At 54.5% G+C, this 42,108-nt stretch carries 37 protein-coding genes and 2 pseudogenes; 18 read left to right on the top strand and 21 right to left on the bottom strand.

Annotated features, from left to right (window positions below; genetic code table 11):
• Positions 1-125: 125 nt before the first annotated feature.
• Entirely contained in the window at positions 126-1,004 is an 879-nt protein-coding gene (locus tag AC2FF7_RS21210) for a LysR family transcriptional regulator (RefSeq protein WP_353391512.1), read from the bottom strand.
• 163 nt (positions 1,005-1,167) lie between these two features.
• Here AC2FF7_RS21210 and AC2FF7_RS21205 point away from each other — a divergent pair, with 163 nt between their 5' ends.
• A complete protein-coding gene (locus AC2FF7_RS21205) occupies positions 1,168-1,431 on the top strand; it encodes a DUF4242 domain-containing protein (RefSeq protein WP_170383447.1) in 264 nt (87 codons plus the stop codon).
• A gap of 244 nt (positions 1,432-1,675) precedes the next feature.
• Here the strand turns inward: AC2FF7_RS21205 and AC2FF7_RS21200 are convergent, their stop codons facing one another.
• Positions 1,676-2,440, bottom strand: a complete 765-nt coding sequence (locus AC2FF7_RS21200; RefSeq protein ID WP_496906291.1) for a hypothetical protein — start codon at positions 2,438-2,440, stop codon at positions 1,676-1,678.
• A gap of 404 nt (positions 2,441-2,844) precedes the next feature.
• Here AC2FF7_RS21200 and AC2FF7_RS21195 point away from each other — a divergent pair, with 404 nt between their 5' ends.
• Entirely contained in the window at positions 2,845-3,234 is a 390-nt protein-coding gene (locus AC2FF7_RS21195; protein WP_496906290.1) for a hypothetical protein, read from the top strand.
• A gap of 528 nt (positions 3,235-3,762) precedes the next feature.
• Here the strand turns inward: AC2FF7_RS21195 and AC2FF7_RS21190 are convergent.
• The 7 genes from AC2FF7_RS21190 to AC2FF7_RS21160 all read right to left on the bottom strand — a co-directional run bounded on the left by AC2FF7_RS21190 (position 3,763) and on the right by AC2FF7_RS21160 (position 16,423).
• Positions 3,763-9,297: a protein kinase domain-containing protein gene (locus AC2FF7_RS21190; RefSeq protein WP_496906289.1), complete on the bottom strand. Its 5,535-nt coding sequence runs from the start codon at positions 9,295-9,297 to the stop codon at positions 3,763-3,765.
• On the bottom strand, positions 9,290-10,603 hold the full coding sequence (locus AC2FF7_RS21185; protein WP_480868161.1) for a tryptophan 7-halogenase: 1,314 nt from the start codon (positions 10,601-10,603) through the stop codon (positions 9,290-9,292). Before AC2FF7_RS21185 ends, AC2FF7_RS21190 begins: the two co-directional genes overlap by 8 nt.
• On the bottom strand, positions 10,600-11,922 hold the full coding sequence (locus tag AC2FF7_RS21180) for an FAD-dependent oxidoreductase (RefSeq protein ID WP_496906288.1): 1,323 nt from the start codon (positions 11,920-11,922) through the stop codon (positions 10,600-10,602). The genes AC2FF7_RS21185 and AC2FF7_RS21180 overlap by 4 nt, the downstream gene beginning before the upstream one ends.
• 5 nt (positions 11,923-11,927) lie before the next feature.
• Positions 11,928-12,449 (bottom strand): hypothetical protein, encoded by a 522-nt coding sequence (locus tag AC2FF7_RS21175; protein WP_170356624.1) that lies wholly within the window; start codon positions 12,447-12,449, stop codon positions 11,928-11,930.
• A 24-nt stretch (positions 12,450-12,473) separates the two neighbouring features.
• The gene (locus tag AC2FF7_RS21170) at positions 12,474-14,741 is read right to left on the bottom strand and encodes a TOMM precursor leader peptide-binding protein (RefSeq protein WP_496906287.1); all 2,268 of its coding nucleotides are present in this window, start codon (positions 14,739-14,741) and stop codon (positions 12,474-12,476) included.
• A gap of 14 nt (positions 14,742-14,755) precedes the next feature.
• Positions 14,756-14,986, bottom strand: a complete 231-nt coding sequence (locus AC2FF7_RS21165) for a hypothetical protein (protein ID WP_170754847.1) — start codon at positions 14,984-14,986, stop codon at positions 14,756-14,758.
• Positions 14,987-15,136: 150 nt separating this feature from the next.
• Positions 15,137-16,423 (bottom strand): cytochrome P450, encoded by a 1,287-nt coding sequence (locus AC2FF7_RS21160; RefSeq protein WP_480868156.1) that lies wholly within the window; start codon positions 16,421-16,423, stop codon positions 15,137-15,139.
• Between the two features lie 26 nt (positions 16,424-16,449).
• Here AC2FF7_RS21160 and AC2FF7_RS21155 point away from each other — a divergent pair, with 26 nt between their 5' ends.
• Complete coding sequence (locus AC2FF7_RS21155; RefSeq protein WP_480868154.1) at positions 16,450-17,766, top strand: SagB family peptide dehydrogenase; 1,317 nt, start codon at positions 16,450-16,452, stop codon at positions 17,764-17,766.
• 334 nt (positions 17,767-18,100) lie between these two features.
• On the opposite strand, the gene AC2FF7_RS21150 is transcribed toward AC2FF7_RS21155, so the two are convergent.
• Positions 18,101-19,000 carry a LysR family transcriptional regulator gene (locus AC2FF7_RS21150; RefSeq protein ID WP_496906286.1) on the bottom strand — a complete coding sequence of 300 codons (900 nt, stop codon included), beginning with the start codon at positions 18,998-19,000 and terminating at the stop codon, positions 18,101-18,103.
• 157 nt (positions 19,001-19,157) lie between these two features.
• Here AC2FF7_RS21150 and AC2FF7_RS21145 point away from each other — a divergent pair, with 157 nt between their 5' ends.
• Together AC2FF7_RS21145 and AC2FF7_RS21140 are read left to right on the top strand one after the other, a co-directional pair.
• Positions 19,158-20,732, top strand: coding sequence for an arylsulfatase (locus AC2FF7_RS21145; protein ID WP_480868150.1), 1,575 nt, complete (start codon positions 19,158-19,160; stop codon positions 20,730-20,732).
• A 79-nt stretch (positions 20,733-20,811) separates the two neighbouring features.
• Positions 20,812-21,039, top strand: a pseudogene (locus AC2FF7_RS21140) (integrase core domain-containing protein); the annotation flags it as partial.
• 191 nt (positions 21,040-21,230) lie between these two features.
• Here the strand turns inward: AC2FF7_RS21140 and AC2FF7_RS21135 are convergent.
• The 3 genes and pseudogenes from AC2FF7_RS21135 to AC2FF7_RS21125 all read right to left on the bottom strand — a co-directional run.
• Entirely contained in the window at positions 21,231-21,533 is a 303-nt protein-coding gene (locus AC2FF7_RS21135; RefSeq protein ID WP_480868148.1) for a hypothetical protein, read from the bottom strand.
• 61 nt (positions 21,534-21,594) lie between these two features.
• A complete protein-coding gene (locus AC2FF7_RS21130; RefSeq protein ID WP_496906285.1) occupies positions 21,595-23,055 on the bottom strand; it encodes a catalase in 1,461 nt (486 codons plus the stop codon).
• A 221-nt stretch (positions 23,056-23,276) separates the two neighbouring features.
• Positions 23,277-23,552 (bottom strand): annotated as a pseudogene (locus AC2FF7_RS21125) (DDE-type integrase/transposase/recombinase); the annotation flags it as partial.
• Positions 23,553-23,885: 333 nt separating this feature from the next.
• Between AC2FF7_RS21125 and AC2FF7_RS21120 the strand changes: the two are divergent.
• Positions 23,886-24,533 (top strand): glycine-rich domain-containing protein, encoded by a 648-nt coding sequence (locus AC2FF7_RS21120; protein WP_480868146.1) that lies wholly within the window; start codon positions 23,886-23,888, stop codon positions 24,531-24,533.
• 484 nt (positions 24,534-25,017) lie between these two features.
• Here the strand turns inward: AC2FF7_RS21120 and AC2FF7_RS21115 are convergent, their stop codons facing one another.
• From AC2FF7_RS21115 to AC2FF7_RS21090, 6 genes are all read right to left on the bottom strand, one after another.
• Positions 25,018-25,452, bottom strand: coding sequence for a c-type cytochrome (locus AC2FF7_RS21115; RefSeq protein WP_496906284.1), 435 nt, complete (start codon positions 25,450-25,452; stop codon positions 25,018-25,020).
• Between the two features lie 11 nt (positions 25,453-25,463).
• On the bottom strand, positions 25,464-26,330 hold the full coding sequence (locus AC2FF7_RS21110; RefSeq protein WP_496906283.1) for a CopD family protein: 867 nt from the start codon (positions 26,328-26,330) through the stop codon (positions 25,464-25,466).
• A 2-nt stretch (positions 26,331-26,332) separates the two neighbouring features.
• Complete coding sequence (locus tag AC2FF7_RS21105; RefSeq protein ID WP_496906282.1) at positions 26,333-26,674, bottom strand: copper resistance CopC family protein; 342 nt, start codon at positions 26,672-26,674, stop codon at positions 26,333-26,335.
• Between the two features lie 10 nt (positions 26,675-26,684).
• Positions 26,685-27,116 (bottom strand): c-type cytochrome, encoded by a 432-nt coding sequence (locus tag AC2FF7_RS21100; RefSeq protein WP_496906281.1) that lies wholly within the window; start codon positions 27,114-27,116, stop codon positions 26,685-26,687.
• Positions 27,117-28,338: 1,222 nt separating this feature from the next.
• Complete coding sequence (locus tag AC2FF7_RS21095) at positions 28,339-28,899, bottom strand: recombinase family protein (RefSeq protein WP_496906280.1); 561 nt, start codon at positions 28,897-28,899, stop codon at positions 28,339-28,341.
• 372 nt (positions 28,900-29,271) lie between these two features.
• Positions 29,272-30,225, bottom strand: a complete 954-nt coding sequence (locus AC2FF7_RS21090) for an SDR family oxidoreductase (RefSeq protein WP_496748815.1) — start codon at positions 30,223-30,225, stop codon at positions 29,272-29,274.
• Positions 30,226-30,386: 161 nt separating this feature from the next.
• Between AC2FF7_RS21090 and AC2FF7_RS21085 the strand changes: the two genes are divergently transcribed.
• From AC2FF7_RS21085 to AC2FF7_RS21065, 5 genes are all read left to right on the top strand, one after another.
• Positions 30,387-31,268, top strand: a complete 882-nt coding sequence (locus AC2FF7_RS21085; RefSeq protein ID WP_496906279.1) for an AraC family transcriptional regulator — start codon at positions 30,387-30,389, stop codon at positions 31,266-31,268.
• 681 nt (positions 31,269-31,949) lie between these two features.
• Positions 31,950-32,117: a hypothetical protein gene (locus AC2FF7_RS21080; protein WP_353394991.1), complete on the top strand. Its 168-nt coding sequence runs from the start codon at positions 31,950-31,952 to the stop codon at positions 32,115-32,117.
• Positions 32,110-32,301, top strand: coding sequence for a hypothetical protein (locus AC2FF7_RS21075; RefSeq protein WP_496906278.1), 192 nt, complete (start codon positions 32,110-32,112; stop codon positions 32,299-32,301). Before AC2FF7_RS21080 ends, AC2FF7_RS21075 begins: the two co-directional genes overlap by 8 nt.
• Positions 32,302-32,337: 36 nt before the next feature.
• Positions 32,338-33,642, top strand: coding sequence for a DUF6538 domain-containing protein (locus AC2FF7_RS21070; RefSeq protein ID WP_496906277.1), 1,305 nt, complete (start codon positions 32,338-32,340; stop codon positions 33,640-33,642).
• On the top strand, positions 33,639-33,812 hold the full coding sequence (locus AC2FF7_RS21065) for a hypothetical protein (protein ID WP_496906276.1): 174 nt from the start codon (positions 33,639-33,641) through the stop codon (positions 33,810-33,812). Before AC2FF7_RS21070 ends, AC2FF7_RS21065 begins: the two co-directional genes overlap by 4 nt.
• Positions 33,813-33,966: 154 nt before the next feature.
• Here the strand turns inward: AC2FF7_RS21065 and AC2FF7_RS21060 are convergent, their stop codons facing one another.
• On the bottom strand, positions 33,967-34,383 hold the full coding sequence (locus AC2FF7_RS21060; protein WP_170527087.1) for a MerR family transcriptional regulator: 417 nt from the start codon (positions 34,381-34,383) through the stop codon (positions 33,967-33,969).
• Positions 34,384-34,456: 73 nt separating this feature from the next.
• Here AC2FF7_RS21060 and AC2FF7_RS21055 point away from each other — a divergent pair, with 73 nt between their 5' ends.
• The 3 genes from AC2FF7_RS21055 to AC2FF7_RS21045 all read left to right on the top strand — a co-directional run bounded on the left by AC2FF7_RS21055 (position 34,457) and on the right by AC2FF7_RS21045 (position 36,212).
• Positions 34,457-35,086, top strand: a complete 630-nt coding sequence (locus tag AC2FF7_RS21055; RefSeq protein ID WP_496906275.1) for a cation efflux transmembrane domain-containing protein — start codon at positions 34,457-34,459, stop codon at positions 35,084-35,086.
• 74 nt (positions 35,087-35,160) lie between these two features.
• Positions 35,161-35,628, top strand: coding sequence for a DUF411 domain-containing protein (locus AC2FF7_RS21050; RefSeq protein ID WP_170527091.1), 468 nt, complete (start codon positions 35,161-35,163; stop codon positions 35,626-35,628).
• A 161-nt stretch (positions 35,629-35,789) separates the two neighbouring features.
• Positions 35,790-36,212, top strand: coding sequence for a c-type cytochrome (locus AC2FF7_RS21045; RefSeq protein ID WP_170527093.1), 423 nt, complete (start codon positions 35,790-35,792; stop codon positions 36,210-36,212).
• Between the two features lie 437 nt (positions 36,213-36,649).
• Here AC2FF7_RS21045 and AC2FF7_RS21040 read toward each other — a convergent pair whose 3' ends face one another.
• On the bottom strand, positions 36,650-37,657 hold the full coding sequence (locus AC2FF7_RS21040; protein ID WP_496906274.1) for a helix-turn-helix domain-containing protein: 1,008 nt from the start codon (positions 37,655-37,657) through the stop codon (positions 36,650-36,652).
• Between the two features lie 132 nt (positions 37,658-37,789).
• Here AC2FF7_RS21040 and AC2FF7_RS21035 point away from each other — a divergent pair, with 132 nt between their 5' ends.
• From AC2FF7_RS21035 to AC2FF7_RS21020, 4 genes are all read left to right on the top strand, one after another.
• Positions 37,790-39,187: an amidohydrolase family protein gene (locus AC2FF7_RS21035; protein ID WP_170337131.1), complete on the top strand. Its 1,398-nt coding sequence runs from the start codon at positions 37,790-37,792 to the stop codon at positions 39,185-39,187.
• Positions 39,188-39,213: 26 nt separating this feature from the next.
• The gene (locus tag AC2FF7_RS21030) at positions 39,214-39,978 is read left to right on the top strand and encodes a DUF3299 domain-containing protein (protein ID WP_170337125.1); all 765 of its coding nucleotides are present in this window, start codon (positions 39,214-39,216) and stop codon (positions 39,976-39,978) included.
• Positions 39,975-41,153 carry a carbohydrate porin gene (locus AC2FF7_RS21025; protein ID WP_170337128.1) on the top strand — a complete coding sequence of 393 codons (1,179 nt, stop codon included), beginning with the start codon at positions 39,975-39,977 and terminating at the stop codon, positions 41,151-41,153. The genes AC2FF7_RS21030 and AC2FF7_RS21025 overlap by 4 nt, the downstream gene beginning before the upstream one ends.
• Positions 41,154-41,267: 114 nt before the next feature.
• Positions 41,268-41,648 carry a hypothetical protein gene (locus tag AC2FF7_RS21020; protein ID WP_170337130.1) on the top strand — a complete coding sequence of 127 codons (381 nt, stop codon included), beginning with the start codon at positions 41,268-41,270 and terminating at the stop codon, positions 41,646-41,648.
• Positions 41,649-42,108 lie beyond the last annotated feature (460 nt).

The raw sequence follows: 42,108 nt of genomic DNA, 5'->3' as shown, positions 1-42,108 counted from the left end.
GAGACGACCGCTGACGAGTCGTTCCGGGGGCTGAAGGCTGGTTGCTGGTGCTGGCGGGTTGGGGCGGAGCGGACGTTCATATCTAGTGCTGCGAAGGACTGGTTAGAGCCCAAAGCTGACGTTACTTATCCCGGCCACGCAAATGTCTGCGATGACCTCATCAGTGCATCAAGTGCAGGCGAATGTTTTCGGCCGGGGACTGTAAAGGCCGCGATGGTTCTGGAAACTTCTGGCTCAACAAGCGGGCGCTGCAACAAGCCCGGTAGAGTAACCGAGTACTCAGGCATAAAGGCAAAACCAATGCCCGCAGCAACCATTGCTTGTACCCAATCTTCTCGCTCAGACCTGAAGCGAGCGTACAGTTCAACGCCTTTTGACTGACAAACCGACATTACCATCTCGCGCAACTCACAGGCCAAGCGGTCAACGTAGTTTTCTTGTGATAAGTCTTGGAGCGAAATTGAGTTGAGTTGTCCAAGGCGGTGTTCCGGCGGAAAAACAACCACATATCTTTCGACGTAAAGTGGTCTAGCCCTAAACTCTTCTTCCAGTTCTTCAGTCAGCGTCATCAAAGCGACATCAATATCACCATCAGAAAGTTTTTTCTTTAGGTCCGACGCGCTTGCTTCATTGACTGACAACTCCAAGCCGCTGTGGTTTTTCTCGAATTGAGCTAAGAAGCGAGCAAGGCGAACGTGCCCAATTGTTGATAGGACACCCAAGCGCAGCGGTACTTTTTCCAGCAAACGAAAATTCTGAGCCAGCGCTTGTGTAGCTGCTGCTTCGTCGACGATGTGCTGTAGATGCGGCAGCATAGACTTCCCAAAGTCGCTAACCAGTATTTTCCTACCTTCCCGATGGAAAACCTGTGCGCCCAGTTCGGTTTCTAGTGACTTGACGCCCTTTGTAAGCGCTGGTTGGCTCACATTGCATTCTGCAGCAGCTTTGGTGAAATTCAGATGCTTTGCGGCAGACAAGACATATCTAATCTGAGACATCTCCATGTTGGGGCACCTCGTCACTGATAGCTAATAACAATCATTACGCAGGATACACCGTTTTATCCAAACCTGGAGTTATTAAGTCATAAGGTATCGATAGTTCCCCGAGCCACCGCTCCGTGATGCAATAGATGCACTGGTTTTGACTATTCGGAAAGGGAGCGAAATGTCTGTTTTTATGGTCGAAAGAAACCTTAAGGGTATCAGCATGGATGACTTGGGTGCAGCTCAAAAAGCCGCGATAGCAACAGCACAGAAAATGACAGCAGAAGGCGACAAGATCAGCTATGTTCGTTCAACATTTGCTCCCGAAGACGGGCGCTGCATGTGCTTGTTTGATGGTGAAAGTGCCGATCAAGTTCGTCGATTGAACGATACCGCTGGGCTTCCTTACGAAAAGGTCGTGGCGGCAATGGACCTTACACCGTAACGGCTTGTATGCCTTATTGTTTTATTGGGCCCTGAGTACATGCTCGAGGGCCCTTTGCAATGGTTGAGCAGCTCGGGGGAGAACTGCAGGTTCGTCCCGCAGATACTTGCTACACTGAGTTTTGCGGAACGGCAGCACCTTATCCAATGCAGACTAGAACTCTTCCCGTTTTAGCTTCAAAAAAGTCTAGCTCAGGCTCCTGGGAGTTCCGCTTACACACTGCGACCACAGGCTACCGGATGAGTCACTTGGTTAACCGATCTTCTGAGTATACAATCGGGTCGATGATCGCGACTATGTCGCTGCCGCTATCCTCCAAGCCAAGTTTTTCGCACAACCGTGTTGAGGCAGCGTTGCCAGAAGCGATGCCCGTCTTGAACCCCGTGGCGCCAAGCTTTTCATGCGAGTGTATTAGAGCTTTGGCACCCAGGACTTTTGCAATACCTTCACCCATGCGTTCAGGTTTGGTCGAGAGTTGCCCCCATTGCGCGCGACGATGCAGCCTACTGCTGGGCGGATGGCACAGAACTGAGCCCGCAGTTGCAACGGGAGAACCTAAGCTGTCAACAACGACCATAGCAAACCCGGGACGAGACACTCCGCGCATAACCGGCCCTATTGGCGGCAAAACACCGTGGCTCATCGCGACTTCTGCGAAAGCTTCAAGCCATTCTGGTGGAGATTCGCGATCAATCACACGTACTGTCAAATCCTCGGGTAACGCCTGTTCGGCGATTAACTTCCGAGCGATGTCAACACAGTTCAGCCCGCCAAGATAACAAGCGATTGCGTTGGTTTTTAATCCTTGACTTTCAATGACTTCTCGCGTCCTTGCCACTTCCTGACGCGGTATGCTTTCTATCGCCGTGATGCCAAGTATTCGGGCCATTGTAACGGCATCATCCAAAGCCCCGCCGTACTCGTTGGCAATTTGAATACCGCGCCCATGGCTACAAAATCGAGGGTCATCACCCAATAGCTGGATAAGATGCTCACCCATGGTCGACATGCGTCGCTGGCCTTCGCTTCCGAATGCTTCCATGAGAGTTTCCTCGAAGTAGCACTAAACAGTTCAGAGATGATCGATTAATAGGGGGCGTGCAGTCAAGCGACCGTCACGCGCTAGACTGTTAAGCAAAGAGAGTTTTTGGGAAAGGGCGCATGGCAGCTATGTCCGCAGAGCGGTCGCTCGCGGTATTCGGGCGGACCGCCGCATCGAGCCCGTCGCTTACCTTGGAGTACAGGGGTGAAACTGGTTGTTTAGCGCACCAAGCTAGGAGGCGATAGCAGTGATGTGATACAAAAGGACTGAACGCTCGGTACAAGACTCCCTGCGCTCATTGTGTCAAATCGGTCTAAGGTCTCAGTATCGAGCTGGTTCAATACGCTTTTTAGACAAGAAAGTGTCTCAGTATGATTGAGTTCAGCAGGTCTCCACTTTTAGATAGCGTTGCTGCTTGGCTGATGGGGTGCGGTCTTCGCGATACCAAGGCCGAGGATGTGGTGCGAGGCTTTGGCAACCGTCTGGTTTCCGCTGGTGTCCCTGTTGCTAGGATCAACGTCGGGGGCATGGTCCTGCACCCAATTTTTGGCGCTTTGAATGTGCTTTGGACGGTCCGCGACGACCAAGCCAAAGTCGAACTAACGCCCAGGGACCAGCTTGCGACAACTGGATTCCGCAATACACCTTTTTTCGATTTGGCGCATAACGGCGGCCTACGTCCAAAGCGATCAATTCTTGTCTTCGTGCTGAACCTTCCCCAACTTCAGCAGCAAATTGAGCTGTCGATCATCCATCTGTGAGATCACGATGTTCAACTTCACAAGCAGTTTATGGCGAGCAACTGATACATCCACATCTTCGAGCTCGAAGAACTTTCGCACGGGCAGTCCTAGCGCTTTGGCGATATCTTGGAGCGTGGAATAGTTGGGCGCAGTTTTACCTCACTGGATGTTGGATATGGTCTCGAACGGCTTGTCGATGGCTTCCTGTCAATCGGCATTCAAAACTGACCCCGTATCGGCATCCAATTTTGACCCCCTTAGTGATGAGTAGGCCCCGGTGCTTCAAAAGTACTCTAATTGATGGGAAATTGGATCCCAAGATCAAAGCGGAAACCACCCGCACAGCGACCTGCAATGGAAACCGCCGCGCAAGTTCACAAGAGCCAAAACCAATACCGCTTAGTTGTCCGGTGAAACGGGGGCTGGATCACACACAAAACAATGCCTCGCATTCGTCTGGGTGGAAACTCAACGAGTCCTTTGCCAGTGACGACTTGTTTTGTCGCGCCAACACAATTGAAAGCGAAGCGTTGTGGTTTAGATCTCCTAAGCGAACTTCTGAAGCGACGCTCGAACGTCAGGGGGTACGGCTGTAAAGCGAACGGTAAAGCATCCGTCCTGATCGTTTTGATCCAGTACTTTCGCAAACACCGTCAGGGGTTCGGTAGAACCGTTTGCTTGCGTGATTTGAATTTGCAGATCCGTAAGGGGGCTGGGTGCCTCTGTCGTCATAATACAGGCTTCCGACGGGGAAAGTTTAAAAAGCTTGCCCTCTTGGGCGTCGCCAACGACTTGCTTGCCAACGACGGTCCTAAAGTGAACGGGTAGAGGTGGATTTATCTCGACCAATTCGACCGGTTGAGCGGACAGGCTGATGTCATAAGTTCCACCCACGCCAAAAAGTTCGTGCAGCACCAGCGGCTTGCCAGCACCCTTGGGTTCGACTGTGCGCTTGCTGCCAAGTTCCAGGGGCGCTCTTGACGACTTGAGTGTCTCATCTGCAATCAGAATTTGCCCACCGACAGTATAGCTTTCGATCCGCGCCGCCAGATTGGTCGTGCTACCGACAACACTGTATTTTGCGCGCTTGTCCGAGCCGATGTTTCCGACCACAACTTCACCTGTGTTCACCCCGATTCCCATCTCGATTTCAGGGAAACCATTCGCGGTGTTCCACTCGTTCACCCGCACCATCCGCTGCTGCATTTCCAAAGCACAGGCCAGGGCGCGTTCAGTGTCGTCGGGTCTTTGCAGGGGGGCGCCAAACACCACAAGGATTGCATCACCGATAAAGGCATCAATCGTGCCGTTGTATTTCTGAATGACGTTTGTCATCTCACTGAGATAGCTGTTCAGCATAGCCACGATGTTTTCTGGCGGCAGTGTGTCGGACAAGGTCGAAAAACCCCGCAGGTCTGACATCAACACCGTGACCGTCGTCTTCTTACCGCTAAAGTCGATCCCGTCCGCAGATTTCAACAGTTGATCGACGACTTCGCTGGCCAGAAACTGGCCAAAGGTCTGTTCTAGGAACTTGGCGTGAACCTCAAGTTGTTCGGTGCGCTCGCGGACTTTGTCTTCGAGATGTTCAACGATCTCGGCATTGCGCATAGATACCGCAATCTGACCCGAAAGCAGTGAAAGCAAATGAGCGCGTTCAGGTTTAAACGCTGCACTGACCAGATTGTTTTCCAGAAATACAAGGCCGATCAGTTCGTTCTGGTGCAGGATCGGCTGACACAGAACCGAACGTGTTTCGTTTTCCTGGACATAGGCGTCCACCATGAACCGCTCATCAATCTGAGCGTCGTCCACAAGGACAACATCATGCGTACGCGCCGTATAGTTGATCACGCTGGCCGGGACCAAACGTGCGCCTTCAGCCGAGTCGAGCCGAACGGGTTCCTGAACGCCAGTTCCGTCGGATATGACGCTAACCTCGGTTTCGATCACCAGATCGTCCCCGCGCGCCAGTAATAGAACGCCGCGCTGCGCACCGGCGTTCTCGATCAAAATTCCAAGCAGCCGATCCAATAGGCGCCCCACAACCACTTCGGCTGAAATGGTTTGCGCGGCCTTAAGTAAGGTGTTCAGGTCAAGATCTTGCCCAAGCAAGTGATTGGTCGCGACTTGCGTACTCGCAGAAATGCTTTCTGTCACAGGCTGGCTGGTGGCGCGACGCTCGCGATGTTCGGCAAGCAGTTGCGGGAACTCCAGCTCAAGCTCTTCGACTTTGCGTTGAGCCCCCCAAAGGCGGTAGGCATGTCGTGCATCCCGCAGATACATCATCCCGATCCGGGCATTCGGTCGTGGGGTCATGATGTACCGCGCGGCCAGTTCGCAGGCCAACGCTTCGTCCTGAAGGAACCGACCTTTTTGAGCCGCCTCAATAGCCCCGTCAAACAGATCGAGGACTTCGACATCTTTGCCATCCAGACGTGCGACTTCAGCAGCGACCATTAGGCGTTTGGCTTCAAAGTTATCTGGGCCGGACTCCGCCCATTGGCCCAGCCTTTCAAGATTTGCATCAAGCTGGGCTCTGAGATCCGGGTCGGGGTCACCGTGCTGCAGAATAGCCGCAATGGACAGGGACTGATAAAGCAGGTGATCGGCAAGACAAGGATGGTTGATCACAAAGCTCAGAAGGGGCTCAACGAGTTTTGTCTCGAGCAATGCGTCATGTGGGCGTCCAAAGACATACAGAGCCTGAGCTTTCAAAATCCGATAGAAACAGATGGCCATGGACATCTGGTTCTGCTCGCACGCTGACAGAAACGCGGCTTCGTCCAGGTCGTCAGTGGAGAAATCGGCACTGGATTGCGTTCGCCCGGCCAGGGTCGAAAGCCCCAGACGATAGGCGTTGATACCTGCGGCTGCCCCATGGTTCTGGGCTTTGTGCAGAGCGTCCAGTTGCGCCGGCATCGCATCCAGAACCTGGTCCAGCGGTTTGCCGGCAAAACTGTCTATCACGACCCGATACATGACCAGATATCCAGCCCACAAGATATCGCCCGAGTTCATTCCCTCGCGATAGCCTCGTTCGATCACCGGAATCGCATTGCGAACATGTTGGACCCACGGGATCAACTCGACACCTGTGACCAGGCAAACGGTTGCAGTCGGCGCGCGCGCTCCGAACTTGTCACACAACCGCAGGGCCAATTCCCCAAAGGCCAGACCTTCGCGGTACTTGCCCATGAATGCACCGATGATCAGGCCAAAATTGGCAAAGAACAACGCGGATTCCGGTGCGTTGCCATGCTTGAGCGACAGTTGAACAGAGGTGCCGACGATCTGTGGGAAAAGTTCCTGCCTGTTCAGGAAGGCCGCAATGGTCAAATGCCGCAAACAACGTTGGGCCAGCGCGATTTCTGGGCTGTCCACGTCCGGGTTTCCGAAAAGATCCGCAGGGTTGCCCTCGCCCAGCATACCGGCTGCCTGACCGATAGCGTTTTGCCCAGCCTCTTCGAGGTTCTCGAGGCTCATCTGAACCCCGACAAGCTCCAGCGCTTTTATCCCTGCGTTGATGGCTTCGTCGAACTCCATCAAAAGGGTGTGCTGGGCGATCCGTGTAAAGTAGATCTCGGCTTTCTCTAGGTCGGTGCGCGCATGTTCAAGGGTTGCGTTAACGATTTCGGTGCAACGTTCGAAATTACCAGTTAGATATTCCAGAGATGCTGACAGGTTTTGGGCCTCGAACATCAACTCGTAATTCTGGTTCCAGCCGTCCGACCCCAAAAGCTCTGAGGCGGTGTTCACGAAAGACAGCGCGGCACCGTACGCGGCCGAGTCAAAGGCCTTGCGGGCGGCTATCAGGTCAAGATGGGCAAGATCAAGCTGTTCTGCTCGGTCCTCCATATCGTCCCGGCCGATATTCAACTGATCGACCACCTCGAAGATACGTTCGTTTATTTCATCTTCCGCAAGCCGGGCTCTCAGTTGGCGTCCGATTGCAAGGTGCACGCTGCTGTGGCCGTCTGTTTCGATTAGGCCGTACGCCGCCTGTTGAACTCTGTCGTGCTGAAATGCGAAATCCCGCACGACAAGCGGCGACAGCGCGTTGTCCATTTCCGTCACCACAAGATCGGACAATGGCTGAATCATCTCTTCCCTAATTGCGGGCAACAGACATTCAAATGCTTGTTGAGGTTCGATCTTGAGGATCAGTGCCAGTGTTTCAATATCGAAACGGTTGCCAATACAGGCCGCAATTTGCAGTACGTTCTGCGTATCCTGTTGAAGGCGCCGCAGTTTTTCAAGCAACAGATCAACCACGTTGTCGGTTATTTTGGCAGCGCGGATCGCCTGGATGTCCCAAACCCATTTCGCGGGTTCACCGTTTGACTCGGATTGCTGGGTGATCAGTTTTTCATGGTGCAGATCCGTAAGGAACTGACGCACGAATAGAGGATTACCCTGCGTTTTTTGTACCACAAGTTGCGCTAGGTCGATCAGTCGTGATGCGTCGGCGTGTAGCGTATCTGCAATCAGGCTGGCGATATCCGACATACCCAATGGGGCAAGGGACAGGCTGGACAGACGTCCCCCGGCTTCTTTTACAGCATCCAGAGCACGGGTCATCGGATGCATCGCGTCCACTTCGTTGCTGCGGTACGCTCCGATCAGCAGAAGGCGCCCGATTTCTTCATCGGTCAAAATCACGGACAACAGGCCAAGCGTTGCGCTGTCGGCCCATTGCAGGTCGTCCAGGAAAAGCACCACAACCCGGTCATGTGCACACAAAGCACGCAAGAACCGCCGAACTGTTTGATTGAAACGGTTCATCGACTCGGCGGCGTCCAGTTCCGGAGCTTCCGGCTGCGGGCCGATGATCAGTTCAAGTTCGGGTACAACGTCCAACAGAACCGAGGCGTTGGGCGCCAGGGCTTCGTTCAGTTCTTTGTTCCAGGTCGCGTGGCGTGTCTGGCTTTCGGTCAAGAGCTGCCGCACGAGGTCTTTCAGCGCGACTGTCAGCCCCGAATACGGGTCGTTCTTCTTGAACTGTTCAAATTTGCCTTTGATGAAATAGCCGCGTTCACGGGTGATCGGTTTGTGGACTTCGTTGACCAGCGCGGTTTTACCAACGCCTGAATACCCTGAAACCAGCATCATTTCAGCCGGGCCCTGCCGAACGCGTTCAAAGGCCTCTAGCAAGGTGCGCACTTCGCGGTCGCGACCGTATAGCCGCTGGGGCACAGTGAAGCGTTCTGTCTGGTCCCGACGTCCCGGTTCAAACCGGTCCAGATTCACGCCAAGGCGAACGGCTTCGAGATCGGCAATAATTCCTGCGGCGCTCTGGTATCGGTCTTCAGCCTTTTTGGCCATCATACGCCCGACAATCTTCGACAGGGGCAGCGATACATCTGGATTGCGGCGATGCGCCGGAACCGGTTCACGCGCTACGTGGCAATGCACCAGTTCCAGCTTGTCTTCGGCCTCAAACGGGGGCACGCCGGTCAGCATTTCGTAGAAAGTCGCACCCATGGAATAAAAGTCGGTGCGATGATCAAGGGTCCGGTTCATGCGTCCGGTCTGTTCCGGCGAGATATAGGGAAGCGTACCCTCCAGAACTTCGGGGCTTTTCAGAACAGGATGTTCGGTCGAAAACTGCGTCGCAATCCCAAAGTCGATCAGTTTGACCTCTCCCGTGCCGGGATTGATCAATACGTTCTGAGGCGAGATATCCTTGTGAATGACGTTGGCTTGGTGGATGCCCTCTATGGCGCGGGTGATCTGCAGGGCGGTCTCAAGGAATTCGTCATGTGACAGCGCCCGGCTGGAGAGCAGTTCACCGACTGAAATGCCATCGAAGTCTTCCAGCACCATCATCAGCGATTTGTCGTGACGATTGAGTTGAAGAGCACGGATCACGCCCGGCAGGTTCAGGCTGTTGGTAATCTCAAACTCGCTGCGGTATCGCGCAAGTCGGCTGGCGCTGGGGAAGTCGTTCTTGAGGATCTTGATGACCACATGTTCCCCGTCCGAGTCCCGTGTTGCGCGAAACACAAAGGAGTTGGTGCCTTCATAGAGACGTTCGGACAATTGGAAGCCCGGGACGAAGGACATATTGATATTAGACATGTGTGCCGTTACCCGCCGACGTATTGTTTGCGTTATAATAGCCTATACCATGGCCAACTTGTGCAAAATTTAGTTCCGAGAAGTTTCCGAACGGGATGAATTTAGTCAGCTTGGGCAAGATGTCCTGCTCCCAAATATCCTGTTTCGTGCAAGCGCCGATTTCCGTGCCCGGTAAGTCGCGTCCGACATCCAGAAAATCACTCATGGCACCGATATGCCCCCTCAGGTACGCGTGTTTTCCAGCGTACTCAAGACTGCGCGCAGCCAAATCCCAGAACGGGCTGTTCCAGCGTGAACCACGCACATAGTGCCAGGCGATAAACAACGAGTTGCGCAAGACATAAGCCCGCATTGTTCTGTTGGCATGATCGACGGCTTGGATATCTGTTGTGCTTTGGGGGTGATGGTCCGTCATCCAGCGCTGCGCAATACGGACCTGCATGATCGTTGCGCCAATGGCGGTGGCCTCAAGCGGTTCAACGAACGAGGCCGCGTTGCCGATAGTAAAGACGCGCCCATCAAACCACGTGCGCCGCATGAAATTCGGAAAACTGACCCGAACGCGAATCTCGGCCAGTTCCGCACCTTCTTCTTTGAGGAAGCTGTCGAAATCCGCCAATACGTCCTCATCGCTGTTTAGCGAGGGATTGAAAACATATCCGCACGATGTCCATTCCCTGAGCGGTATCTGGAAGATCCACCCGTGTGGCCGGGCAACGATGCGGGACATGCTGGTGTCCTGGCTGGGCGGAAGGCGGCGCACCATCGCGCGGCCTGTCGGGATCCAATCCATTCGGATGATGTCAGGGTCTGCCGGTGCTTGATCCCACGCCCCCGGAGGAAAACCGCGCGCGTCCAGAACATAGTCGCAGTGCAGATGGCTGCCATCCTCAAAACCAATGTTCACGCCGCCGGGCAAGCTGTCCAACGAAACCACCCTCGCATCCATCTGGGTCGCGCGCACATGGTCTCGGATAATGCCAGTCACGCGACCGGCGTCAAAGTGGTATCCGAACAGGCGCGGTGGCTGGAATCGGTTCACGAAATCCATGTCCCGCGATCCCCAGCCTTCATAATAGGACCCCGATTTGACTGTCGCGCCGCACCGTTCCGCGATCTCATCCGGGCCGATGCCGGTGACTTCGTTTAGCCACAACGGGAACCGCGGTGTGGTTCCCTCACCAACGCCGATCGTCGGAATGCGGGAATCGTAGATATGCCAAAGTTGCGCCTTTGGGAAATAGCGGGTCATATGGGCCGCAGCGATGAATCCGGCGGTGCCTCCGCCCAATACAGCAACTTTCATGCTACGGCCTCGTTCAAAAAGGATTCGGGTGCGCGTAGCATATGCTGAATATCCAGCAAAACTATGGCCAACGCTGGGTCAAATGGCGCGGCTTGAACAAGACTTTCGACCTGAGGTGTCAGGTTGGTATTTGCTTCAGGGTCTGTCCATGTTCCGGTGGCAATGCGCCACGGCCATTCATTGTGCCGGGCCAATTGAGACTGGAAAGACCGCGCGTGTGGTTCTGGCTGATCCAACCATCGCGAAAGCAGTTGGACCCCCCGCGCGGCCGCAGTCATTCCTAGCCCGGCATAGGGATCCAGCGCGCAAACACTATCGCCAAGAGCAAACAGGTTTTCGGGCCACGAGGGATAGTCCTCATACCGACGTCGACGGTTTGCCGTGCGTCCAAACAAATGCGGCGGCGCGACTGTTTCGGCGTGTTCCAATATGTCACTCAAGGTGGGGTCGGACAAACCAGCCGCCAGCTTCAGTACACCCGGCCCATCAGTGGGCAGAGGTTCAGTTTCGGGCGTTTGCAATACCACGCCCCAAAGGTCATTTTCAGCACGCATTATCATTCCCGCACGTCCGCTCGATTGGCGGGTAGGGGCCAGCGCAAGCCCGTGCCAGTCAGGGGCTTTATCCGCAGGCAGGCGAACCCAAAGTGAAACGTATTGCCGACCGGGCGCGATCTCGGTTCGGGTGATGCGATACGTGTCTCCGAAGTGCTGGGCTAGCCACCGCGGCAGACGCGAGGCCGCGCCGCTGGCATCGATGACAAGGTCGGCATTGTCCAAGACCTGAACAACGCCCGCGGTCGTCTGAACCCGGACACCAGAGACGCGCGATGCGTCTGGCGTGAGCGTCAGACCCATGACGCGATCGCCTTGGCGGATGCGTATATTTCCGGCGCGGCTCAGTAATCGGGTCAGCGCCGTTTCAATCAGGCACCGCGAAGCGCCGTACAGGGTTATGCCGGTTTCAACCCGCGGGAGCCATCCCGAAGATACCCGCATCGCGACATCCGCGCCCGCATCGTATGGTACTGCACCCAGCGCGATCAATTCCGCGCGCCAACCGGGCACCAGATCGTCAAACGCGCGGGCCCCGGCACCCATAAGCATGTGCAGGCAATGGCTTTGCGGCACGGCTGAGCGGGCCGCTGGGGCGCTGCTGTTTGGTTGGGCATATTCAGACCGTTCAAGCACCGTGACGCGCGTAAACCGGTCTTTCAGCATATGGGCGCACAGCAGCCCTGCTATGCCGCCACCAATGACCAGCGCATGTGCGCTTTCCTTGGCTGGCGTAAAGGGCTGAGAGGCTGCTGGCGTGACCATGCCTGTCAGAATGCGTCCTTGGGGACATCATAAGAGATGCGTTCGAACGTCTGCGACACGACAAACTGAAAACCATTGGTTTTGCCTTCCTCATCCCGCGGGACAAAAGGTCCAATAATGCGCCGTTGGTTGGGATTCAGGAAATACTGGTTGTTGTAGTAGTCCCCGGTCGGAAAATTGAGGTGGAACAGATACGTCCCCGGTGAGCTTTCGACACCGTGGACCTTGACCGCGCCAGTAATCGATTGGCACGATTTGCCATCAACCTGCAGTTCAAATTCTCGCAGCACAAAAAGGTCTTCTAGGGCTTTTCCGTGTTCGTGTTCCTGGATCAGTTGGTCAAGGCTCCCAAGGTCTTCCTGCCGGTAGTGCATGACCTTCCCGGGCTCTTTCCAGTCGATGGTCAGGATGCTTGGGCCAGTGTACAGGTATTCACCCTTGTTATCGTAGACGATCGAATGACCGGTCCACATCCCGATCATAATGTCGAAAGGGCGGGCATAGTCAAAAGGGGTAGGGCTGATCATATCTGAAATCCTATTTGGTTGCGGTCAAAACTGTATCACATGCGGGTTCAGGTCATTCTCTTGCGTCCGCTCAGCAAGCCAACCCTTCTCTACGGGAACGTCATAAAGCCGTCCGGGGCCGAACCGGGCCCAGAAGTGGCGCAAGCCCGGTGCAACGACCCGCACAACCGGGAAATTCACGTCCGGTCGGGTCTGATCCAGTACCAGAACGTCGATGTTCTTTGCTTTCAGACGTGAGAGGCAGGTCTGGATATCCACAAGCACGTCGTCAGCTGCGAGGCTGCGCGTTCTGTCCAGCGCAAGCATGGGCTGCGTTTCGTCGGGCACAAGGTAGCGCGCCTCATGCAGCCGTGTTGTGCGCCACCAATCTATTGCATCCGAATTGCCAAGATAGCTTTGCTGCATGGTTGTGCCACACGTTTTAGGAACGGCTTCAAGGGATTGGTTTATTTCCGTCAAAGCTCGCGACAGGGCAACCTCTGGGTCGAGGTGACAACCAAAGCCGTAGATGATGTCTTCTTCTTGTTTGTCTGTTCGGGCCGAGATCGCTGCGAATGTTGGGATGCCGATATCGCTTGTAACGTCTATCACCGTGAGGGTTCGATGCAGTTGGGCATAGTGCGCAGACAGGTCACGACCGTAAGAGTCGCGCGCAGCGGCCAGGTCGACGCCTGGCCGGTTCAGCCGGTTGTACCACCAGATCGCGACAGCGTCGCGTTCGATCAGCTCCAATAGCCCCTGCAGAATAGCTTCTTCCAGTGTTCCGCCGGCGGCACAGCCGTTAGAGTCGGCGCGGCCGAAACTTGGGCCGGGTCCTCGATAGCCAAAATAGCACATGGAGGTCGGCAGATGGCGTATGCGCGCTTCTCCCAATGACCAGAGCGGTGTCCATTCGATTTGTGCCTCAGGGTCGAAAGGTTCAGGCACCCAATAGGCCTTGTGCGTCTTGCGATTAAGCTCGGCCCGATCCGCAAACTGCTGGGCGCTATAGCCCTGACACGCGTTTGGCAGGATCGCCGTGTCTAGGTCCCGGTACCGGGCAAGATGCCGAGGTTCCGAGCCGTCGAACACTCCGCAGTACCGTTCCAATGACTCAGCTATCGCGCTGATGCGAGCCTGTTCGGGGTTGCGCCCCTTGCCGCCAGACCGTCGCCGCAGACCCTCGCGCAGGAAGAACTTGCTGTCGTGCAAATCCGAGAAGTTGTGATCGGCGGAATAAGTCGGTGTGATCCACTCGGGGCTGCCGTCTGGCCCGCTGCGGATACCTGGTTCCAGCGCGCCGACAATCCCGGTGATCGGACTGACATGCCTGTCCAGAGCAGCCTGAATATCGGCGGGGCGGCGCGATCTGTGCCCGCCATCTGTTCCTTGCAGCTTGGGGCGGGATCGCAGAACTGGTCTATCGGGTGTCGTTTGCGTCTGTGCGGGATCGCCACATACTGGGCATTGAGGGCGACGCGTCAGAACATGGGCCTTTCGTTGCATTGACAGATGATCTGTACTGATCACTCGGTCGGCCAACATCTCTGGTCGGCCCGTTCCGATCCAGCGCGCTACTTCCGTCGCGATTTCGGCCAAGGCCGCAAATTTTGACGCGGCGAGACTACCTTGCGGGGCCAGCAGCGCTTTGTCCAAGCCATTTAAGCGACCAATGTGGGTATCGACCCTGCGGTGCCACCGAAGGCGCTGCGTCAAACATTCAAGACATGCGGTTTCGCCGGGAACAAACGCCGGGCCCAGCCAACTTTCCATTCCGCCAGGGCTAACCAATATCCATGGTCTTTGTTCTGCGACGGCCTTTTTGTTCCACTCGGCCAAGTCCCGGTTTAGGTAATCGTCTGCAACAACGACACTCAGCTCACCGCGATCCGCGACACAAAGCCCGTTCCTTTCAAGCAACATGCGCAGATCTTCGGCAGTTCCATCGTCGCAGATTACATCGACCGTCGCGTTTGCTAGACGTTCCGCCGCTTGCGACGGCAATGCCCCAGCGCATTCCCAGAAGGCTTGCTGCTCGCGGGGGATGGAGGCCGTATCTTCAGCTAGAAAGCCGCGCTGTTTCAGAATGTCCAACGCTGAGAATATGTCGGCACTGAGATAGCGCCGGCACAGTTGGTCAAATATGTCGTCAACCAGAAAAGACCCGTCCAGCAATGGTGCCAGATCCGAGAAAATTGGGCTGGTCAGGCAAACATGGCCCTTGTGGCTGAAAAGGTACAAGCCCTCTTCCGGGACAACGATCGCCTCTAGGCTTGATTTAAACCGCGGTGCCGCAATGGCACTGGCATACATTGGGGCCCATGCCCTTAGCAGCACGCTGGCGGAGCGACTGCGGTGTTATGCTCATGCAAATCATCGTCATGCACACCGTCTGGCCGGTCGCCGACGTTTACGATCTGAGTGAAGGTTTTGCCGATCTCTTCGCCATACGCCTTGACCGCTGAGGTCGGGTCCTGCTCTAGCAGCGTCCGGAACTCTGGGTCTTTCCAAGCCTTGGCGTGCATTTTGCCCCAGTCTTCATTTGTTGGTGCTGTCATGGAACATCCCTCCCTATTTTAGGTCGCCTCCTGCTAAACTGCATTAGGCCTTAGCGTTTTGTTAACCTTTTCACAGGCTAAGGAGTCGATCAAGGTGCGAGTTGGGTTTCTGTTGTCTTGTTCACAACCGGTTCATCTACATGTCTAAATTCAGGTTTGGTTTCTGCTTAGAACTTCAAACTGACCTTCTGTCCCCGCTATCGGGCGAAGGCTGTATTGTTGCGCAATTACTTGAATTATAACGGCCATCTGCAAAAGTGACTGAGCGGCCGCGACGCAAACTCTTGGACCTGCCCCGAAAGGAATATAAGCTTTGGCTGAGTTGGGCTTTACGCGGCCCGCGGCAAAGCGGTCGGGTTGAAACTGGGATGGCTGAGCAAAGTAACGAGGATCCCGATGCAGCAATTCCGGGCTGATCCAAACCCCAAGACCTTCAGGCAGTTGATAGTCATGCAGCGTAAGGCTTTTGGCGATTTCTCGGTAGAGAATAGGCGCAGGGGGCGACAGGCGCATCGACTCGCGAAGGATTGCCACCGTATCGCTTGCGCCAAGGGTCGCAACGTTCAGGCGTTTCTCTTCATCAAAAGCCGTCGCCTCGGCATGCAGCCCTTCATGCAACTTGTGGCTGGCGACGTCGCGCCAAAACTGGGTCAAGGCAAATGGAATCGTGAGATGCCCGGCAAACAGCATCTGAACAATCTCGCCAATAACATCTTGCCTAGACAGAGTTTCAGGCGCGTTGCGCTGGGCCGCAACCAATGCCGACAGAATGTCACCGCGATCGACAAACTCGTCAAACCGCGCATGGATAAGGGCAACCACATTGTCCATGCGCGCGGGCGCACGAGGACGCGTCATCTGCAGTGCTCCAGTGACATGTCTCAGGGTTGCGGTGAAATCCTCGCCATAGGCTTCTTGTATGGTCACAAGTCCACTGCGCCTGTGGTCCGAACCAAAGCCCTGAACGTCGGCATCCAACACGCTGCGCATTGCGAGGCGACTGATCAACAACCGAACCTCGTGGGGCAGGTCAATCTGTTCACCGCCTTTCCAGCGCGCTATGGTTTCATGTGCAAGCTCAGCTACCAAAGCCAGTCGAGGTGCGCGCAGACTGCTGCGAAACAACGGCAGCAAAACCTGTCGTCGAGCCCGCCAAGTCTCGGGGTCATTCAGTGTTGTCAGGCCGTCGCCCCAATAGCCTGTATTCGAATCTCGCAAAAAGTCGGGCTTACGCAGGTCGGCCTCGTGAAATCGAAGCAACGCTCGCACCATATTGGCGTCGTGCACAAAGACGATCGGGCCAGCACCCAGGTCAAATTGCGACACGCTACCGAAGGTGTCGAACAGGTATTCCAGAAACGTCAGCGGGCTGCGTTGGAAGAACTGTGCGTTCAGACGCGCGTGTTGAGCCCCAACCGGGCCGGGCGGCAAAGTCACGGCGATAGCCTGGCAGGAGGAATATGATGGAGCGACCGACTATCTGGGCCTATGGGCTGGCGCCTGATGTTCTGCTGGAAACGATAGCGGGGGAAACGAGGCTCAATAGTCCGATGGGGTCGATCAACCTGACAGACGATGCCCATGTGACGCTTGCCCAGAAGCTTGCGCTGGGCTTTATGAGTGAAACAGACCTCACGAATTTCGTATCCGGAAACCCGGAGGCAGAGGATGTCTGTGCATCGTTTTTGTTTCGTCTGGATCAACGCGGGTTTCTCTGTCGGTTCGTTATGCAGGATGACAAGCCTATCGCGGTTTGTGTTCCGCAACGCTCCCCTGTCTCGGGCCTTCCGAATTTCACGCCTAAAAACGGTCTTAGGCTGTCTCGTGAAACACTGTTGTCTCCGCAAAAGCAAGGGTTGCAGGCGCGGGTACCAGGAAGCTGGGCTTCGATGCAACTTTTGGACGCCAAACTGTCACCGCTGATTTTCGAGCTCTCTGCCGGATCAGATTCCGCAAATGCAGCAAACAGTGTGCCCGAGATTGAGCAGGAAGTTTTCGAGGCTGTTATCTGCCTGTTTGCTTGGTGCGGTTTGCTGGAGTGCGACGAAAAACCCGCTGCGCCGGTTCACGAAACCCTATTTGTCGAGCGCACCCGCCTAGGGTTCACCCGCGCGCATATTGGCAAAACCGGAGCAGCACAGCGCCCAACCCAAGCCCCGGGCAATGACCCGGAAATAGTCCTGCCGAAACATGATGTAGACGCCCTTGCCGCAGGTGATCCTCCGTTCGCCGTGGTGTCCCGCAATCGCCAGAGCCGCCGTGAACAAGGGCGCACACCAATTGCGAAGGATCAATTGAGCGAGTTGTTGTTCCGGTGTTTCCATCCGTTGGGTCAACACCATTCTTATCCGAGCGGAGGCGGCCTTTACGCGTTGACCGCGTATCTTTTGGTCAATCGTTGCGAAGGTCTAGAAGCCGGTCTGTACGTCTATGACAGTGCTGAGCATGGCCTTAACATGATCGCAGAAGTTAACGCCCTGTTGTGTAGCATGCTGAAGGACGCCGCCGCGTCGGCAAACCGCTCTGAATATACGCAAGTTCTGCTACTGCTCTCTGCGGATATGACTGCCGTCCGAGCGGCCTATGGCGATTTGGCCTACGCGTTGGTGTTGAAAGAGGTTGGCGCGGTTTATCAGAACATCCAACTTGTGGGTACGGCGATGAAACTGGCGACCTGTCCTCTGGGAACGGCAAACTCGGTTGCGTTCGCGGCTGTTAGCGGCCGTGACCTACACAATATGCCTTTGGTTGGGGAAATGATGATTGGATCGATCGACTAAGCGGCCGACGACCCCCGCAGAATTTGGCTGGCCACGTCTGTTTCAAACCACCTATCAGTTCCTTTAACCGAAACAATTCTGATGAGCCGATGCAATCGATGTGGCCCGCCCCTTTGAAAAAACGGTTTGCGCAATGAAATTATCCAGTGAAACACCGGCACTGCTGCGTGTCAGAAAATTTGACCCTTAGGGGCCACTGGCGCTGCCAGAAGAGCACATGCAGTTGCGTTACATGTTCCGGCTGATTGAGAACACTCGAGGCGCTGTACCCCTTCCGTTAGCTGAAGAGATTTACGGTCTGGGCGTTGCGGTGAGAGCACGGCAGGCGCTCCGATCATGCCCTATAACTAACAAGCTCATTCCAAAACAATTCAACTGCGGCAGATGTGTTCTGCGACTTGCGCGCCGCACAGATGTTCCAAGTCAAATTCTGTTTCATCGACACGGGTCTGACAGTCTTTGTGCGGATCAGTTCCGCGAACGTGTCCGGCATCCCTCCCACCACGAAGTCAGGCTCCGCCAACAGCCCGGTCAGGAGGTTGTAGTCGTCGCATTCGATATGCGGCTGTGAATTGACCTTTTCGACGGCCTCAACACCGCCACCAAGTGCCTTCGTCAAGGCAGCTTTCCAGTGTTTATGCAGATGCGGTGACGCAAAGGGAAAGTCGAAAATACCTGCCATGGTTTGCGGACCGCGCTGGTGAATCTCATGATCTCGATGAGCGACGAATTGGATAGTTTGCTTCTCCATCACCATGATCTCGACGTCTTCGGCTTCGGGTGTGTAAGTCAGATCGCCGAGGAACACGTCGAATTCGCCCGCCTGCAATAAGTCTAGTGGACGCGCGTAGGCACTTACCAGAATTCGGAAACGCAGGTCAGGTATCGCCCGTCGCACGACGCGTAAGACAGGCAGGATCAAAGTTTTTGTGGTGAGCGGCCCGCACCCAATTAGCAAAGTGCCCGGCCCGGATTCACGCAATCCAGCCACGCGAGTTGCATAGCGGTTCAAATCTTCACGAAGCGCCTGCGCAATTGGCAGAAATTCTTGCCCCGCGCGTGTCAATGTGCTGCTGTTGCGGCTGCGATGGAACAAGACAAGGCCCGTTTGATCCTCAGCCTGCCCGACATAGCGGGACAAGGACGCGTTCGAGACACCCATCACACGAGCCGCATTTTGAAAGCTGCCGGTTTCCGCCAATACCAGAAAGGCGGTCAATGCGTTTTCGTTCATCGTGCGGCCAATTTCATTTCAAGTTTCGTGTTTTAGATTTCACAATATGAAATCATGGTAAAGCTCTGTTGCGACAAGAAAGTCTCAATCGCTATCCCTGATGGACCCTTCGATATTTCCACCATCGAGATCTTTTTCTAAGTCCACAGAGGTAACAATGTTCGCTCTTCGATCTATTGCGGTATCCGCCACGCTGGCCACGGCGACGGTTTGTGCCCTGCCGGTATTGGCCGAAACCGACCAGCCCAATATTCTTGTCATCATGGCCGACGATGTCGGCTGGGCCAGTCTTGGCAGCTATCATCAGGGTGTGAAAAGCATCCAAACCCCCAATCTTGATCAACTGGCCGCCGACGGTATGCGGCTGACGGACTATTATGCGCAACCAAGCTGCACTGCCGGTCGATCCGCCTTCATCACCGGACAGTTGCCGGTACGTACCGGAATGCACACGGTCGGCCTGCCCGGAGACCCTGAAAAAGGTCTGAGCGAGGATGATCCAACCCTGGCCAATATGCTGAAATCTCTGGGTTACACGACCGGGCAGTTCGGCAAGAACCATCTGGGGGATATGAACAAATTCCTGCCGACGGTGAAAGGTTTCGATGAATATTGGGGCTGGCTCTATCATCTGAACGCGATGGAATACACATCCGATCCAGACTGGCCTAAGGACCAGAACTTCAACGATACATTTGGCCCTCGGAACATCATTCATGCCTATGCCACGGATACAGTCGATGAAACGGTAGATCCGCGTTGGGGTTTGGTTGGCAAACAACGCATCATCGACGATGGCCCAGCCCCGCCCGAGCGGCAAAAGACGCTGGACGACGAAGTGACAGCCCACACGCTGGACTTCATCAACCGCGCAGTCGACAGCGAAACGCCGTTCTTTGTCTGGATGGCCCCGGCGCGCGCGCACGTCTGGACGCATCTGAGCCCCGAATACGAGGCCATGCTGGGTGACGGGCGCGGCCTGCAGGACGTCGTGATGAAAGAGCTGGACGACAACGTGGGCAAAGTCATGGCGCGACTGGAAGAATTGGGGGTCTCGGACAACACTATTGTTGTCTTTACGTCTGACAACGGACCGGAAACCATGACCTGGCCGGACGGTGGAACAACGCCGTTCCATGGCGAAAAGGGCACTACCTGGGAAGGCGGCTTCCGCGTCCCCGCCATCATTCGCTGGCCCGGTAAAGTTCCTGCCGGAACTGTGAGCAACGGTATTTTTGCCGGTCTTGACTGGATGCCCACCCTTGTTGCCGCTGCTGGCGGGCCCGATGATCTGACCGGTTCATTGCTGGAGGGTTACGAGGGCTATCAGGTGCACCTGGATGGGTACAACCAACTGTCGTTCCTAACTGGTGAGGGGGAGAGTAACCGGGAAGAGATCATCTACTATGAGGGCCCCGATCTGCAAGCCGTGCGCCATGGCGATTGGAAAGCACATTTTACGATCCAGACCGAAGGTTGGGCAGGGCCAAAAGAGGAGCTGAACGCTCCTTTGCTGTTCAACCTGCGTCGCGATCCCTACGAAAAAGCGGCCGAAGAGTCGGGGATGTATACACGGTGGATGGGCAACAAAATGTGGGCCTTTGGTCCTGCTGCCAAAATCGTCCAAAACCACCTATCTACGTTCAAGGACTATCCTCCGCGGGGTTCGGACATAACCAATCAGTCTCACGTTGAAGAACAGATTTCGACCGAAGGCGGGATGTCACAGTAGAAATCAATTCTCGGGAGGCACCAGTCGTTGTCTCCCGATCCTTAATAGAACTCGCGGGAAACACCTGCTGACGGAGGTCCGCTTCCTCGATAACATCTTTGTCGAGCGGCTCTGGTGGTCGTTGAAATACGAATGCGTCTACCTGCACGTCTGAGAGACCGGATCAGATGCAAAAGCGGGCGTTAAGAAATGGATCGTGTTCCACAAGCGAAAGCGTCCTCATCCCGCTCTTGGCGGTAAGCCACCAGCCGTGGTCTATTGGCTGCGAAAAGAAAAAACAAACCGATCAGCAGGAGCAAAAAAGTAGCTTAATCTACGCCGCAGACTGTCCAGTAATTGGGGGGAAGCTCACAGTTCTGCGATGCGGTAAGCAAGAATTTGTGTGCACAATGTGTGTCAAGTCTCGGACGAAAGCCCGAGGAGCATGTCAGCAGAGCGGTCCGCAGCAACTAGAAAGACTAGCTGACGGACACAATTAGCTCTGCCCTCCAGTCGCGCCTACAAGGTTTTCTTATAGAATTCAGTGTAGTCAGCATCGAACACGGGTTTCTCAACTGGTAGATTCAAAGCCGCGCGCAATTTGTTGGCAATATGGCGTCGCGACCAGTTGACGGCAGCAAGTCCCGAGCCATGATCGCTTTCAAGCTCCTCAATCAGAGTTGCAACTTGATGGTACAAGTCATCCTGCGGCGTATCAAACGCTAGCGCGGCTGCCGGGACAGCTGCGGTTACGGTCATTCCGGACCCCGCTGCCAAAAGGGTGCGGCGGTTTATTGAAAGACGGTCGTGAGAGTTTGTCATAGAGAAAGTCCTGAAATTGTGAAAAAGCCCGACCGCGTAGCGCACGCCGGGCCGGGTGTCGTTACAGGTCTGCAACATCGCCGAGATTGATCCCCAACGCGTCCGCGATGCCCTGCGCATAGGCCGGATCGGCCCTATGACAGTTACGGATGTGACGGTGCTTGATCTCGATACGAGCCGGAGCGATGGCTCGCGCTGTGTTGTCAAACAGCTGTTGTTTCTGATCTGCAGTCATCAATTGAAACAAGGCACGGGGTTGCGAGTAGTAGTCTTCATCCTCGCGATGGTTCCAGTGATCGGCCTGACCCTCAAGCGACAAGGGCGGTTCGGAAAAATCGGGCTGTTCTTGCCACTCTCCGAACATGTTCGGTTCATAACCCAGAGTAGACCCATAGTTGCCGTCGACCCGCATCGCGCCATCGCGGTGATAAGAATGGAAAGGACAACGCGGCGCGTTGACCGGAATTTGCGAATGGTTCACGCCCAGCCGGTAGCGAGCTGCGTCACCATAGGAAAACAGCCTCCCCTGCAACATTTTATCCGGTGAGAAACCGATGCCTGGTACTACGCTGGAGGGCGCGAATGAGGCCTGCTCAACCTCCGCATAATAGTTTTCGGGGTTCCGGTTCAGCTCGAACTCACCAACTTCGATCAGAGGATAGTCCGCCTTGGGCCAGATTTTGGTCAGATCGAACGGGTTGATGTGATAGCTGCCCGCTTCTTTCTCGGGCATGATTTGCACAAACATTGTCCACTTCGGAAAATTGCCCTGCTCGATGTTGTCATACAAGTTACGCTGATGGCTTTCACGGTCTGCAGCGACGATTTCAGCTGCATCGGCATCGGTCAGGTTCTTAATCCCTTGCGCGCTTTTGAAGTGGAACTTGACCCAGAAGCGTTCGTTGTCTGCATTGATCAGGCTGAATGTGTGGCTACCAAAACCGTCCATGTGCCGATAGGTTGCGGGTAGGCCACGATCCGACATCACAATGGTGACCTGATGCAGGGCTTCAGGTAGGTTAGTCCAAAAATCCCAGTTGTTGTCTGCACTACGCATGTTTGTGCGCGGGTCTCGTTTGACCGCGTGGTTAAGGTCGGGAAATTTCAGCGGATCGCGCAAAAAGAAGACCGGGGTGTTGTTGCCGACGAGATCCCAATTGCCTTCGTCAGTATAGAATTTCATGGCAAAGCCACGAATGTCTCGTTCAGCATCTGCCGCTCCGCGCTCACCCGCTACGGTTGAAAATCGAACGAACATCTCTGTCTCCTTTCCGATTTTGGAAAAGATGTTGGCGCGAGTGAATTTAGTGATGTCATGGGTTACCTTGAACGTTCCGTACGCTCCGGAACCTTTGGCGTGCATGCGGCGTTCCGGAATCACTTCGCGGTCAAAATGCGCCATTTTTTCAAGGAACCATACATCCTGCAGCAACGCGGGGCCGCGACGACCTGCTGTGATGATGTTTTGGTTGTCAGGGACCGGGGCCCCGAATGCGGTGGTTAACTTAGGTTTCTTAGCCATTCACTTTCTCCTCTATTTGTGAGTCGAAGCTATCGTCAGGGGAAATTTTGTGAACCGGGCTAAATTCAACTTATGGTCGCATTTTAAACACGTGTTAGGGATCAAATTGTGTAAAAATATTTTTGAATAAAAGTCCAAAATGTAGCTTACTTACAAGCTGACGAAGGGGACTGTTGCATTAATCTATTTGGTCTGGATTTGCGCGGGCGAGCGTCGATGAACTACGCGGCTTCGAATAGCTTTGCGATGAACTGGAGCTCTCCAAGAATGCCTGATCGTTTGTGACGAATGTGGCCTTGTTTGAGGGTCTCCAGGCCGCTTAGGGTCGCTTTGGCCGTTCGCAATGAGCGAAAGCTTTGGCGGTATCCAAACAGTCTTTTCATGGCGGCATGATAACTCTCGATCAGATTGTTTCGCCACTTTCGGTCGATGTGCCGAATGCCGTCAAAATGCGGATCATAACGATGATTGATTTCGCGAACGACACGCCGATACTTTCCACCTTGGTGTGGACAAAGCCGCGTGAGGCTGTCCTGACGCTTTGGATGGTTATGATTTCAGCGGGACAAACGTTTCCATGTTAAGCGAGTCATCTGTTTCGTCTGCCGCTCACACACCTACGATCGGAGCTGAACTGACGGGTTGCGATGCTAGCAAAGACCCTGAGAAGGACACCGTTCCCTCAAGGGCAACTGGAGTTTACACGGCGGGGTCTTCCGGGCTTCTGGTAGCGGCAATGTCCGCGCAGCCCGAGAGAACCAGCGTGTCACATACTTGTCATATTTGTGCGATAGCCAAAAACTGAAAAAGAGAAAACACAGGAGGCTCCGATGACCTCTCTCAATATTCAGCTATGGGAGCTGATTAAGACGCACAAGATGCCTGATGATGCTGCAGGCAAACCGTTCATTGAACAACTGATGGACGAATACCGCATCTCTCTCGATACCGCCAAAGTAGCGATCGCCGAATATCAAAAATTCATGTATCTTTGTGCTACACGGCACGAGCGTAATGTGCCCTCGAAGGCGGTGGATTTGGTGTGGCATTTGCATATGCAGCACAGTCGCGACTATTGGGATGTCTTTTGCAAGAAGCTGGGCAAGCCCGTGCACCACAATCCTGGTAGCCTGGGCGCGCAACATCTGGATGACTACAAGGCCACCGTCAAAGCCTATTCGGCCCTGTTCGGAGCGCCCCCAAAAGGGATCTGGAGACAAAAAGGCAGGCTTGGAACTTTTCTGATGTTGATCTTCTTGGCGGTGTTCATTGGCATCGGCGGTAGCTCCATCGTGCAAAGTGACAATCTACTATTTGGAGTTCTTTGGCTGACTGTACCGGTCGTTTGTTTTGTGATCGCCCTCAACAGCCTGACGTCGACAAGTGAACTCACGCTGATATTTGAAAGCGGCGACCCGTTTGCCGACGACGATGCAGGTGATTGTGGTTCGGGCGATGGGGGTGGTTGCGGCGATTGAGCCGTAAGTCGTGCATGCTGGTTACGGTTGCTCAGGGTCGTAGCACGCTCAAAGAATGACAAACTCGCCCTTGATCGGTTTAACCTAAAATCCCGATCCGATCCGCGAGGCCGCAAATCATGCGCAGAACGACCAGCGCAAGATTGACAAAAAATCTCAAATAGCAAACCTGCAACGATGCGATCCCAGCCAATTGATACAGCCGGGCCGATAGCGGGTGATGAAAATCGTGTGCCAGGTGCGACACGCCGCGTCAGCCTGAAAATGGAAGAAACACGCAGATTTATGGAAGAACTAAGGAGGATTTTCCAGTTAGGTTTTGGTGGAGTCTAGGGGAAACGCCGCCGAACGCCTAATGCACTGATAGCAAACACTATTGTAGTGTGTTGGTTTGCAGTGTGTCTCACCATAGTGTCACACCTAGAAGTGCACAACCTGTTGCGTTGAACTGTGTATGTCCAAACACACAACAGACCACTGTCTCCTATTGGTGCGGAAGGTTGCGGCCGGCCTGCATTTGCTGAACATCGTCGGGCCAAGTGGAGCGTATGTAGGCCAGCACTTCCCATATGTCTTCGTCAGCCAGGGTGCCTTCAAAGCCGGGCATGCCACTGTTGAAGTCTTTAATACCGCGTGCTGCCAATGCGTCTGCACCGCCCAGTTTGGTGTACTCGAACAGTAGCTGGTTATCATGGTGCCATGTGTGCCCAGTCACGTCATGTGGGGGTGCAGGCAAAACTCCGTCATCGTTGGGTGTCTGCCAGTTGGGTTGACCTTCCAGATTTACTCCGTGGCATGAGGCACAGTGTTCGGCATAGAGTTCCTGCCCATTTGCTAAGTCGCTGTCCATCAATTCATGATCTGCAGCGATGCTTGTACCAATGCTGCAAATAGCCAATGCACATAGGTGTCTGTTCATCTCTACCTCCCTCAATTCGGAAGCGTTAGTACGCTCGTGAGTGTCGCCGTTATCGCCAGCACCACCAATACGATTATTGCTTCAACCTCGATGGATCGGGCGAGGTGTCGCGCTGCCTTAGCCTCTCCACGTTGCATAGCCGGAACAAATCGGAGCTTGTTTGCAGCGGCGAGGATCATCAGCAACGCCACAAGAAACACTTTGAGCAACAGAGCCCGCCCGTAGCCAGTAAACAAGAGCCCTTGGAGATTGCCGACAAGTAACCAAGCAATCCATAGGCCCGCACCGATTAAAGTCGGCACAACCAATGCAGCAGTTTGCCCAAACCTATGACCCAGTTCAGCAGCATCTGTCAGGTGTTCAGGCATGAGAGCCATACTCCGCAGCGGGCTAAAGATGCCCACCCAGAAGGCTACACATAGCAGGTGCAACAGGAGCAAGAGTTGAACGCCAATACTCTCTAGTTCGGGCACGTGCCCGATCTGTGCAAAGGACCACAATGCCACTGTTCCACCCAACAGTGCGATCCGTAGACCAACGTGAGGAACAGACAGTCCCACAAGGATCAACACTGCGCCTACAAGGCGATAAACAAGGACGTCACCCACGGATGTCTGCCAGAGTAGGCCAAGCATCTCTGGATCGACCATGCCGTCAACTCCGCCTGTTAAGGCGGCTCCACGGAGCATGAAGCCAATTACTGTTGCGGCGAGAGCAAGGCACGCTAAGGCCCTAGCTTGGCGCTTCATTACTCGGTGTATCGGTGCGACAAAGCCGGAATAGAAGCAGCTAACAATCATAAGCCCGGTGGAGCCCGCAAAGCCGATGTAGAGCCCCAGCTTTGCGAAGACTGCGGCAATACCCCAAATATCTGGCATGCTCATTCCACGGTAAAGGAAAACTCGCCCTGCATCGCATGGCCGTCTTCACCTAAGCCTCGCCATTCAATGACATAGGTGCCCGTTCCATTGCTCGGCAGTGGGATCGTGAACTCCTGACCAAAACTTGTCTGCTCGCCCAAATCTAGGCTTACTGCCGAATGCTCTTCATGGGCCATCTCTATCCGTGTCAGCCGGATGTCCTTAGAGAAGTTGAGACCAATTTCAGCGGGCACAGTGGTTATTGTGGCTCCATCGGGAGGGGCTGTTTCTTCGACCTTGGAATGCGCCAGCACGCCGCTGGGAAGAGCAACCATGAGTGCGAGCGTTATGATCTTTTTCATGGTCCTGTCCTCAATTTATCCCGTTGGCACGTTGAATTTCACGAATGTACGCGATCACCATAGCAACGTCACCTCGCGTCAGACCTTCTACTGGTGGCATGTCTCCAAACTGCCAATGGTGGCTTCTTACACCTTGTGAAACCGCCCGCTGAAAGGCTTCATCGGCATGGTGGCTGGGTTCGTATATTTTGTGGATCAGAGGCGGTCCTGCGCCTTCTACACCGACCGCATTGACGCCGTGGCAGGAGGCGCAGGAGACCTCAAAGACACGCTGGCCGATTGCGGCATTACCCTCTATGGGCGGCATCTGAATTGCGACCATAGCATCGCCTTCAAGTGTCCCTTGTGGTGCGGCCTCTTCGATTGAACTAGGGCGAAGACTTAGGAAAGCGGCGATAGCTGCGACAGCGCATAAGCCGATTAGTAAGTGACTTTTTTTCATGTGTTGATCCTGACATTTTGGAAGCTGGTAGTGCTGCGGCACATCGCGAAAAGCCGCACGTGCTGATCGCTTGCGTCCGCAAGGATTTACGCTGCTTCAAAGGTCAGGGGGCCTGTAAAGGCTATCTGGTTCATTCAGTTTGGCTTGCGCTTCAATCTGGAACTCTGGGTCATTATCACTTTGACCCTGCGCGGCTTCGCAGTTCTGGAGGAGCAATACGACTGCTTGGCAGATAAAGGGATTGCATTCTTCGGTTCCAGAACTCTCCTGGTCATGATGATGACTGAGAGCCGAGATGTCCCCGCTGCTCTTCGCCACTGCTGAGTGTTCAGCAGGTCGCATATGGTCCTCGCAGTGAAGGCCGACGCAACCGTTTGATAGCGCGTGAGCAACGCCGCCAAGGCTGGTCAGGATGACCAGAACGCCAACAAATAGCACAAGTGAATATCGCCGGATGACCATGGCGCTGGACGCTACTGCACGGGAGCGCCCGTGACAACGCCATACAGTTAATCTACCGATAGAAGGTCTCTCACTTGTGGTCCCCAGTGTATTGAACAAATTAGTGTCGGTAGTGCTGTTATGTACCCGGTGCAATCTCTCAGGCTTGGTTATGAGACTGCATGCACTAGTGTGTCTTCGACTGCAGGACTTAACCGGGCACAGTTATAAAATATTTAAAAACAAATAGATAAGCCAATATCCGGCGCTTTGTATACACACAGCACAGCAAACTATCGGTTAACTAGGCTAACCCTATTTGGAAAATAACAGGTGATTTGCACTGCATATAATACCTAGCAGAATACTAAGCTGTATTATTAACAGCATATGTATATACATCTATAGTGATATAATTTAGCAGCTATCCAGAGCCATGATATGTATATACAGATTATATACTATTTGAATGAGTTAAGATGATTAACTGAGTATGTAATATAAGTACATACTAAGTATATACCAATCCGGCATTGGTTCACATCTTGTATTGATCCTAATTATAAACCAGCGGGGCAGACAGATCAGGTGACTGACACAATTCGCATTCAATCAACTGCATCTATCTGCCGTTTTATTGCTCAATTGACGGAGGGCTTTACCAGTTTCAGCACAAATGCACGCATGATTGCAAAGAAGATAGATGACCCGGCACCAGCGTACGTCTGTTCAGGTTCAGATTGGCACCTGTCCAGCCCACCAATATCTAAGGTAGTAGCGGTCAGTTTTGGTCTGCATTGAGTATCCGGTACACCGATGCGCGGCTGATACCGAGGTCTTGAGCGATCTTGGTAGCGCCGATGCCTTCACCTGCCAGAACAAGCACCTCGTCCGACTTTGCCAAAGCGGTTGGTTTGCGCCCTTTGTACTTTCCGGCAGCTTTGGCCTTGGCAATTCCTTCACGCTGACGTTCCAGCATAATCTCACGCTCAAATTCGGCCACGCTTCCCAACAGGTTCAACATCAGCTTGCCTTGGGCAGCGGAAGTGTCGAGACTTAACCCCAATATCGTTAGGTGCGCCCCAACGGCGTCAAGCTGACTGCGGATTTCCATCAGGTGGGCCATAGAGCGCGCCAGACGGTCCAGTTTGGTGACGACTAGGTGATCACCCTCTCGGATGAAGTTAAGCGCCTCTGTGAGCTTCTCACGCGCTCTCACATCCACTGAGGATACCTGTTCGGTGAATACCTTCTCGCAACCGGCCTCCTCAAGTTCCCGTAGTTGTGCATCAAGCCCAGCCGTTTGATCCAAAGTGGAAGTCCTAGCATAGCCAACAAGCATGATCTGATCCGTCTCGCAAAGTCTAAGATATTGAGATGCATACCGTCTCAAAAGGCAAAGTCAACATCTGTGAGACAGAATTTGAGTGTGCGCCAGTTGTGTCGCTGGGGCAGGGCCTTGTGAAACAGCAATACTAAACAAAAGGGCCAGGACGTATGCTGACTACCCCATGGGGGAACTCAGCCTGTCCAGAACTATAGATACGAGCTCGAAAAAATTCGCCAAAAAATCACAGTAAGTTCGGCCTAAGCAGCGGACATTGAAGCTGTATGCCGCGAATAACCGCCCTGAGCCCATCCCGCCCGATGCCGCACATCGCACCCATGCCCGCTTTCCGGGCCGGTGCACTGGCAGTCAACTTCTATGAATTTGTCAGAGTTTCCACTCGAACCCAACGGCTTTTTCGGACACCCCCCAGAGGCGCGACATGACAACCTTGTCATGGGCGTGAGCGTTTAGTGTCCCTTTGCCGACCGGACCGACCGCTTCCATGCGGCCCGTCGGACCGTAGAGGGCGCGCTGCTCCGTCAATGCCCCTTCGGTAGCGCACATGACTTCGGGGTATGAGCCTTGTTCTGCGGTCTGGACCATCGGCGTTTTGGTCATCAGCCACCAGATGAAACGCATCGTGCGGCTGCCGCTTGTTGTGATCAGAGACGTCGCCGATGAGCCGGGATGGCAGACGAAGACTTCAACATCTTTGCGCCCCACAGCGGCCAGACGTTCCTGCAATGCGTAGGCAAACATCATCTGCGCCAGTTTGCTTTGCGAATATGCGGTATTAGCGCCATAACCCTCATTCCAATTCATATCGTCGAATTTGATGGTCTTGAACCCAAGGTTGTAGCCAAGGCTCGCGACGACCACGATCCGGCCTTTGCTTTCCGCGATGCGATCAAAAAGCAGGCCATTCAGTAGAAAATGTCCGTAGTGGTTGGTGCCAAGTTGACTTTCGAACCCGTCGACGGTCAGCTTGCGCGTCGGCACCTGCGCGATGGCCGCGTTGTTGATCAGTGCGTCGATGCGGGGCACAGTCTTCAGGACCTCTTTGGCCGCCTCGCGCACGCTGGCCAGAACAGACAGGTCCATGCGGATGAAGCTAACATCAGCTTTCGCACCGAGTTCCTGTTTTAGGTCCGCGATTGCCGCCTCAGATTTCTCGGCTGAGCGGTTCAGCATCACCACCTTAGCGTTCTTCTTCAGGAGAATGCGCGCGGCTTGAAAGCCTGCGCCCGCGTTAGCGCCAGTTATGATGTAGGTCTTACCATACTGGTCGCCGAGGCGCGCGGGTGTCCAACCTTTGGGTCCGAATGTCGTATCTACCATTTTCTGTCTCCTGCCAGCCCAAACCGGCGGATTGAAGTGCTGTTGTTTGAAAGCATAGATAGAACCTGACTTGGCACGCAAACAGACGATATCCTCTCGATTACTTGCCCAATCGTTTCAACTCCATTGCAAAGATGAAAGTCCTCTGCCAGCTAGAGTGCATGAGCAGAGCACAGATCAAAAACCTTATCGAGCGCCGTCTGCCAGAGGCAGGCCTCGTCGATACCGTGTTGAAAGGCGTTCAGCTTTTCCGGGTGACCGAGGCTGTGCCCTGCATGCCTGCTGTCTACCAGCCAACGGTGGTGGCTATTCTCAGTGGCACCAAGGAAGCTGTTCTTGACGGTGAGCACCATGTCTATGGCAGCGACAAATACCTGCTGTGCCCCATGACGTTACCAGTGGAGGCGGGCACGCCAAAGGCGTCCGAAGAAGATCCTCTGCTCGGTGTGGTGATTGCGCTGGAGCCACGGATGATGCGGGAGCTTACAATGGAAATTGAGACTGCCGCTGCTGGCAACAAACAATCGCGGGATTGCGCGCCATCGGCTTTAGCTTTGGCGTCCTGGGATGTTGGTTTCACGCAGGCTCTGCTGCGGCTTATCGAGTTGCTCGACAATCCGGTTGATCTGGAGGTGCTCGGACAGGGGCGTATGCGAGAGTTTTGTTACGCGGTGCTCATGGGCGAGGCCGGGGCCGCCGCAAGGAGGGCCTTTGGCGTCGGCAACGAAATTGCGCGCATCATCGACTACCTCTCGAACCACCAGAACAAGCAGGTCACTATCGACGACATGGCCAACCATGTCGGCATGAGCCGCGCGGTACTCCATTGGCGGTTCAAAGAAGCCACGACAATGTCCCCGATACAGTTCGTGAAATCCATGCGTCTGAACTACGCCGCCATGAAAATCGCGGAAGGGAAGACCGTGTCGGAGGCGGCGGGGGATGTAGGCTACCAAAGCTCCTCTCAGTTTAGCCGCGATTTCAAAAGGATGTACGGCCAATCGCCCCGGCAATGGAGCAACGCGGTGCAGGTGCCAGAATGATTGACCTAAAGTGCACCCGATAGCTCAATTCTGGCGAATGTTCGATTTGAGTGGTGCAAAAGTCACTGGGCGTGCAGCACCGAATGACGGGTTTGTCCGCAGAGCTGTCATTCAGCCCGCCTTCAACCAACGTCCGCTTTGAAGAAAGTAAGAAAACAAAGCGAGAGGCGGGTGCCCGGCAACTCCTTACGCTAGGCCCTCTCGGCTCCACCGAGCCTTTATCTGGCAGGGGTTATGCTTGTTCTCGGCGTCCTGATGAGCCCGTGCATGACAGCTTGGGCATAGTGCAATCGCGATGAAAGTTTTCTTGCCCGTTGAGATGTCGGAGCAAAGTTCCTCACCGCAGATCTCGAGCAACTCCCCGCGCCACATTAACTCTTTGGTGGTGATGCCACATTGCTGGCACTGCGCCTCTTCAAGAGCACACCTGACTTCCTCAACCGAGACTATCCGTTGATAGTTGCATGCAGTATCGGCCATTTTCCTACCCCGCGAAATCGTTGACAACTCAACCCTGTACAATGGACCTGCTCTGGCCTCACCCAGTATTCGCCTTGGGAGACTCAGGCTAACGCAGGTGTCGGGCGCATACAAGCCAGCGGGCATTACTCACTCCTGCCCCCCAGAAAACCGAGCAACCTCCTGCATCTAAATAAAGAAGCAACTGCAGGAGTTTGATCCATGAAGTACCTGTCTGCCCTCGGCGTTCTCGTCGGGGGTTTTCTTTTGCACCCACCGCCCAAGGCTGTCCTGACGACGATGATCTGGGTGGTCTCTCGGTCCCACCCCGCTGTCTCAGCTCTGGTTCTGCTGGCGGTCCTCTGGACGTGGAAGTCCGACAATGACTGAGCTGGAGCTGAACCCCGGTGACGTCGTGGTCGTTCGCGCCGTTGATGATGTCCCTGAGCATCTGTTCCGCGTGGAAGAGGTATTCGAAGACTGCGTGACCGGCTTTGCTGTAACCGGCCCTCTGGCTGGGTCCTACGGCGAACCGGCTCTCGAGATGATCGTCAGACTCGTCTCAACCAACTGATCCCATCCCACATTCCAAATCTGAAAGGAGGAGACCATGTCTGCTCACATTCGCTATGCCTATCTGAAAGGCCATACGTGGTTGTTCAGACGTAACTATCCCGTTGACGTGGCTCTCGCGCTGGGCGCTCGGGCGCTGAAGCAGAGCCTCAAGACCAGTGACCGCAACACTGCCCGCGTCCGAGCCGCTGAGGTCAATGCCCGGTTCGAAACGCTGGTTGAACAGGTTCGATCCCAAGCTGAAGAAGCTCTGTCTGCCCCCGAGAGCACCGCTGAAGCTCCTGATTGGGTCGACCAGCCAGAGTCGTCTCTCGTCCGTCTCCGGGCCACTCTGGAGGACTCTGGATGCAATCTGGAGCGGTCTAAGTTCGCCAGACCAACAGCACCGGTGAAGGTGCCAGTTCGAGACCTGAGCCGGGCCTATCTGAACAAGCGGAGTAACGAGCTACGACCCAGCGGGTTCAAATCGGTCCGATATTCAGTCGGGTTATTCGCTAGTCGATACGGTGACCAATCGGTTTGCAGCCTGACCAGAGTGGAAGGGCGAGAGTTCCTGTCCGCAATTGCCCAACTGTCCCCGATGATCGGCAAGTCGGAGCGGACCCGTGGGCTGACCCTGGACCAACTGGTTGCGTACTCGTCCCGGGGGTCGGTGACAATAACCGCCAGAACCCAGCGGCGGATCTGGTCTCAGGTCAATCACTTCCTCGACTGGGTGGTCTATGAGGGGCATCTGGAACAGAACCCCTTTCGAACCGTTCTCTTCGATCGCAAGGTAAGCCCTCAACCTTATGCCGTTCCGACCGACGATGAAGTCGTGCGATTGCTAGGAGCCAACGACCGGGAGTTACATCCTGTTCTGCTGACCTGTCTGCTGTCAGGAATGCGAGTAGGGGAAGCGGTCGGGCTGCTCCGGGAAGACCTCGTGACCAAGGGCAACCTCGGGTGCTTCGTTCATGTCAGACCAAACGAACTGCGACTGCTGAAGACCGACGCTGCGGAGAGACTGGTTCCGGTTCATCCGGTGCTGGATGAGACCTTCCGGCAACTTCCGTCGTCTGGCCCTCTGTTTCCTGATCTGACCGTAGCGCATGTCACCAAGGGGTTCGCGAGACTGAGACATAGGCTGGACTTGGAGCGACCGGGTCTGGTGTTTCACTCGACTCGAAAGTGGTTTGTGACCCAGTGCGAACGAACAGGTGTTCCCGAACATTTCACGGCCTCTCTGGTTGGTCACCAATCTGCACGGTCGGAGAACGGGATCACCTACGGGATTTATTCGGCTGGCATCAGCGACGAGCAGCGGCGGTCGATCGTTGACCAGATCCAACTGCCGACATGACCTTCCCCGACATTGATGCGTTCGAGGAGCGAGCTGCTATCGCTGAGTTCGATGGCGGGTGCACCCGTAAAGCTGCGGAAGATCTGGCTGCTCGTGCTCAGGGGTTTCGTGATGCGGAATCCTACTGGCAATTGCTGGCTGACTACGTCGTCAACCGAAGACCACCCTGACAACTATCCCTCGGCGGCCCTTAGCGGGTTGCCGGGGGATCTGCGCTTTGTTTTCTTTTTTGTCAAAGTGGACATTCGCTTCAAGTTAAACGAACGACTGCTTTGCGGGACAAAACAGTCTTTCGCTGCGACTAGAGCAATGTCCGCTCATAGATTAGTGATCGTGGTGACAGAGTTTATGATCGGCAAGAGACGCGAGTACATAGCAGTTCTCTGACACACCCTCGTCATCACAGCCCTTCGAAATCCGAACCAGCTCTTTTTCAAGAGCCCGTAGTCGTTTGATCTTTGCTCTTACTTCGGAAAGTTGTGAGACGGCGATGTCCGTCGCAGCTTGGCATGAACGATCCGGGTGGCCTTGGAGCACAATCAATTCGGAGATCGCTTCAATCGAGAAACCAAGATCACGTGCATGCTTGATGAAACTGAGACGCTCCAGCCCTGCCATATCATAGCGCCGTTGGTTGCCTTCGGTGCGTTCTGGTGCGGTAAGCAGGCCCATTTCCTCATAGTAGCGGATAGTCGTAACTTTGACCTTCGTGCGCTTGGAAAGCTCCCCGATAGAAAACATGAAAATACCTCTTGAACCTCTAGTAACTAGAGACACTACACTATGGTCACGACAGATACAAAAGGGCTTCCCAATGTCAGCATGTTGCGGACACAACGCCAAATTCGACGGCGTATCAGACGACTACAAAAGGCGGCTGTGGATTGTCATTGCTCTGAACGCGGCGATGTTCGTCGTCGAGATGACGGCCGGTCACTACGCAAAGTCTCAGGCGCTTCAGGCCGACGCTCTAGACTTACTTGGGGATGCTTTGACCTATGGTATCTCGCTCGCAGTGATCGGGGCTTCAATCCGTGCGCGCACCAATGCGGCTCTGGCCAAAGGGGTGAGCTTGCTGCTGATGGGTCTTTGGGTGTTCGGATCGACCGTGTACCGGGTGTTCTATGTCGGAGTGCCGGAGGCCGAGATCATGGGCATCGTTGGCTTTTTCGCCCTTATGACCAATCTCGCAAGTGTTCTCTTGCTCGTTCGTTACAAGGACGGCGATGCAAATGTGCGCTCTGTCTGGCTATGTTCGCGTAATGACGCCATTGGCAATGTGGCCGTTATGTTCGCGGCATTGGGCGTCTGGGGCACAGCTAGCGGTTGGCCTGACCTGATTGTTGCGGCGGTCATGGCAACGCTGTTTCTTTCCTCTGCTTTCCAGATCGTGCGCCAAGCGCTCGCCGAGCGCCGGGAAGTTGGCGAACATCAGCATGTTTGACGTGGGTCATGACCTTTGATCTCGAATGATGCGAATTTGACTCAATTGAGTTGGAAATACAAAGGACTCTCACTATGGACCTGAAACGCCGCCAAGTACTGACTTACGCCGCTGGCTTTGCCAGCACAGTACCATTTGCCGCGTTTGCGCAAGACACGCCTTCCATCCATGTTCTCAAGGATCCGAACTGCGGCTGTTGCCAGGTTTGGATCGACATCCTACGGCAAGAAGGCTTTCGCGTTACCGAGGAGCGCAGCTTTGGAACACAGCTTGTCCGCCACAAATTGGACAACGGCATTCCCGAAGAAATGATGTCCTGCCACACAGGCGAGATCGATGGCTATATGATCGAGGGGCATGTGCCGGTTGCCGACATTCGTCGTCTGCTGGAGGAGCAACCCAATGCTGTTGGACTTGCTGTTCCTGGCATGCCCTACGGTTCCCCTGGGATGGGGCCGGAAGATCGTCGTGAGGCCTACGACGTGTTTTTGATCCTCAAGGACGGTAGCACCGAGGTGTTCAACAGTTACGAAGCGGCCTGAGGCGACGTTCATCGAGCGGAAACAGTAAGGAGGAGAAGATGACGAAGCTTGGATTACGCACTCTTGCCTTGAGCGTTCTGTCTATCACCATTGCTACAGTGGGTTGCGCACAACAACAACGAGGAGATTGGTGGGGTCACGGGCCAATGGGATCTAACCACATGAGGTCTGAGCACATGCGTGGTTGGGGGCACGGCAATATGGGGCCTGGCCAGCAGCAGCGCATGCAACGACATTGGACGTATATGAACGAGGACGTGCCCGCAGCTTACCGCGGGGCGCGGAGCACCATTCGTGCAACGCCCGAGAACGTTTCAGAGGGCAAGACGCTATACACGGAAAACTGCGCAAGCTGTCATGGAGCTAAGGGCTTGGGCGATGGTGAAGCCGGACGTTCGCTCGTGCCCTCTCCCGCTCTCCTACGGTGGTTCGTTCAGATGCCGATGTCGGGGGACGAGTACCTTCTTTGGGCAATCTCCGAGGGCGGCGAACGCTTCGGAACAGACATGCCAGCCTTCAAGGAAGCGCTGAGCCAAGAAGACATTTGGAAGATCATCGTTTACATGCGTGCGGAGTTCCCTTGATCTGTCGTCAATCCGCTGTTTTTTGGTGAGTGTTTTTGCTGTCGATACTGTGACGACAATTCGCAGCAGGCATAAAGCTGACAATGCACCGTTCCAGTAAGTTTAGCGGAAGCAGACATATATGTAAGTGGCAGCACGAGCAGGTTAGGGCTCGAAGCAGAAATTCGTCGTAGGTCCCTCGAACGACCACTATGCGGACAATACTGTCACTCGCCTGTTGAGGGTGGATGACTACAGGGCAGCCCGAAGCGGACCTTCGCAACCAAGCTTTGCTAACTCCGAAATACACAACGAAACGGCCAGTTGCAGAGGTTGTATCGGCGGTGGCAACCAACCATTCATGTCGTCGACTAACCTGTTCAACGTCGCACTACAACTTCTCCGAACTGATCCCACGAGGACCTAATCTTCGAAGCGTTCATTTGGCTCGACCACATTTACTTGCTTCGGAACTTGGTCGGTGTCATTCCGGTCTGACCTCGGAAAAAGCGAGTGAAATGGGACTTGTCAGAATAGCCGAGCATCAGTCCGATCTCTGCAATTGTCATCTGGTTTTGTTTGAGGTGCTCCTTGGCGAAATCGATACGCAGCCGTTTGATTTCGCGCGGTAGCGTTGTGCCTTGTTTTTGAAGCGCTTTCAGAAACCGTTCCGGTTGTATTCCCAGCATTCCAGCCACCATCTCTGGTCCCAAATCGGTTTCATCCAGTTTGTCGCGTAAGACAGATCGCAAAGCTGCCACCACGGTTACTTCTTCATCTTGTCGAAGTGATGCTATGGGCTTGGCAGAACCCTCAGAGACGTGGTGCAAAAACAACCATTCCACAGGAAAACTAATTTGCATTCCGGGATCAGTCCCAAGGCCAACCTCGATCCCTTTGTAGTCGATAGGCAGCCCATTGATGTATCTGCTTTCCCATCGCACACGGGAAGAGTCCCAGGACTCTCCGACGACGGTCTGCAATAGGCGTACATAGATTGCGGCACCAAAACCGGTCACCTGAATGGGTGGGACGGTTGGTTCCTGTTGCCTCTCGATACGATAAGTCGCTTTGTCTGCTTCAATGACAAGGCTGTGCCGCACAGAATTGGACTCCTGCGGCACGAGCTCAACAAAGCGGGTAAAAAACTCGAACAGCGTTTTTGTAGATTGCAAGGCTTGAGCGAAGGGCGGCCATCCTTGTAGGTCAAACGCTTCCCCTACATTCAGTCCTAGGTATCGATCCCCTGATACTTCTGAGAAAGCATTTACCAAGCCGTAAACCAACTCGGAGTGAACGAACACGGATGGGTTAGTCATCAGTTCAGCTTTCAAGCCGACCTGATCCAATGCTGGTTGCGGATTGATCTTACGTTCGGTGAGATATTGCAGAAAGGGAGCGGCTAAAGAGAGGCGAACAAAGCCCTCGCTATGCTCTCGGGAGGTGGAGTTGAAAGGCAAGCTCATAACCCTTGTTGGATTAGCTTTAAGAAGTGGCCATTTTTGCAGTCACATTCGTACATCCTAATTCAAAAGGGGCAACCGAGCCAATGAATTCCAGACTATAGTTGGCAAAACATGAATATGAAGGGAGTACTTATGTCCGGCTTACGAATGTCTCTTTGCTCGACGGCAATTGTCGCGGCAGTTCTTTCTTTTTCGGCGACCGCGCAGGCTCAGGATCAAGAAGAACCCCAAACGCTGTTTACCAACGTGCATGTCTTCGACGGTGTGAATGAGCAACGCATTGAAAATGCCAGTGTTCTGGTCGAGGGCAATCTGATCAAGTCCGTCTCAACCGATGCCATTGATGCGCCGAGCGCGACGGTTATCGACGGCGGTGGGCGCACTCTGACACCGGGCTTTATAGAGAATCACGCGCACCTGATGCTCATGGGGCCATCGATTGCCGAGATGGAAACCAACTCGACCTGGGAGGATTTCGCCATCCACGGGACCCGGATGGCCGAAATGTACCTGATGCAGGGTTTCACGACCGTTCGCGATGCCGGGGGCGCTGGCGGCGGGCTGCGGCGCGCAATTGACGCCGGCCAGATCGTCGGCCCCCGCTTTTATCCTTCCGGGGCATTTCTCGGAACACGTGGTGGTCACGCCGATTTCGCATCCTTCACATCTCCGCCGGGTGGGGTGACCAACTTTGGGACTCTGAATATGGCCCAACAGGTCAACGGTGTTGACGAAATTTACATGTATGGCCGCAACAACCTGCGCATGGGTGCCACGCAATTGAAGTTCATGCAATCAGGTGGGGTGATTTCGGCATTCGATCCATGGCAGTTGCTCGCCGGTTCGAAAGAAGAGATCGAGGCCGCTGTTCAGGTTGCCAACGAGTACGGCACCTATGTCATGGCACATTCCTACCGCAAAGAAGCGATCATCAATGCCCTGAATGCAGGGGTCAGAACCATTGAACACGGATTTCACTTTGACTGCGAGATTTCTGCTTTGATGAAAGAAAAAGGAGCGTACATCACGACGAACATCACAGCATTTGATCCAGGCCTACTTGATGTTCCTTCCGTGAAAAACAACCCCAACAGTTTGAGGAAGGCCAAATCGGCCTCGGCGACCTTCGAAGCCTACATTCCAAGTATGAAGGAATGCCCGGCGCCGCGCGGTTTCCAAACCGATTGCGTCGGCTCGGTCGAAGCGTGCAACATCCAGATCGCCTACGAGAAACATCTGAATAACCATTTCTTCGGCCCCTATGCGTCGATGGTAACCCTAACTTCGGTAGGTGGCGAGATCGCGGCACTTAGCGGTGATTTCATGAACCCCTATCCGGAAGGCAAACTGGGTGTGATCGAAGAAGGCGCCTATGCCGACATCCTGCTGATAGACGGCAACCCCCTCGAAGACTTCTCTGTCGTTGGAACAGGCGATCAGTGGTTCGGTGCGGACCCGAGGCCGGACAGCCCGGAAACAATCCGCCTGATCATGAAGGACGGTGTGATCTACAAAAACACACTGGATTGACCAGATAAAGCAGCCGGAGAGCATTCATGCGAAATTGGTTTTGCTCCGCAGTATTCGCAGGGTTGGTTTTGTGCGGTTATGATGCTGCGGCGACGCCTGGAACCGCGTTGGACTGGGCAGATCTGCCAGATCCGTCTGCGCAGGTCTTTGATGACCCCTATCGTGAACTCAGCCCCGAACAGTTCGACGATGTTCTTTTCGTTGTGCGTATACGCGGCAGGTTGCAGCAGGAGGTTGGCAGCGCCGAAGAACGGCAGAAATGGCAATTGCTTTTAGCAGAGACCGAAGACGCCTTGGTGTCAGACGGAATTGACGTCGACTGGTTACTCGATCAGCGCGAGGTTGTGACTGAACGTCGAAGAAAGGCTGGAACGAGCGGAAACCCGCAATTCGACGGCAGAACAATCACACTCGCGGGCTTTGCCATTCCTGCTCCAAGCGATCCGGACGGCCGGCCTGTGGCGTATTTGGTGCCAGAAAGAGGGATGTGCAGCCACATGCCTCCACCTCCGCCTAACCAGATGATCCGTGTGCGGTTGAACGGGGACTGGGCGCCTAGCTATTTCCACGAACCCGTTCGGCTGACAGGCACGCTGACTATCGATCCTTCCGTTCATAATATGATGGTTGTGGATGGCCTCATGCCTATGAATGCGACTTTCCAGCTAGAGGCGGAACGTGTCGAAACTCTGGAAACCGAGGCAGACAGGTTGGAATGGAAGCAGCGTGCTGCTGATCGCATCCGCGCGGCAGGAAATCGCAAGACCGGTGGGGCACAGGCGTCAAAATGATAAGACTTCTGGTTGCCGCATTGAGCATTGCATTTGCTGGCGCAGCGTCGGCTCAGGGACTATCCGGGCCATCTTCAGTCGAAGCCGATCTTGCGCCCGGAGACGGGCTCACCGATCCGCAATATCGTTCCGATTTTCCACGCAACATCGCACCGGGTTGGTTTCAGTGGAAAGACCGACTGGCTGAGGGTGGTTTTCGGTTCAACATTGACTACCTGGCATTGGGCCAAACCACGGATGCTGATCTGGGAACCGGCGAAGCAGCCAGCGGAATTGCGCGGTTCTACGGCAGTTGGCAGGCAACTGAACGGGGGTCTCTGACATTCAAGATCGAAGACAGGCACAGTTATACTGACGTTGCTCCGCAATTTCTCGGGCTGGATGGCGGAGCCCTTTCAATCACGGGAACAGCCTTCAATGACAACGGTTTGCTTCTGACCAATTTGTTCTGGACCCAAAGGGCTGAGAATGGGTCGTGGGCGCTGCAAGTCGGCCAGATTGATGTAACGGACTTTGTGGATATCTACGGGTTGGTAAGCCCCTACAGTGGTTTTCAAAACCTGTCTTTCAATACCAACCCGACAATCAACACGCCCAACCAAGGCCTTGGTATTGCCGGTGGGGTAAAGCTGAGCGAGAACCTCTACGCCGTTGCCAGCGTATCAGACGCAAACGCCGACCCGTCCGATCCAAACTTTGATGTGTTTAGCGACGGCAATCTCTTCAAGTCGCTCGAACTTGGGTACACGTCCGGCTTTGATCGCATCTACTTCGACAATATCCATCTGACCCTCTGGCATGCGGATGCGGCTGACGATGGCAGTCGAGCAGAAGATTACGGCGCAGCGTTTTCCGCCGCATGGTTTGTTGACAATAAATGGATGCCGTTCTTCCGTGCAGGGGCCTCGAAGGGAACCGCAGCGCTTTATGAACGGTCGATTTCTGCCGGTCTCGGTTACTATGGTCGCAACACCGATTTGGCCGGTCTGGGCCTAAACTGGGCCGAAGCAAGAGGCATAGATGGCGATCAGTTCACGCTTGAAGCTTTCTACCGCTTTTCAATCTCACCCGGACTGCAGATCACGCCATCGGTACAATTCATTTCCGACCCGCTTCTAAATCCCGATCAGGACCGGATTACCCTGTTCGGTCTAAGAACCCGGATCGTTTTCTAATGCGGGGTGAAGGCAGTCACTAAGGGGTGTGCCAAAGGGCAACTAAGAGAGATCAAGCGCGTGCCGGAATTTTCAACGCCGGTCGAATGAAGTTGGGAAGCAAAGGAACAATCTATGAAGATTGCATACGGAATTCTTGCAGCCTTAGCAGTTGTGTTTTTCATCCTTGGAGGCAGCGATGCCCATGCCAAAGACAACAAGGGTAAAAAGCCGAACAAGGGGGGCAAGAACGGTGATGTCAGCATTCAGATAGAAGACAAACCCGGCAAAGGCCCAAAAGCTGTACCACCTGGACAGATCAAGCGCTACACGCGCGGTGCCAAGCTCCCATCTGACCTGGAGTTCGAGGATATTGGGGACCTTTCCAAATGGAAGCTTGGGGAGCCGGGCAAAGGAAACCGCTACATTCTGGTCGATGACGAAGTCCTCGAAGTTACGAATGACCTGTCTACCGTGGTCGATGCCGTCGGCATCGTCGGTGATCTTCTAAATTAGGCGAAAGTACGATGTTTCAGGGCAAGAACTACCTCGTTTGCCCTGACGCTGGCCGGGGCGATCATTTGTGAACCCCGGCCCAAGTTCAAAACCCGGATCCGAGGCGCTACGATGATAAAGGCCCTTCTTGTTCTTTTTGCGCTTGCTACCTTTTCGTCAGCACGCGCCCTACTCGCTCAGGAAAACGGTGCAACTGAAGTCCCGCAAACAATACGCTTTGAGGGCTATGTATAGCCCAGTCGCGAAGCAGAACTGTCGCCTTTGGTGGACAATGTGGTCAACCGGACTTTGCAAAGTCTGCTTTCTGCGCAATGCTACAATTGGGGCATCGAGCAGCATCGGTCAAAGTGGGCTCTCACCAGTCGTTCGCTGCATCACGCCTTAACGTCCGCTCCGCCCCAACCCGCCAGCACCAGCAACCAGCCTTCAGCCCCCGGAACGACTCGTCAGCGGTCGTCTC

This window comes from Ruegeria sp. YTSC325 (genome assembly GCF_059609525.1).
The sequence above is the reverse complement of the archived record's forward strand: the minus strand, read 5'-3'. Positions and strand labels throughout refer to the sequence as shown.

Bases quoted from the DNA above. Each gene is read 5' to 3' on its own strand.
- AC2FF7_RS21070 (WP_496906277.1), top strand. From the start codon at position 32,338: ATGTCTGCTCACATTCGCTATGCCTATCTGAAAGGCCATACGTGGTTG.
- AC2FF7_RS21020 (WP_170337130.1), top strand. From the start codon at position 41,268: ATGAAGATTGCATACGGAATTCTTGCAGCCTTAGCAGTTGTGTTTTTC.
- AC2FF7_RS21080 (WP_353394991.1), top strand. From the start codon at position 31,950: ATGAAGTACCTGTCTGCCCTCGGCGTTCTCGTCGGGGGTTTTCTTTTG.
- AC2FF7_RS21190 (WP_496906289.1), bottom strand. From the start codon at position 9,297: ATGTCTAATATCAATATGTCCTTCGTCCCGGGCTTCCAATTGTCCGAA.
- AC2FF7_RS21145 (WP_480868150.1), top strand. From the start codon at position 19,158: ATGTTCGCTCTTCGATCTATTGCGGTATCCGCCACGCTGGCCACGGCG.
- AC2FF7_RS21170 (WP_496906287.1), bottom strand. From the start codon at position 14,741: ATGTATGCCAGTGCCATTGCGGCACCGCGGTTTAAATCAAGCCTAGAG.
- AC2FF7_RS21155 (WP_480868154.1), top strand. From the start codon at position 16,450: ATGGAGCGACCGACTATCTGGGCCTATGGGCTGGCGCCTGATGTTCTG.
- AC2FF7_RS21110 (WP_496906283.1), bottom strand. From the start codon at position 26,330: ATGCCAGATATTTGGGGTATTGCCGCAGTCTTCGCAAAGCTGGGGCTC.
- AC2FF7_RS21120 (WP_480868146.1), top strand. From the start codon at position 23,886: ATGACCTCTCTCAATATTCAGCTATGGGAGCTGATTAAGACGCACAAG.
- AC2FF7_RS21055 (WP_496906275.1), top strand. From the start codon at position 34,457: ATGTCAGCATGTTGCGGACACAACGCCAAATTCGACGGCGTATCAGAC.
- AC2FF7_RS21050 (WP_170527091.1), top strand. From the start codon at position 35,161: ATGGACCTGAAACGCCGCCAAGTACTGACTTACGCCGCTGGCTTTGCC.
- AC2FF7_RS21085 (WP_496906279.1), top strand. From the start codon at position 30,387: ATGAGCAGAGCACAGATCAAAAACCTTATCGAGCGCCGTCTGCCAGAG.
- AC2FF7_RS21105 (WP_496906282.1), bottom strand. From the start codon at position 26,674: ATGAAAAAGATCATAACGCTCGCACTCATGGTTGCTCTTCCCAGCGGC.
- AC2FF7_RS21175 (WP_170356624.1), bottom strand. From the start codon at position 12,449: ATGATCAGCCCTACCCCTTTTGACTATGCCCGCCCTTTCGACATTATG.
- AC2FF7_RS21040 (WP_496906274.1), bottom strand. From the start codon at position 37,657: ATGAGCTTGCCTTTCAACTCCACCTCCCGAGAGCATAGCGAGGGCTTT.
- AC2FF7_RS21200 (WP_496906291.1), bottom strand. From the start codon at position 2,440: ATGTCGACCATGGGTGAGCATCTTATCCAGCTATTGGGTGATGACCCT.
- AC2FF7_RS21180 (WP_496906288.1), bottom strand. From the start codon at position 11,922: ATGGTCACGCCAGCAGCCTCTCAGCCCTTTACGCCAGCCAAGGAAAGC.
- AC2FF7_RS21115 (WP_496906284.1), bottom strand. From the start codon at position 25,452: ATGAACAGACACCTATGTGCATTGGCTATTTGCAGCATTGGTACAAGC.
- AC2FF7_RS21035 (WP_170337131.1), top strand. From the start codon at position 37,790: ATGTCCGGCTTACGAATGTCTCTTTGCTCGACGGCAATTGTCGCGGCA.
- AC2FF7_RS21165 (WP_170754847.1), bottom strand. From the start codon at position 14,986: ATGACAGCACCAACAAATGAAGACTGGGGCAAAATGCACGCCAAGGCT.
- AC2FF7_RS21195 (WP_496906290.1), top strand. From the start codon at position 2,845: ATGATTGAGTTCAGCAGGTCTCCACTTTTAGATAGCGTTGCTGCTTGG.
- AC2FF7_RS21185 (WP_480868161.1), bottom strand. From the start codon at position 10,603: ATGAAAGTTGCTGTATTGGGCGGAGGCACCGCCGGATTCATCGCTGCG.
- AC2FF7_RS21060 (WP_170527087.1), bottom strand. From the start codon at position 34,383: ATGTTTTCTATCGGGGAGCTTTCCAAGCGCACGAAGGTCAAAGTTACG.
- AC2FF7_RS21025 (WP_170337128.1), top strand. From the start codon at position 39,975: ATGATAAGACTTCTGGTTGCCGCATTGAGCATTGCATTTGCTGGCGCA.
- AC2FF7_RS21075 (WP_496906278.1), top strand. From the start codon at position 32,110: ATGACTGAGCTGGAGCTGAACCCCGGTGACGTCGTGGTCGTTCGCGCC.
- AC2FF7_RS21045 (WP_170527093.1), top strand. From the start codon at position 35,790: ATGAGGTCTGAGCACATGCGTGGTTGGGGGCACGGCAATATGGGGCCT.
- AC2FF7_RS21065 (WP_496906276.1), top strand. From the start codon at position 33,639: ATGACCTTCCCCGACATTGATGCGTTCGAGGAGCGAGCTGCTATCGCT.
- AC2FF7_RS21090 (WP_496748815.1), bottom strand. From the start codon at position 30,225: ATGGTAGATACGACATTCGGACCCAAAGGTTGGACACCCGCGCGCCTC.
- AC2FF7_RS21030 (WP_170337125.1), top strand. From the start codon at position 39,214: ATGCGAAATTGGTTTTGCTCCGCAGTATTCGCAGGGTTGGTTTTGTGC.
- AC2FF7_RS21100 (WP_496906281.1), bottom strand. From the start codon at position 27,116: ATGAAAAAAAGTCACTTACTAATCGGCTTATGCGCTGTCGCAGCTATC.
- AC2FF7_RS21095 (WP_496906280.1), bottom strand. From the start codon at position 28,899: ATGCTTGTTGGCTATGCTAGGACTTCCACTTTGGATCAAACGGCTGGG.
- AC2FF7_RS21130 (WP_496906285.1), bottom strand. From the start codon at position 23,055: ATGGCTAAGAAACCTAAGTTAACCACCGCATTCGGGGCCCCGGTCCCT.
- AC2FF7_RS21135 (WP_480868148.1), bottom strand. From the start codon at position 21,533: ATGACAAACTCTCACGACCGTCTTTCAATAAACCGCCGCACCCTTTTG.
- AC2FF7_RS21205 (WP_170383447.1), top strand. From the start codon at position 1,168: ATGTCTGTTTTTATGGTCGAAAGAAACCTTAAGGGTATCAGCATGGAT.
- AC2FF7_RS21210 (WP_353391512.1), bottom strand. From the start codon at position 1,004: ATGGAGATGTCTCAGATTAGATATGTCTTGTCTGCCGCAAAGCATCTG.
- AC2FF7_RS21150 (WP_496906286.1), bottom strand. From the start codon at position 19,000: ATGAACGAAAACGCATTGACCGCCTTTCTGGTATTGGCGGAAACCGGC.